Source organism: Providencia sp. PROV205 (genome assembly GCF_028479505.1).
Taxonomy (GTDB): Bacteria; Pseudomonadota; Gammaproteobacteria; order Enterobacterales; family Enterobacteriaceae; genus Providencia; species Providencia huaxiensis.
The window spans coordinates 1-57,671 of sequence record NZ_JAMPNU010000023.1 but is presented as its reverse complement, the minus strand read 5'-3'; the positions used below and the strand labels follow the sequence as shown (position 1 = coordinate 57,671).

General features: G+C 41.6%; 54 protein-coding genes and 1 tRNA gene (1 of these 55 running past the window's edge). 42 read left to right on the top strand and 13 right to left on the bottom strand.

What is annotated here, in order from left to right; genetic code table 11:
• Nucleotides 1–648 carry the 3' portion of a dicarboxylate/amino acid:cation symporter gene (locus tag PR800_RS14480; protein ID WP_242685803.1) on the top strand. The gene continues 696 nt to the left of window position 1, outside the view, so 648 of the gene's 1,344 nt are visible here — the last part of the coding sequence; the start codon falls outside the window, past its left edge; the stop codon is at nucleotides 646–648.
• Between the two features lie 69 nt (nucleotides 649–717).
• On the opposite strand, the gene ubiF is transcribed toward PR800_RS14480, so the two are convergent.
• Nucleotides 718–1,905, bottom strand: coding sequence for a 3-demethoxyubiquinol 3-hydroxylase (gene ubiF / locus PR800_RS14475; protein WP_102138310.1), 1,188 nt, complete (start codon nucleotides 1,903–1,905; stop codon nucleotides 718–720).
• 478 nt (nucleotides 1,906–2,383) lie between these two features.
• On the opposite strand from ubiF, the gene miaB reads away from it, so the two are divergent.
• From miaB to lnt, 5 genes are all read left to right on the top strand, one after another.
• Nucleotides 2,384–3,814, top strand: a complete 1,431-nt coding sequence (miaB, locus tag PR800_RS14470) for a tRNA (N6-isopentenyl adenosine(37)-C2)-methylthiotransferase MiaB (protein ID WP_094961811.1) — start codon at nucleotides 2,384–2,386, stop codon at nucleotides 3,812–3,814.
• A gap of 39 nt (nucleotides 3,815–3,853) precedes the next feature.
• Nucleotides 3,854–4,906 (top strand): PhoH family protein, encoded by a 1,053-nt coding sequence (locus tag PR800_RS14465; RefSeq protein WP_094961837.1) that lies wholly within the window; start codon nucleotides 3,854–3,856, stop codon nucleotides 4,904–4,906.
• Nucleotides 4,907–5,380 carry an rRNA maturation RNase YbeY gene (ybeY, locus tag PR800_RS14460; RefSeq protein ID WP_094961810.1) on the top strand — a complete coding sequence of 158 codons (474 nt, stop codon included), beginning with the start codon at nucleotides 4,907–4,909 and terminating at the stop codon, nucleotides 5,378–5,380.
• A 366-nt stretch (nucleotides 5,381–5,746) separates the two neighbouring features.
• Nucleotides 5,747–6,631: a CNNM family magnesium/cobalt transport protein CorC gene (corC, locus tag PR800_RS14455; RefSeq protein WP_102138309.1), complete on the top strand. Its 885-nt coding sequence runs from the start codon at nucleotides 5,747–5,749 to the stop codon at nucleotides 6,629–6,631.
• A complete protein-coding gene (lnt, locus tag PR800_RS14450; protein ID WP_239978926.1) occupies nucleotides 6,631–8,160 on the top strand; it encodes an apolipoprotein N-acyltransferase in 1,530 nt (509 codons plus the stop codon). Before corC ends, lnt begins: the two co-directional genes overlap by 1 nt.
• 47 nt (nucleotides 8,161–8,207) lie before the next feature.
• Here the strand turns inward: lnt and PR800_RS14445 are convergent, their stop codons facing one another.
• Entirely contained in the window at nucleotides 8,208–9,131 is a 924-nt protein-coding gene (locus PR800_RS14445; RefSeq protein WP_102138307.1) for a sugar kinase, read from the bottom strand.
• Complete coding sequence (locus tag PR800_RS14440; protein ID WP_272531087.1) at nucleotides 9,131–10,150, bottom strand: SPFH domain-containing protein; 1,020 nt, start codon at nucleotides 10,148–10,150, stop codon at nucleotides 9,131–9,133. Before PR800_RS14440 ends, PR800_RS14445 begins: the two co-directional genes overlap by 1 nt.
• A 150-nt stretch (nucleotides 10,151–10,300) precedes the next feature.
• Between PR800_RS14440 and PR800_RS14435 the strand changes: the two genes are divergently transcribed.
• Complete coding sequence (locus tag PR800_RS14435; protein WP_210844631.1) at nucleotides 10,301–11,014, top strand: NUDIX hydrolase; 714 nt, start codon at nucleotides 10,301–10,303, stop codon at nucleotides 11,012–11,014.
• Nucleotides 11,015–11,062: 48 nt separating this feature from the next.
• On the opposite strand, the gene PR800_RS14430 is transcribed toward PR800_RS14435, so the two are convergent.
• The 5 genes from PR800_RS14430 to PR800_RS14410 form a co-directional block, all read right to left on the bottom strand.
• Nucleotides 11,063–11,590 carry a protein K gene (locus PR800_RS14430; protein WP_210844630.1) on the bottom strand — a complete coding sequence of 176 codons (528 nt, stop codon included), beginning with the start codon at nucleotides 11,588–11,590 and terminating at the stop codon, nucleotides 11,063–11,065.
• Nucleotides 11,591–11,700: 110 nt separating this feature from the next.
• Nucleotides 11,701–12,201 carry a protein disulfide oxidoreductase gene (locus tag PR800_RS14425; RefSeq protein ID WP_094961804.1) on the bottom strand — a complete coding sequence of 167 codons (501 nt, stop codon included), beginning with the start codon at nucleotides 12,199–12,201 and terminating at the stop codon, nucleotides 11,701–11,703.
• A gap of 289 nt (nucleotides 12,202–12,490) precedes the next feature.
• On the bottom strand, nucleotides 12,491–13,222 hold the full coding sequence (locus PR800_RS14420; protein WP_102138303.1) for a DsbA family protein: 732 nt from the start codon (nucleotides 13,220–13,222) through the stop codon (nucleotides 12,491–12,493).
• A complete protein-coding gene (locus PR800_RS14415) occupies nucleotides 13,219–15,291 on the bottom strand; it encodes a protein-disulfide reductase DsbD family protein (protein WP_166266289.1) in 2,073 nt (690 codons plus the stop codon). The genes PR800_RS14420 and PR800_RS14415 overlap by 4 nt, the downstream gene beginning before the upstream one ends.
• 48 nt (nucleotides 15,292–15,339) lie before the next feature.
• Nucleotides 15,340–15,750, bottom strand: a complete 411-nt coding sequence (locus tag PR800_RS14410; protein ID WP_102138528.1) for a metal resistance protein — start codon at nucleotides 15,748–15,750, stop codon at nucleotides 15,340–15,342.
• Nucleotides 15,751–16,330: 580 nt separating this feature from the next.
• Between PR800_RS14410 and PR800_RS14405 the strand changes: the two genes are divergently transcribed.
• The 8 genes from PR800_RS14405 (at nucleotide 16,331) to nadD (ending at nucleotide 24,641) form a co-directional block, all read left to right on the top strand.
• Complete coding sequence (locus tag PR800_RS14405) at nucleotides 16,331–17,224, top strand: amino acid ABC transporter substrate-binding protein (protein ID WP_102138301.1); 894 nt, start codon at nucleotides 16,331–16,333, stop codon at nucleotides 17,222–17,224.
• A 115-nt stretch (nucleotides 17,225–17,339) separates the two neighbouring features.
• A complete protein-coding gene (locus PR800_RS14400) occupies nucleotides 17,340–18,080 on the top strand; it encodes an amino acid ABC transporter permease (RefSeq protein ID WP_102138300.1) in 741 nt (246 codons plus the stop codon).
• A gap of 4 nt (nucleotides 18,081–18,084) precedes the next feature.
• Nucleotides 18,085–18,762, top strand: coding sequence for a glutamate/aspartate ABC transporter permease GltK (gene gltK / locus PR800_RS14395; RefSeq protein ID WP_036958176.1), 678 nt, complete (start codon nucleotides 18,085–18,087; stop codon nucleotides 18,760–18,762).
• Nucleotides 18,759–19,484 carry an amino acid ABC transporter ATP-binding protein gene (locus tag PR800_RS14390; RefSeq protein WP_004257041.1) on the top strand — a complete coding sequence of 242 codons (726 nt, stop codon included), beginning with the start codon at nucleotides 18,759–18,761 and terminating at the stop codon, nucleotides 19,482–19,484. Before gltK ends, PR800_RS14390 begins: the two co-directional genes overlap by 4 nt.
• A gap of 315 nt (nucleotides 19,485–19,799) precedes the next feature.
• Complete coding sequence (gene leuS / locus PR800_RS14385; RefSeq protein ID WP_102138299.1) at nucleotides 19,800–22,382, top strand: leucine--tRNA ligase; 2,583 nt, start codon at nucleotides 19,800–19,802, stop codon at nucleotides 22,380–22,382.
• Between the two features lie 30 nt (nucleotides 22,383–22,412).
• The gene (gene lptE, locus PR800_RS14380) at nucleotides 22,413–22,952 is read left to right on the top strand and encodes an LPS assembly lipoprotein LptE (RefSeq protein WP_102138298.1); all 540 of its coding nucleotides are present in this window, start codon (nucleotides 22,413–22,415) and stop codon (nucleotides 22,950–22,952) included.
• Entirely contained in the window at nucleotides 22,952–23,983 is a 1,032-nt protein-coding gene (gene holA, locus PR800_RS14375) for a DNA polymerase III subunit delta (RefSeq protein ID WP_239978925.1), read from the top strand. Before lptE ends, holA begins: the two co-directional genes overlap by 1 nt.
• Nucleotides 23,976–24,641, top strand: coding sequence for a nicotinate-nucleotide adenylyltransferase (gene nadD / locus PR800_RS14370; RefSeq protein ID WP_102138296.1), 666 nt, complete (start codon nucleotides 23,976–23,978; stop codon nucleotides 24,639–24,641). Before holA ends, nadD begins: the two co-directional genes overlap by 8 nt.
• Here nadD and PR800_RS14365 read toward each other — a convergent pair.
• Nucleotides 24,629–25,273: a YbgA family protein gene (locus tag PR800_RS14365; protein WP_241098712.1), complete on the bottom strand. Its 645-nt coding sequence runs from the start codon at nucleotides 25,271–25,273 to the stop codon at nucleotides 24,629–24,631. The genes nadD and PR800_RS14365 overlap by 13 nt on opposite strands.
• A gap of 344 nt (nucleotides 25,274–25,617) precedes the next feature.
• On the opposite strand from PR800_RS14365, the gene rsfS reads away from it, so the two are divergent.
• The 9 genes from rsfS (at nucleotide 25,618) to lipA (ending at nucleotide 34,221) form a co-directional block, all read left to right on the top strand.
• Nucleotides 25,618–25,944, top strand: coding sequence for a ribosome silencing factor (rsfS, locus tag PR800_RS14360; RefSeq protein ID WP_080750930.1), 327 nt, complete (start codon nucleotides 25,618–25,620; stop codon nucleotides 25,942–25,944).
• 2 nt (nucleotides 25,945–25,946) lie between these two features.
• Nucleotides 25,947–26,417 carry a 23S rRNA (pseudouridine(1915)-N(3))-methyltransferase RlmH gene (gene rlmH / locus PR800_RS14355; RefSeq protein ID WP_004908925.1) on the top strand — a complete coding sequence of 157 codons (471 nt, stop codon included), beginning with the start codon at nucleotides 25,947–25,949 and terminating at the stop codon, nucleotides 26,415–26,417.
• Nucleotides 26,418–26,449: 32 nt separating this feature from the next.
• Nucleotides 26,450–28,339: a peptidoglycan DD-transpeptidase MrdA gene (gene mrdA / locus PR800_RS14350; protein WP_272531086.1), complete on the top strand. Its 1,890-nt coding sequence runs from the start codon at nucleotides 26,450–26,452 to the stop codon at nucleotides 28,337–28,339.
• Nucleotides 28,340–28,376: 37 nt separating this feature from the next.
• Complete coding sequence (gene mrdB / locus PR800_RS14345; protein ID WP_102138293.1) at nucleotides 28,377–29,489, top strand: peptidoglycan glycosyltransferase MrdB; 1,113 nt, start codon at nucleotides 28,377–28,379, stop codon at nucleotides 29,487–29,489.
• Between the two features lie 13 nt (nucleotides 29,490–29,502).
• Nucleotides 29,503–30,477: an endolytic peptidoglycan transglycosylase RlpA gene (gene rlpA, locus PR800_RS14340; protein WP_102138292.1), complete on the top strand. Its 975-nt coding sequence runs from the start codon at nucleotides 29,503–29,505 to the stop codon at nucleotides 30,475–30,477.
• A 172-nt stretch (nucleotides 30,478–30,649) separates the two neighbouring features.
• Entirely contained in the window at nucleotides 30,650–31,861 is a 1,212-nt protein-coding gene (gene dacA, locus PR800_RS14335) for a D-alanyl-D-alanine carboxypeptidase DacA (protein WP_272531085.1), read from the top strand.
• Between the two features lie 150 nt (nucleotides 31,862–32,011).
• Nucleotides 32,012–32,275, top strand: a complete 264-nt coding sequence (gene ybeD / locus PR800_RS14330; RefSeq protein WP_004257083.1) for a DUF493 family protein YbeD — start codon at nucleotides 32,012–32,014, stop codon at nucleotides 32,273–32,275.
• Between the two features lie 243 nt (nucleotides 32,276–32,518).
• On the top strand, nucleotides 32,519–33,133 hold the full coding sequence (gene lipB, locus PR800_RS14325) for a lipoyl(octanoyl) transferase LipB (RefSeq protein ID WP_375373116.1): 615 nt from the start codon (nucleotides 32,519–32,521) through the stop codon (nucleotides 33,131–33,133).
• Nucleotides 33,134–33,255: 122 nt separating this feature from the next.
• Nucleotides 33,256–34,221, top strand: coding sequence for a lipoyl synthase (gene lipA, locus PR800_RS14320; RefSeq protein WP_102138289.1), 966 nt, complete (start codon nucleotides 33,256–33,258; stop codon nucleotides 34,219–34,221).
• A 133-nt stretch (nucleotides 34,222–34,354) separates the two neighbouring features.
• Here lipA and cspE read toward each other — a convergent pair whose 3' ends face one another.
• Together cspE and PR800_RS14310 are read right to left on the bottom strand one after the other, a co-directional pair.
• Complete coding sequence (gene cspE, locus PR800_RS14315) at nucleotides 34,355–34,564, bottom strand: transcription antiterminator/RNA stability regulator CspE (protein ID WP_004257099.1); 210 nt, start codon at nucleotides 34,562–34,564, stop codon at nucleotides 34,355–34,357.
• A 216-nt stretch (nucleotides 34,565–34,780) separates the two neighbouring features.
• The gene (locus tag PR800_RS14310) at nucleotides 34,781–35,239 is read right to left on the bottom strand and encodes a methylated-DNA--[protein]-cysteine S-methyltransferase (protein WP_102138288.1); all 459 of its coding nucleotides are present in this window, start codon (nucleotides 35,237–35,239) and stop codon (nucleotides 34,781–34,783) included.
• 288 nt (nucleotides 35,240–35,527) lie between these two features.
• Here PR800_RS14310 and nrdH point away from each other — a divergent pair, with 288 nt between their 5' ends.
• The 11 genes from nrdH to emrB all read left to right on the top strand — a co-directional run bounded on the left by nrdH (nucleotide 35,528) and on the right by emrB (nucleotide 48,971).
• Nucleotides 35,528–35,755: a glutaredoxin-like protein NrdH gene (gene nrdH, locus PR800_RS14305; RefSeq protein WP_102138287.1), complete on the top strand. Its 228-nt coding sequence runs from the start codon at nucleotides 35,528–35,530 to the stop codon at nucleotides 35,753–35,755.
• Nucleotides 35,756–35,763: 8 nt separating this feature from the next.
• On the top strand, nucleotides 35,764–36,177 hold the full coding sequence (gene nrdI / locus PR800_RS14300; protein WP_166266274.1) for a class Ib ribonucleoside-diphosphate reductase assembly flavoprotein NrdI: 414 nt from the start codon (nucleotides 35,764–35,766) through the stop codon (nucleotides 36,175–36,177).
• 11 nt (nucleotides 36,178–36,188) lie between these two features.
• On the top strand, nucleotides 36,189–38,321 hold the full coding sequence (nrdE, locus tag PR800_RS14295) for a class 1b ribonucleoside-diphosphate reductase subunit alpha (protein WP_272531084.1): 2,133 nt from the start codon (nucleotides 36,189–36,191) through the stop codon (nucleotides 38,319–38,321).
• 13 nt (nucleotides 38,322–38,334) lie between these two features.
• The gene (nrdF, locus tag PR800_RS14290) at nucleotides 38,335–39,306 is read left to right on the top strand and encodes a class 1b ribonucleoside-diphosphate reductase subunit beta (protein ID WP_166266268.1); all 972 of its coding nucleotides are present in this window, start codon (nucleotides 38,335–38,337) and stop codon (nucleotides 39,304–39,306) included.
• A 741-nt stretch (nucleotides 39,307–40,047) separates the two neighbouring features.
• Nucleotides 40,048–41,247, top strand: a complete 1,200-nt coding sequence (proV, locus tag PR800_RS14285) for a glycine betaine/L-proline ABC transporter ATP-binding protein ProV (RefSeq protein ID WP_004257111.1) — start codon at nucleotides 40,048–40,050, stop codon at nucleotides 41,245–41,247.
• Nucleotides 41,240–42,415, top strand: a complete 1,176-nt coding sequence (gene proW / locus PR800_RS14280; RefSeq protein ID WP_231068688.1) for a glycine betaine/L-proline ABC transporter permease ProW — start codon at nucleotides 41,240–41,242, stop codon at nucleotides 42,413–42,415. The genes proV and proW overlap by 8 nt, the downstream gene beginning before the upstream one ends.
• A gap of 102 nt (nucleotides 42,416–42,517) precedes the next feature.
• Nucleotides 42,518–43,513 (top strand): glycine betaine/L-proline ABC transporter substrate-binding protein ProX, encoded by a 996-nt coding sequence (gene proX / locus PR800_RS14275; protein WP_102138282.1) that lies wholly within the window; start codon nucleotides 42,518–42,520, stop codon nucleotides 43,511–43,513.
• A gap of 129 nt (nucleotides 43,514–43,642) precedes the next feature.
• The gene (locus tag PR800_RS14270) at nucleotides 43,643–44,842 is read left to right on the top strand and encodes an MFS transporter (RefSeq protein WP_195698316.1); all 1,200 of its coding nucleotides are present in this window, start codon (nucleotides 43,643–43,645) and stop codon (nucleotides 44,840–44,842) included.
• Between the two features lie 665 nt (nucleotides 44,843–45,507).
• Nucleotides 45,508–46,023: a transcriptional repressor MprA gene (gene mprA / locus PR800_RS14265; protein ID WP_166266260.1), complete on the top strand. Its 516-nt coding sequence runs from the start codon at nucleotides 45,508–45,510 to the stop codon at nucleotides 46,021–46,023.
• 216 nt (nucleotides 46,024–46,239) lie between these two features.
• Nucleotides 46,240–47,421, top strand: a complete 1,182-nt coding sequence (gene emrA, locus PR800_RS14260; protein ID WP_239979333.1) for a multidrug efflux MFS transporter periplasmic adaptor subunit EmrA — start codon at nucleotides 46,240–46,242, stop codon at nucleotides 47,419–47,421.
• A 14-nt stretch (nucleotides 47,422–47,435) separates the two neighbouring features.
• Entirely contained in the window at nucleotides 47,436–48,971 is a 1,536-nt protein-coding gene (gene emrB, locus PR800_RS14255; RefSeq protein WP_166266257.1) for a multidrug efflux MFS transporter permease subunit EmrB, read from the top strand.
• Nucleotides 48,972–49,078: 107 nt separating this feature from the next.
• Here emrB and PR800_RS14250 read toward each other — a convergent pair whose 3' ends face one another.
• A complete protein-coding gene (locus PR800_RS14250) occupies nucleotides 49,079–50,173 on the bottom strand; it encodes a tRNA/rRNA methyltransferase (RefSeq protein ID WP_102138277.1) in 1,095 nt (364 codons plus the stop codon).
• 168 nt (nucleotides 50,174–50,341) lie between these two features.
• Between PR800_RS14250 and PR800_RS14245 the strand changes: the two genes are divergently transcribed.
• The 7 genes from PR800_RS14245 to PR800_RS14215 all read left to right on the top strand — a co-directional run bounded on the left by PR800_RS14245 (nucleotide 50,342) and on the right by PR800_RS14215 (nucleotide 57,363).
• Nucleotides 50,342–51,043, top strand: a complete 702-nt coding sequence (locus PR800_RS14245) for a tRNA-uridine aminocarboxypropyltransferase (RefSeq protein ID WP_210848870.1) — start codon at nucleotides 50,342–50,344, stop codon at nucleotides 51,041–51,043.
• A 228-nt stretch (nucleotides 51,044–51,271) separates the two neighbouring features.
• Entirely contained in the window at nucleotides 51,272–53,917 is a 2,646-nt protein-coding gene (locus PR800_RS14240; protein WP_166266251.1) for a bifunctional acetate--CoA ligase family protein/GNAT family N-acetyltransferase, read from the top strand.
• A 159-nt stretch (nucleotides 53,918–54,076) separates the two neighbouring features.
• Nucleotides 54,077–55,432 carry a CDP-diacylglycerol--serine O-phosphatidyltransferase gene (pssA, locus tag PR800_RS14235; RefSeq protein WP_102138274.1) on the top strand — a complete coding sequence of 452 codons (1,356 nt, stop codon included), beginning with the start codon at nucleotides 54,077–54,079 and terminating at the stop codon, nucleotides 55,430–55,432.
• A gap of 73 nt (nucleotides 55,433–55,505) precedes the next feature.
• On the top strand, nucleotides 55,506–55,838 hold the full coding sequence (locus PR800_RS14230; protein ID WP_166266248.1) for a YfiM family lipoprotein: 333 nt from the start codon (nucleotides 55,506–55,508) through the stop codon (nucleotides 55,836–55,838).
• A gap of 112 nt (nucleotides 55,839–55,950) precedes the next feature.
• Complete coding sequence (locus PR800_RS14225; protein WP_166266245.1) at nucleotides 55,951–56,274, top strand: antibiotic biosynthesis monooxygenase family protein; 324 nt, start codon at nucleotides 55,951–55,953, stop codon at nucleotides 56,272–56,274.
• A complete protein-coding gene (locus PR800_RS14220; protein WP_102138271.1) occupies nucleotides 56,267–56,656 on the top strand; it encodes an amino acid-binding protein in 390 nt (129 codons plus the stop codon). Before PR800_RS14225 ends, PR800_RS14220 begins: the two co-directional genes overlap by 8 nt.
• Complete coding sequence (locus tag PR800_RS14215) at nucleotides 56,638–57,363, top strand: ArsR/SmtB family transcription factor (protein ID WP_231068684.1); 726 nt, start codon at nucleotides 56,638–56,640, stop codon at nucleotides 57,361–57,363. The genes PR800_RS14220 and PR800_RS14215 overlap by 19 nt, the downstream gene beginning before the upstream one ends.
• 203 nt (nucleotides 57,364–57,566) lie before the next feature.
• On the opposite strand, the gene PR800_RS14210 is transcribed toward PR800_RS14215, so the two are convergent.
• Nucleotides 57,567–57,643, bottom strand: a tRNA-Asp gene (locus tag PR800_RS14210).
• Between the last annotated feature and the right edge of the window lie 28 nt (nucleotides 57,644–57,671).

The following is a 57,671-nucleotide window of genomic DNA, read 5'->3' as shown; positions in this document are numbered from 1 at the left end:
TTTGTCTTACTGGTGTTGGGGGCGGTAGCCAAATATAACGGTTTCTCAATCATTGAACTGATTAAGTACATCAAAGATGAACTCTGGTTAGTATTAGGAACTTCTTCTTCTGAGGCCGCATTACCAAGTTTAATGCGAAAAATGGAACATGCGGGGTGTGAAAAATCTGTTGTAGGCTTAGTGATCCCTACTGGTTATTCATTCAACCTTGATGGCACCAACATCTACATGACGATGGCCGCATTATTTATTGCCCAAGCCACCAATATTGAACTGACTATTTGGGAACAAATTTCATTGCTGCTAGTTGCCATGATAAGCTCGAAGGGGGCAGCTGGTGTAACGGGTGCAGGTTTTATTACCTTAGCAGCCACTTTGATGGTGGTACCAAGCGTTCCTGTTGCAGGTATGGCGCTTATTTTAGGTATCGACCGATTTATGTCTGAGTGCCGCGCTTTAACTAACTTAGTCGGCAACGCATGTGCGTGTATCGTTGTTGCACGTTGGGAAAAAGAACTCGACACAGAAAAGCTGGCTCATGCCTTTTCAGCAAAAAATGAAACTTTAGATTCAGTGATTACTGAAGATGACAACATCAATACAGATACAAGCAACATTCAGCCGATTGATTTAGCCAATAATAAATAGCACTAACTTCTCCATTTAATAATAAATAGGCCGCTAATTTGCGGCCTATTTATATATCTAAGATAAGTTCTATAACCCTAACGCATACTTCAGCGCCAGTTTTTTTGCTTCTCCGGCGCGCTGTGCCGCCATCAACCCAAGATTCCTAACTATTTTCAATCCCGGTAACTTTTCACTAAATGCCATATAAAACACATCCATTCCAGCTTGCATGATTAAATTATCAGGCAAACGACGGCGTTGATAACGTTTTAATACATCAAGGGAATGCCAAGGCTGTATGTATTCACGCGCGTAAACCACTTCTTTCAGCAGAGCATCAACATCTCGGTAGCCTAAATTCACCCCCTGCCCCGCTAATGGGTTGATGGTATGGGCTGCATCGCCAATCAGTGCTAATCCGTCCATCACATATCGACTTGCATGGTGGCGGGTCAGTGGAAATGCCCCGGAAGCTATCGCCGTAATCGGCCCTAAACGTTCAGGAAAGGCTTCAGAAACCGCTCCAGTTAACTGTTCCATTGACATACCTTGTAAACGCCTAATCTTTGCGGGACTGTCATACCAGACTAATGAAGCCCAATTATCATACAGAGGTAAAAATGCCCTAGGCCCTGAAGGGAAAAACTGCTGCCATGTTTTATCTTGCTGAGGCTGTTGTGTTTGAATGCTAATTAACATGCATGATTGGCGATACTGCCAGCCTCGGCTACCAATCCCTGCCATTTTGCGAACTTGCGAGTTCGCACCATCGGCGCCGACAACAAGCTTAGCCTGCAAAGTTCGGCCATCATCTAATGCTAACATCCACTCTTTTTGCTGCTTAGATTGATATAAATTGATAAGTCTCGCAGGACAGACAAGGTCTAGATTGCTGTATTTTTCACATTCTTGCCACAATGCAAGTTGTAACACACGGTTTTCTACCATAAAACCGAGTTCAGGCAACCCAAGGCTTTGAGCATCGAAAACCACATTGCTATCGGGCTCTTCCCATGTTTCTAACTGGCGATATGGCGCACTCCGCATTGCTTTCACATGTTGCCAAGCACCTAATTGTTCCAACAATTCAACAGAAGCGCGGCTAATCGCAGAAATACGAACATCAGGAGCACTTTGTGAGTCAAAGGCCGCAGGTTGTGCTTTTTCAAGCAAAGCGACTCGCATGCCTTCTTGAGCAAAGCCCAATGCTGCTGCCGCGCCAGTCATACCTGCACCAACGACGACAACATCATAAGATTCGATTAATTTATTCATACGTTCGCTACTATTTACTGTTTAATAAAGGTCTCTGTTTAATAAAGGTTATTATTTGATAACAGTGACCACGTTGATAAAGGTATTGTACCGAAAAATGATGATTCTCACAGGAAATATAGGCATTGAAGACTTAGAGGTCATTGGTTTCCCTCTTCTTTATAACCTTACAAATAGTGTATTTTACTGAAAACACTTTAATTTGCACAAAAAACAACCACAATTTTGCAACATCCTCTGGTCACTGATGCCGCAAATGAATACAATACGTGCTAATTTTAAAACAATAGGCAAATTGCCTGCCCTTAGATTTCGTGTAGTGATATTATTTTAAATATCTTTGCATTTATCCCATCATACAATGATGTCCTTAATCAAAATGCATGCGACTTCCCAAATATAAAGGGTAGGACTTTGGATTTACAACGCGTTTCGGAGTCCATTACACTAGCCGCTTCGAAAACACCGGATATACGACATGTCGACGAATAAAAAGCTATACATTAAAACTTGGGGTTGCCAGATGAATGAGTATGACTCATCCAAAATGGTTTCTTTATTAGAAAATACCCATGGTTATCAACTCACTGAAGTTGCAGAAGAAGCAGATTTATTACTGCTTAATACCTGTTCAATTCGTGAAAAAGCACAAGAAAAAGTCTTCCATCAACTTGGTCGTTGGAAATTCTTTAAAGACAAAAACCCTGACATTATTATTGGTGTAGGCGGCTGTGTCGCTTCACAAGAAGGGGATTTTATTCGCCAACGTGCGCCAAGCGTTGACATCGTTTTCGGCCCGCAAACGTTGCACCGTTTGCCTGAGATGATAAACCAAGTTCAAGGTACGCGCAGCCCAGTTATCGATATCAGCTTCCCTGAAATTGAAAAATTTGACCGGTTGCCAGAACCTCGTGCTGAAGGCCCAACCGCATTCGTTTCGATTATGGAAGGCTGTAACAAGTATTGTACTTTCTGCGTAGTGCCTTACACCCGTGGTGAAGAAGTTAGCCGCCCTTGTGATGATATTCTATTTGAAATCGCGCAGTTAGCTGCACAAGGTGTACGTGAAGTTAACTTGCTAGGTCAAAACGTGAATGCCTACCGCGGTGAAACCTTTGATGGTGAAATTTGCTCATTTGCAGAATTACTGCGTTTAGTCGCGGCTATCGATGGTATCGACCGTGTGCGCTTTACCACTAGCCACCCAATTGAATTTACTGACGATATCATCGAAGTCTACCGCGATACCCCTGAATTAGTCAGCTTCTTGCACCTCCCAGTGCAAAGTGGCTCAGACCGCGTCCTGACCATGATGAAACGTGCACACACCGCACTCGAATATAAAGCCATTATTCGCAAACTGCGTGAAGCACGCCCTGGTATTCTAATCAGCTCAGACTTTATCGTGGGCTTCCCCGGTGAAACAACCGATGACTTCGAAAAAACCATGAAACTGATTGCAGACGTGAATTTTGATATGAGCTACAGCTTTGTCTATTCCGCACGTCCTGGCACGCCAGCAGCAGATTTACCTGACGATGTAACTGAAGATGAGAAAAAACAGCGTCTATACTTACTGCAACAGCGTATTAATCAGCAGGCGTTAAGCTTCAGCCGACAAATGGTGGGAACCGTTCAACGTATCTTAGTTGAAGGAACATCACGTAAAAACGTCATGGAGCTGTCTGGACGTACTGAAAATAACCGTGTGGTAAACTTTGAAGGCACACCGGATATGATCGGTAAATTTGTGGATGTCGAAATTGTGGATGTCTATACCAACTCATTACGCGGTAAAGTCATTCGTACAGAAGACCAAATGGGTCTTCGCGTTCATGAATCGCCAGAGTCTGTTATTGCACGTACCCGTAAAGAAGATGAGCTAGGTGTTGGTAGCTTTCAACCCTAAGCCGCAACCATAGGATATTCAGTGACCGAGACAAAAAATTTGCAAATCGCAACACAAGAGATCTTTCTAGAACCCGCAGATAACCAGCGTTTAATGAGCCTCTGCGGGCCATTTGACGATAATATCAAGCAGCTAGAACGCCGTCTTGCTATCGAAATTAATCGCCGTGATAACCGTTTTAAGTTATCGGGTAAGCCACTGAATGTTCAAGCGGCAAGCAAAATTTTGCGTCAACTGTATGTCGATACCGCGCCCGTGCGCGGTGTGATCCCTGATATCGACCCTGAAAACATTCACTTAGCCATTATGGATAGCCGCGTTTTAGAGCAATCTGCCGATAGCATTCCTGACTACGGTAAAGCGGTGAATATTAAAACTAAACGTGGTGTGATCAAACCACGCACCCCAAATCAAGCGCAATATATCGCCAATATTTTAGACCATGATATAACGTTTGGCATTGGCCCTGCGGGTACAGGGAAAACCTACTTAGCGGTCGCAGCGGCTGTAGATGCGTTAGAGCGCCAAGAGGTTCGTCGTATTTTGCTCACCCGTCCAGCGGTTGAAGCAGGCGAGAAACTGGGTTTTTTACCGGGAGATCTCAGCCAAAAAGTCGACCCTTACCTACGTCCACTTTATGATGCGCTATTTGAAATGTTAGGCTTTGAAAAAGTTGAAAAACTGATTGAGCGTAATGTTATTGAAGTCGCGCCGCTGGCCTATATGCGTGGCCGTACGTTGAATGATGCTTTTATTATTTTAGATGAGAGCCAAAACACCACCATCGAACAGATGAAAATGTTTTTAACACGTATTGGCTTTAATTCCAAAGCGGTTGTGACGGGTGATATTACTCAGGTTGACTTACCTCGCGGTAGTAAATCAGGGTTACGTCATGCCATTGAAGTGCTTTCTGAAGTGGATGATTTAAGCTTTAATTTCTTCCACAGCGAAGACGTGGTTCGCCATCCCGTCGTTGCAAAAGTCGTCATGGCTTATGAAGCATGGGAAGAACAAGACAATAAACGTCGCCAACAATTACGTGAAGAAAAAGAACAACAGAAGCAATTTGAAAAGCAGGAAAACCTATAAATGAGTGGCATTGACATCATTCTCGATTTACAAATTGCGTGTGAAAACCCTGATGGTTTACCTTCGGAAGCCGAGTTTCAGCGTTGGTTAACCGCTGTTTTACCTAAATTCCAAGCGCAAAGTGAAGTCACTATTCGGGTAGTTGATGAGCCTGAAAGCCATCACTTGAACTTAACCTATCGTGGCAAAGACAAACCGACTAACGTGTTGTCATTCCCCTTTGAAGCTCCGCCAGAAATTGAGCTGCCTTTGCTCGGTGATTTAATTATTTGTCGCCAAGTCGTTGAACAAGAAGCTATTGAGCAACAAAAAACGGCAGAAGAACACTGGGCGCACATGGTTGTTCATGGTTGCCTTCATCTTTTAGGCTATGATCATATTGAAGATGATGAAGCTGAAGAAATGGAAGGTTTAGAAACCGAAATTCTGGCTGAATTGGGCTATGAAGACCCATACCTTGCAGAAAAAGAGTGACCTAACTATAATTTTTTGAGATGTCTTTCTTATAGAAAGCATTACTTTACAAAAAATTGACGGTTATTTTGCAGATAAACCGTCAATTTTATGCTAAAAAAGAATCCAGTAAGCTGTTTTTATTAACTAACCTAAGCTCCAAATACTTTAACTTGGGCTACTTTTGCACCAAGTGCAGCCAACAACGCTGCGGTTCGAAATACGACGAGTGAATACTCTAAATAATTCGAATTGCAGCTAGGCGGCCAGCGAGGCTTATCCCTAGGAGCATACACAAGTATGTGACTAGGGTAAGTGAGTTCAGCCAACAACGCTGCGGTTCGAAGTATGACGAGTATTTTTTTGAGGAATATTAAATTAACCGCCATGAGCGACGATAACTCTTCGAGTAGCGATAACCCTGGTCCTAAGAAAGGGTTCTTTGCACTGTTAAATCACCTATTCCATGGTGAACCTAAAAATCGTGATGATTTAGTCGAATTAATCCGCGACTCTGAACAGAACGATTTGATCGATCCTGATACCCGCGAAATGCTTGAAGGGGTAATGGATATCGCGGATCAGCGCGTACGCGACATTATGATCCCGCGTTCCCAAATTGTTACCTTAAAACGTAATCAAACGCTTGATGAGTGCCTTGATGTCATTATTGACTCTGCTCACTCACGCTTCCCTGTTATTAGTGAAGACAAAGACCATATCGAAGGGTTATTGATGGCAAAAGATTTACTGCCATTTATGCGTACCGACGCAGAGCCTTTTAGCATCGATAAGGTATTACGCCAAGCGGTTGTTGTCCCTGAAAGTAAGCGAGTAGACAGACTACTCAAAGAATTCCGCTCTCAACGCTATCATATGGCTATCGTGATCGATGAGTTTGGTGGCGTTTCTGGTCTAGTGACCATTGAAGATATTTTAGAGCTCATCGTAGGCGAAATTGAAGACGAATATGACGACCAAGACGATGTTGATATTCGTCAACTCAGCCGTCATTCATATTCTGTCCGAGCCCTTACACAGATTGAAGATTTCAATGAAGCCTTTGGGACTCATTTTAGTGACGATGAAGTCGATACCGTCGGTGGCCTCGTTATGCAAGCCTTTGGACACCTGCCTTCCCGTGGTGAAGTCATCACGATAGATAACTACCAATTTAAAGTTGCTATGGCTGACAGCCGCAGGATCCTTCTGCTTCACGTGAAAATTCCAGACGACGCTCCGGTTCCAACTTTGGAAGAAGAACAGACTTAATGAACTCAACGTTTATTTATCAAAGCCAGCGGTTGCGGTTACTGCTGGCTTTAATTTTCGGAGCCAGTGGAACACTGGCTTTTTCGCCTTTCGACATCTGGCCTGCCGCACTGCTTTCTATCCTTTTCCTCCAACTACTGACCTTGCAGCGTACAGCCAAACAATCTTTTGCTATTGGCTTCGCTTGGGGATTTGGCTTATTCGGTAGTGGTGTTAACTGGGTTTACGTAAGTATTGCCGATTTTGGTGGCATGCCGGGCCCTGTAAACGTATTTATTGTTATTTTATTAGCCGCTTACCTTGCGCTTTATACTGGCCTATTTGGTGGTTTACTGGCTAAGCTTGCTCCTAAAGCCAATATTTGGCGTTTCGTTTTTATGGCGCCAGCTCTCTGGCAAGTCACTGAATTTCTGCGTGGTTGGGTATTAACTGGCTTCCCATGGCTACAATTTGGTTATAGCCAAATTGATGGGCCGATGAAAGCTCTCGCCCCTATATTTGGGGTAGAAATGATCACATTGCTTTTATTTAGCATTAGTGGTCTGTTAGTACTCGCTATCCTACGTCGCAGCTTTATCTCGCTCGCCGTTGCAGCTGCCTTAATTTTTGCCCCATTAATCGCCAAAAATGTACAATGGTTTACCCCCCTTGAAGGCAAGAAAATGGAAGTGGCATTGGTTCAAGGCAACATTCCCCAATCAATGAAGTGGGAAGCCAGCTTCTTACAAAAAACCAAAGACACCTATATGGAGCTCTCTCGCCCTTATATCGGAAAAGCGTCTTTGATTATTTGGCCTGAATCAGCGGTGCCTTCTGTTGAGCTCGATAACCAAACGTGGCTTAAATCTCTCGACCAATTATTGGCAGAGTCAAACACCCAGTTAATTACTGGAATTGTGGATGCACGCCCGATAGACGGTGAATATACTTTTTATAATACAATCATTGTATTAGGAGATAAAAACCCGTATTTATATCCATCTAAAAACCGCTATAACAAACACCATTTAGTGCCATTTGGTGAATATGTACCTTTAGAAGATTTGCTGCGCCCTATCGCACCATTCTTTAATTTGCCGATGTCAGGTTTTAGCCGTGGCGATTATGAGCAAGCGCAATTAGCGGTTGGTAATATTCATCTAACTGCCGCTATTTGCTATGAAATTATTTTAGGTACACAAGTCAGGGATAACTTTAAACCTGATAGCGATTACTTACTTACCGTCTCCAATGATGCATGGTTTGGTCAGTCTATCGGCCCATGGCAGCATTTCCAAATGGCGCGCATGCGTTCATTAGAATTGGGACGCCCATTATTACGTTCTACCAATAACGGGATAACTGCGGTGATCAGTGCAGATGGCTCAATACAAGACATGCTACCGCAATTTAAAACAGCGGCGCTTGCCACTGAAGTCACACCAACAACTGGACTAACACCTTACGCACGTTGGAGTCATTATCCGATGTGGGGAGTGGTCGTTATATTTGGTATTCTCGGTTTTGCTATGAATAGGCGCCAAAAATAACGATATTGGCCCCACCTCAGTACCTATCAATGAGGTGGGGTAATTGACTATGCAACCAGTAACCCTTGTAGATCCGCAATTTTCACTGTCACAATACAACCTGAATTGAATTGTAAGAAATCATCTTCAATGCCATCGGAAAAAATAACACCGTTATGGGGCATTAATGATTCAACAGCTAACGGGCTACCCGGCTCAATCGTACCAAATACCCATCTCGTTCCTGTTGTTTTACTTAAAAATGGCTCCCTAACACTAAACTGTAATTTACTTTCTCCCCAGCCAAATCCTTTTGCCAACGGATGATTATTTCCCCCCATAATTGCCTGCGCACCCGCTAAAATAGATTGAAACCAACCTGTTGACCCAAGTCCTGTCGATATAATAATGCCAGAGGATGATTGAAACTCTTGCTCCCCATTCCAATTTAATAAATAACGTGCCGATGTGTGGCTTTTCGGACCAATAAATAAATCGTTCACCGCGAGTAGCGATTGCCCGTCATTGGTCGTTGCCTGGGCGAAAGTCACCATTTTTTGCTCTATTTTTCCTTTTAAGGTATTCATCACCACTTCCTGCAATTGGCCTATTTCAAAAGGAAGCAACTGACCATCCCACCGTTCAGGATCTGGATTAATAGCGATAACGGGTTGTCCGTTTAAGTACTTCAAGGTGTTCGCCACTAAACCATCTTGGCCAATCACGATAACAATATCGTGTTTAGAAAATTGGTAACTAGGTAATAATTTTCGTTCCAATAATTGAAATCTACCTAATGATTTCAATATCGATTCGGCTTGTATTAATTGGCGTTGATATAAGTCATGTTCATTTAAGTAGTCACTCACCTCAACATGGTTGTGTTCCAAGTAAAATTTAGCTTGAGGCCAAGTATTAAAGCGCTCAATCAATTCCTGCAAACGTGTTTTACGCATCACTAAGACAAAACGTACGTCATTATTCCTTTGCATTATTTACCCCCTTTCTTCATTAGCTGGCCAAATAAATCAGGCGATATATTGAGCTCACCAATCTTACCGGCATTTTGTGCTAATGATTCAAATGCCATCGCCATCAATTGTTCTGGTCCCATTTTCGCTAACGCTAATGCTTTTAAGTTTTCCACCGGTAATTGGCTATAGGCTTTCATTTTAGATTCAATAGAGTAAGCATCTGCATCCGACTGTATGCGTTGGTTTTCAACACTAAGCGCAACCAATTCATTACGTTTTGCTTCTGCATTCACTTGTGCGATTAACTTCTCTTGCTCGATTTCTGCTCGCTCTCGCAATATTTTCCGCTCATTATCAAGGCGCGCCTCTTCAATTTGTTGTTCTTTGGCTTGAACAGATAAGTCGGTTTCTAATTCCGCTTCTTTGATTGTGCGCTCTTGTTCGACAGAAAATTTGCGTCTTGCATAAATGGCATCATCAGCCTCTTTCAGTATGGATTCTCTCGCTTGTGCTTCTAATGCTTTAAGCGTTTCAGGTAACGGTGCAATGGCTGAGATAGAAACATCCAAGATTTCAATACCTAGAGACTCTATGACCGCCTGTACGGCGAGTTGCTGGCTCACCAAAACAACTAATGATTGGCTAATTAATAATGCGTCCCGCAGTGAAGTGGTTTGTATTTTGGCTTGGATCACGGTTTGAGCTGCTCGTACAACTCGATCATTTAATTTAATGGGGTCTTCTGAAGCGTAACTTTTCCCGTCCTTAGATAAGTTAAAATTTAAGACGTCCGCTGTTTTTTCGGGCTGTTTTACCTGAAAAGAAATTTGCCCTTGAATACGTAAACTTTGGAAATCAGCTGTTTGTAAATTAAAAATAAATGGGGCTTCTTGTGCATTCAATGGAAGCGCCGCAATGGACGTTTTATCGGAGTTATACCAAAAACTGAGCCCCTTACCTTGCTTACGCACTTTCCCATTCACTGATTGAATAACAAAAGTCGATGAGTCTGCTTTGAAATATTTAAAGTTAATCATAGTGGATCCCTCATTATTGTCTTTATGACCTTAATTAATTATTGTCCTATAGACATTAATTAGTCAAGCAATAATTGTCTTAATGACATTAACTGTTTTTTAGCGTATAGTTTATTCATCAATGCCAATCAGACTTTGAGTGATAACCAAATGAATGAAAAAGAATTTTTAGCTCACTACGATAGAAAAAAATTTCTATCACCGCTTATCACTGTCGACGCTGTAGTATTTACCTATCATGAAAACACGCTGAAAGTATTACTTGTCGAGCGCGCTAATTTTCCTGAAAAAGGAAAGTGGGGGCTGCCGGGTGGTTTTATTGATGAAACAAATGATAAAAATTTAGAAGAGACTGTTTTACGTAAGCTGAAAGAAAAAACGGGGGTTATTCCCCCCTATGTTGAGCAACTTTGTACAGAAGGAAACCACCAACGAGACCCTCGAGGCTGGTCTGTCACTGTTTGCTATACTGCTCTAATTGCTTACCAAGCCTGCGAAGCGCATATTGATACAGTGGATTCTGTAAAATGGGTCTCTATTGATGAAATTGATCAACTTTCTCTTGCATTTGACCACTTCAAACTCTATCAACAAGCAAGAGAACGTCTAAAGCAAAAATCACTCTACTCAATCGTTCCAGGTTTCGCACTCCCTGACATTTTTACCTTAGCTGAACTACAACATGTCCATGAAGTTTTGATTGGTAAGCCTTTGCAAAATAAATCGTTTAGGCGCCGACTCGAACAAGCGGATTTGTTGATTGATACCGGAGAAAAACGCCACGAGCGCGGCCGCCCCGCTAATTTGTATCGTTTAAAACCACAATCCGCGGATTACCGTTTTATTCGTAATTTAGAATTTTAGTAATTGATATGCCTGATAAATAAATATTATCAGGCGCTCTAATGAATGCTATTGGCAAATCGCAGGGGTCACAATATAGGTAAAAATGAGTTTGTTAGACTTATGATAATTATGCGTAATACCTTCGGGGAACATTTCATGCAATATATCCATGCCTGCATTTTTATCACAGTAGTTGCGGTTTAAAATCTCACGCATATTTTGCTGCCAGTTATCACCTTCCAATATATTGTCAGGGATCCCTTTGATAGTATATTGGTAAAATAACATGCCATTTTTAGCAGTCACTTCCGTCAATAGTGTTACATCGTCGATTAACATAGGTAAGGATTTAGCCATATCAGACAGAAAAATACCCCGTAACATCGTTGGGTCATCATCCCCTTTTGCATTAAAAGCATTGATTTTATCTTCTGTCGAATTGGCTTTTATTTCATCATAACGCTGTTCTATTTTTGAATTTTTTATCGTTTCTGACGGCTGTTTCGTTGTTGTTTTTTCTTCCACCTCAGGGGAGCATCCCGTAATTAATACCGCACCTAGAAATAATCCAACCACTTTTTTAAACATAACCATCCCATTCACCTATTTTATTATTTATATAGCCGAATGAGTTTACCATAATGATAAATTAAACTTATAGGCAGAAAAGTCCCCTTTTTTAGGTCAAAGGGGATGGTAGAAAGTTAAAAAGATGCCAACCACATACGCATTTTTAGACCATAAGAGCTAGTCCAACCCGATGTAAAGCTAACTAATTCACCGTTATCAATCACCATAAATGTAGGAGTTGCGCTGACCCCAACCGCATTGGAAAGCTGACCACTGGTATCGTTAATCACAGGAAACGTTAATTCCTTATTTTCCATTCCCTTGATTAAGCGAGATGTTTCACCTGAGCGTATCGCTACTGAAATAATTGGCATACCTGATTGGCTTAATTCTGATACCGTTGGCGAAGTCAAATTACATACCCCACACCACGTCGCCCAGAAATAAACCAGTATTGGTTTTTCTTTGCTTAATTCAGCTAGAGAAACGCTCTCACCATTCACTAGCGTGTGCTGTTCCAATAATACGGGCGCAAGGGTTTGTGGCTTGCGCCATAAATCCATCACCGTAAAGGCAATAAATAAAATAATTGCCAAAACAATAATTTCTTTAGACCACTTTTTTAGTCTATTCATACCGTTATTTACCTATTTGTTATCAAATAGTACAAATCAAAGATGTAAGAAACCAAAACATTCAATTGAAATTGATGCTCTAGTACTTATTTAAGATATTTGATTTTTATCCTCTAATTCTAGAGTTTGGATTATTTCCTCTTTAAACTTTCTTTATCCTCTAAATAATTCGTGTTGTGGCTAGGCGGCAAGTGAAACTAAGCCCTAGGAGCATACATCAGTATGTGACTAGGGTTAGTAAACGAAGCCAACAACGCCACAGCGCGAAGTATGACGAGGATAACGAGGATTATTTGAGCTTAGCGAGCTGCTCCTTCACTACCGCCTCAAACTGCTGTGCATCAATAGCGCCTGGGATCAGCTCATCACCCACCAATGTTGCTGGTGTTCCATTCACGCCCAATTTTTCTGCCAATATCATATTAGTGCGAATACCATCACGGCTCTTATCACTCGCTTTCAATTTATCGTTGCCAGTAGCTTTGAGAGCATCTTTGATATTTGCATCTGATAGCATGCCCTGTTTTTGCATAAACTTGTGATGTAAAGCTTCAAATGCTTTCGGATCTTCTTGCCACAATGTCATGGTTAACTGTGCTGAATCCATTGATGTTTGGCCTTTAAATGGTAAATATTTGATTACCACTGCCACATCATTTGGATATTTTTTCACAATATCCATCAGTTGAGGGTCGAAACGCTTACAGAATGGGCAGTTAAAATCAGTAAAGTTAACCAAAACTAACTTGGCATCTTTTTTACCGATACGTGGACTGGTTGGGTCATTAAACAGAGCGTCCTGCTCTGCTTTTAAGGTTTCTTTCATTTGAGCTTGCTGTTTTTCCCCTTGTTTTGCTTGCAGGGCAACAATCGCTTCTTCCAAAATTTCTGGGTTTTCAACCAAAGTATCACGCACTAATTTACGCACTTGTGCTTCTTGGTCCGCACTCAAAGGTGCTGCTTGTGCTACTGACCCAATCATTAGTGACGAAAATAAAACAGCTAAAATTGTTTTTTTCATTTTGTGGCTCCTTTGGCCTGATTCATAACGGATATTAGCGATTCACGGTCAAGTATTGTTGACAGTACTTCGCCTTCGGCCAAGTTAGGGCCATAAATTTGATTAAATGGAACAGCAACCTGCCCACGTTTTTGTAAAAATGCCGTAATTTCAGGTGAAGGTTTGGTCCAATCACCACGTAAAGCAACAACATCAGGTTCACTAAGCAGCTGTTGGATATCATCCCTTAGCAGTACATTGTATTTATTTGCCTTACAGGTTACGCACCATTCCGCGGTGACATCAATAAATACACGTTTGTTATCCGCCAGTGCAGCCGTAATCGCTTGTTCAGTCAAAGGTTGCCAATTTACGGTATCTTTAACAAGAGAACGGCTACCGGAATGCTGTTCTTGTGTCATCCAAACAAACCCACCAGCAAAAGCGGCAAATAATATAAATGGTAAGATAGCCGCCCTTACACCGCGTTTTATCGCGATAAAGACCACTAATAACACTAAGAAAACGACAGCAATCACGGTCGAGGTAGTGACACCAAAATGTGGTATTAATAAGCTAATTAACCATAAACTGGATACCAGCATCATTAACCCAAGAACGGCACGCAGCTTCAGCATCCACATACCAGGCTTTGGTAGTAAGCGAGAAATAACTGGGAAAGCCGCTATAAGTAGCCATGGCAAACTCATACCGGCACCTAATGCCGTGAAGATCAGCCACAACTCTTCCATTGGCGCTGCCAGTGCAAAGGCCACTGCGGTGCCCAAAAATGGTGCAGAACAAGGCGTTGCCAGTAATGTCGCAAATACCCCTTGCCAAAAATGGCCACTGTTACCATGACCACCAGCTGTCGCCAAGCGTGTATTGGCCTTACTACCGAGGTTGATTTCAAATAAGCCAAATAAATTCGCAGTAAATAACGCCGTTACCAGCACCATAAAGCCGATAAACCACGGGTTTTGGAACTGAATTCCCCAACCGACAGCTTGTTGACCGACTCGTAATAACGTCATCAAGAGCGCCAGTAACCAAAAGGAAACTAGAATACCGAGAGAGGACAATAAAAACTGACGGCGAATGGTCTTTTGCTCACCATTAGGTACCATCAATACAGAGCCAAGTTTCATTGCTAACACCGGAAGTACGCACGGCATTAGATTAAGGATCAGCCCCCCTAAAAGGGCAAATAGCATCACCTGCCATAAAGAAGCACTGCTCACTTTAGACGCTATCGTGCCAGTAAATGGGCTAACTTGATGGCTAACTTGCTGTGAAATATCACCATCTGCAACAACAAAAGAGAGGGTTTTTCCGGTTAAATCGGGAGAATCGCCCCCCCAATCATCACCGACATCTATTGTTGCTGTTAAATGGTCACCTGATGTTTCTATAACAGGAACGCCTAGTGCCGCCCCTTCAACCACATCAGTGAAAATATTCGGTTGTTCCCACGCGTTGCCTGTGCTTTTCTGCAATTCAATGATTAGCTTATCATTCGCAAAACCAACTTTGGTTTGCTCAACTAAACCACTTGATGGTGGAACTGCACCTTTGGCTTGATTAAACGCCCAAGTAAAGTCAGCAGGAACAGGCTCTGTTAAATCGAGCTCAAACGGATAATCGGTTAAAATACAAACATTACTACACGTTGATAATGTTAACGTACCTTCAAGTTTATCCAACTTTTCATGACTTGTTACTGTAATGGGGAAGGCAATATCCCCCATGTAACCTTGAGTTGAAACACCTGCGACATCAAAGCGCCCTGGTGTTGGCCATTGCCAATCCGTTGCTTCAACAGGTGATGACCACACAATTTCAGGCGCAACGCCCCCTTCACCAGGTGAACGCCAATAGGTTTTCCAGCCCTCATCAAGCTTTACATCGAGCAAAATGTCGACTTTGCCATTTTCCTGCGCCGAACTTAATAACCTAACCTGCGCATGTCGTGGAGTGTTGTCATTCATCCACCCCGTATTCGCAGGTTGCAACCACCCCGTATCCGCAGCATATAAACTGCTCGAAAATAGTGCAAAAAATATAAAAAATGAATTAATTAAAAAACGCATTGTTTCCTCCAGAATAAATTACACAAACCAGTCCCTATTCGTTGTGTGTTAATTCCGAAGATTACAAAACTGTAAGTGTCTTCTGACTCTTGGAGGGGCATGCTTCTCTTCATTATTTGCTCTAGATATAAATAGATTAGTACAAAATAAAGTTAGCGCAGCCAAAGTAAGGAACATAAAGAAGAATGGTTCAAGCACAACAGGTAACAAAGTCATTAATGACTTGGCGCTCAGTTCACAACTAGAAAGATGCGAACTACTGCTATCAGCTTGTTTTACTTGTGATTGTTCGATATAGGAAAGGTTAGCCCCAGTATTGATTTGCACTTGAGCTAAGACATCTGGCACAAAAAAATTGGCGAGCAGGCGCTCTCCGACGGCACGTTGATTCATACAAATCAATACCATCAGACAGGCGAATATCACTAATCCTTTACCTAATTTTAAATGCCTGTTCATGCGCATCTTGGTATAACTTCCTGAAATAACACTAATTATGCGACTTTGATAACCATAACGATAAAAACCAGTCTTTGATTAATACCGTTACACCGTCTATAAGTTAAATAGAGGTTACATCTTACACAGCAAAATATTCCGTACAAGTGTCATCAGCTAACTTTACAAATATTATTCTCTTCCCAATGAACAAAAATGCAGTTCCATCAAAACTCGGCACGTAAATTGCTTTATCCAATATATGGCATGATACGAAGATAGTTTGCACCTTAATAGTGCGTGACTATCAGTTTAGGACAATATTAAGTGGCTAATCACCATGTTAGTGCGGTAATTCAAAAATTACCCAAATAATATGCGAGACAGCTCCCGAAATTGAAACAATTCGTTTTCATTAATTAACAAATTTAATTACTTTTTAACAACAATAAAACATATAGCGAATAATCGCGGGATTATCTAAATCTGCGAAACATTTGCAAACACAACACTACAAAACCACAGTAATTTAGGCGTTATCTCACGATACCTCCTTAAAATTACAACGGGTTTACACCGATGTTCTAAAGGAGTTGTAACTATGCGTATAAGTAAACTTGTATTATCGATGATGATTTTAGGTGCAACCTGTGCAGTCCAAGCAGAAGAGTTAAACGGCACTCTGAAAAAAATCAAAGACAACGGTGTAATAGTTGTTGGTCATCGTGAATCTTCCGTCCCTTTCTCTTACTATGATAATAGCCAGAAAGTGGTGGGTTACTCACAGGATTATTCAAATGCTATTGTTGATGCAGTGAAGAAAAAATTAAACATGCCTGATCTGCAAGTCAAACTCATTCCAATTACATCACAAAACCGTATTCCACTACTGCAAAATGGCACATTTGATTTTGAGTGTGGCTCAACAACCAATAACGTAGAAAGACAAAAACAAGCCGCTTTCTCTAACACGATCTTTGTGGTCGGGACACGTTTGCTCACCAAAGGTGACTCTGGTGTAAAAGACTTTGCTGACTTAGCAGGTAAAAATGTCGTTGTGACCTCAGGTACAACTTCTGAAATTCTGTTGAATCAGTTAAATGATGAAAAAAACATGAAAATGCGCATTATCAGCGCGAAAGACCATGGTGACTCGTTCCGTACCTTAGAGTCTGGCCGTGCTGTCGCCTTTATGATGGATGACGCATTGTTAGCAGGTGAGCGAGCAAAAGCGAAAAAACCAGAGATCTGGGAAATCGTCGGCAAACCACAAACTGAAGAAGCTTACGGCTGTATGTTACGTAAAGACGACCCTCAATTTAAAGTGCTTATCGATGAAACCATTGCGAATGCACAAACCTCGGGTGTCGCTGAGAAATCCTTTGACCGCTGGTTCAATCAACCTATTCCACCAAAAAATCTGAACCTGAAATTTACGTTATCCGATGAAATGAAAGCCTTATTTAAAGAACCGAATGACAAAGCATTAAACTAATAAAAAGACAAACAGGGTATTACTGAAGTAAGAATTGCAAGGCGGCCGTTCCCCGCCTTGCATCCTCTTTTACGACAGTATTCGGGAATTTCATTGCCCACAGGAAGTCAACATCATGTCTATTAACTGGAATTGGGGGATTTTCCTTCAGGAAGCCCCGTTTGGGAATACCACCTATTTAGGGTGGTTAATATCTGGCCTCGAAGTCACCGTAACACTTTCTATTTGTGCCTGGATCATCGCATTCTTAGTCGGCTCATTTTTCGGTATTTTACGTACCGTACCTAACCGTTTTTTAGCCTTTTTAGGAACTGCTTACGTAGAGTTATTCCGCAACGTACCACTTATTGTGCAATTTTTTACTTGGTATTTGGTTATTCCAGAACTTCTCCCTCGCTCAATCGGGGATTGGTTTAAAATGGACTTAGATCCTAACTATCAATTCTTTATTTCCTCAATGCTTTGCCTTGGGTTATTCACCGCAGCACGAATGACCGAGCAAGTACGTGCAGCCATTCAGTCACTACCTAGAGGACAAAAAAGCGCTGCTCTCGCAATGGGGCTCACTTTGCCACAAACCTATCGCTACGTTTTATTACCCAACGCCTATCGGGTAATTTTGCCACCAATGACGTCTGAAATGCTGAACTTGGTCAAAAACTCAGCCATTGCATCAACCATTGGTTTAGTCGATATGGCGGCACAAGCAGGAAAGCTATTGGACTATTCTGCTCACGCATGGGAATCCTTTACCGCAATTACGTTAGCTTATGTCGGAATTAACGTCATTATTATGATTTTGATGACGTTATTAGAGCGCAAAGTTCGCTTACCTGGCACCATTGGAGGGCGGTAAAATGATGTATGAATTTGATTGGAGCTCAATTGCTCCGAGTATGCCCTTCTTAATCGATGGCTTTATTGTCACCGCGAAAATTACACTGACCGCGATAGTGGTGGGGATTTTGTGGGGTACTGTCCTTGCTGTGATGCGGTTATCCACATTCAAACCCATTAGCTGGTTTGCTGCCTTGTATGTGAATACATTTCGCTCCATTCCACTAGTCATGGTTTTGCTGTGGTTCTACTTAATTGTGCCTAGCTTATTACAAAATGTTCTAGGCTTATCACCAAAAAATGATATTCGTTTAATTTCGGCAATGATAGCCTTCTCTCTTTTTGAAGCGGCCTATTACTCTGAAATCATTCGTGCTGGTATTCAAAGTATTTCTCGAGGGCAAGCCTCTGCTGCGTTAGCATTGGGAATGACAAATATGCAAACCATGCGGCTCGTCGTATTACCGCAAGCCTTCAAAGCCATGGTGCCGTTGTTGTTAACTCAAGGGATTGTACTGTTTCAGGACTCATCCCTCGTGTATGTGCTCAGTTTGACAGACTTTTTCCGTACCGCCACCAATATAGGTGAGCGTGATGGGACACAAGTAGAGATGGTACTGTTTGCGGGTCTGGTGTACTTTATTGTTAGTTTTGGCGCTTCTATGTTAGTGAATTATCTTAAGAAAAGGACTGTTTCATGATAACCCTGAAAAATGTATCCAAATGGTATGGCCAATTTCAGGTGCTTACAGACTGCACAACTGAAGTTAAAAAAGGTGAGGTTGTGGTTGTGTGCGGGCCATCTGGTTCTGGTAAATCCACATTAATAAAAACAGTGAATGGTTTAGAACCTATTCAGCAGGGTGAGATTTTTGTGAATGATATTCAAGTAAATAACAAAAAAACTGACCTAGCCAAATTACGCTCTAAAGTAGGAATGGTGTTCCAGCACTTCGAGCTATTTCCTCATTTATCAATCATTGAAAATCTGACATTAGCGCAAGTTAAAGTATTAAACCGCGATAAAAAAGAAGCGGAAGCAAAAGGTTTGAAATTATTGGAGCGTGTAGGTTTATCTAGCCATGCCAATAAATTTCCGGCTCAACTTTCAGGTGGACAACAGCAACGTGTCGCTATCGCTCGCGCACTGTGTATGGACCCAATAGCAATGCTATTTGATGAACCGACCTCAGCGCTAGATCCAGAAATGATCAACGAAGTTCTTGACGTTATGGTTGAATTAGCCAATGAAGGCATGACCATGATGGTGGTGACCCATGAAATGGGATTCGCCAAGAAAGTGGCTAATCGCGTGATTTTTATGGATGAAGGGAAGATTGTTGAAGACAGTAAAAAAGAAGACTTTTTTGCTAACCCACAATCTGATCGTGCAAAAGATTTCCTCGCAAAAATTCTTCATTAATATTAGAGAGGGAGCTTATTAGCTCCCTCCTCTTATCACTATATTATTAACAAATAAATCAACAACAACGCCCCAGATCCGAAATAGTTCAACAAACCACTACCATTTCACTGGTTTTTTAGTTAAGTTGTTTGGTTATCAGCGTAAAATATCCTGATCCGTTCCCCGAAAAGCAATATCCAGCTTCCCCCGTAGGTTCAGCTAATCAACTATTGTTGTTTTCGGTGTAGATCCGCTATGCTATGCGGATCTCAATTTAAGAAAGACATTCACGCTACAGATGTAGCATTTATTCACCATAGGATTATCGGTGCCATGCAAGAACAATATCGTCCAGAAGATATAGAGCCTAAAGTACAGCGTCACTGGGATGAAAAAGCAACTTTCAAAGTGACTGAAGACAACAGCAAAGAAAAATACTACTGCCTGTCCATGCTACCTTACCCTTCTGGTCGACTACACATGGGCCACGTACGTAACTACACCATGGGTGACGTTATCTCTCGTTACCAACGTTTGTTGGGGAAAAACGTTCTCCAACCAATTGGTTGGGATGCGTTTGGTCTGCCTGCTGAAGGTGCTGCAGTTAAAAATAATACGGCTCCTGCGCCATGGACTTACGCCAATATCGACTACATGAAAAACCAGTTGAAAATGCTCGGTTTCGGTTATGATTGGGATCGTGAAGTCACCACTTGTACTCCTGAATATTACCGTTGGGAACAATGGTTCTTCACTAAATTGTATGAAAAAGGTTTAGTGTACAAAAAAACCTCTGCGGTTAACTGGTGCCCACATGATTTAACCGTTTTGGCGAATGAACAAGTGGTTGATGGCTGCTGCTGGCGTTGTGACACCCCTGTTGAGCGCAAAGAAATCCCACAGTGGTTTATTAAAATTACCGACTACGCGGAAGAACTGCTCAACGACCTCGACAAATTAGATGACTGGCCAGAGCAAGTCAAAACCATGCAGCGCAACTGGATCGGCCGTTCCGAAGGAACTGAGATCACATTCAATGTTGCAGACCGTGATGAAACCTTAACAGTTTATACCACTCGCCCTGATACTTTTATGGGGGCAACTTATGTGGCTGTTGCAGCAGGCCACCCTCTGGCGAAAGAGGCTGCGACAAATAACCCAGAATTAGCCCAATTTATTGATGAGTGCCGTAACACCAAAACTGCAGAAGCAGATATGGCAACCATGGATAAAAAAGGTATGGCTACCGGCTTATTCGTTATTCATCCATTAACCCAAGAAAAGCTGCCAATTTGGGTCGCTAACTTTGTCTTAATGGAATACGGTACTGGTGCGGTTATGGCCGTTCCTGCCCATGACCAACGTGACTGGGAATTCGCTCACAAATATAACTTACCCATCAAGGCCGTTATTGCTGATGCTGATGGCAATGAGCCTGATTTATCCCAAGAAGCGATGACTGAGAAGAATTCCCTGATTAACTCAGGTGAGTTCAATGGATTAGACCACCAAGCTGGTTTTAATGCGATTTCAGATAAACTCGTTTCTCTGGGCGCAGGCCAACGCAAAGTAAACTACCGCTTACGTGACTGGGGCGTTTCACGTCAACGTTACTGGGGCGCACCAATCCCAATGGCAACATTGGAAGATGGTACTGTCGTGCCTGTTCCTGAAGACCAATTACCTGTCATTCTACCGGAAGATGTCGTGATGAACGGCATTACCAGCCCAATTAAAGCTGATCCTGAGTGGGCAAAAATGACCATTAATGGTCAACCTGCGTTACGTGAAACGGATACCTTCGATACCTTTATGGAATCTTCTTGGTACTATGCACGTTATACCTGCCCACAATATGACGAAGGCATGTTAAACCCAGAGGCAGCAAACTACTGGTTACCGGTTGACCAATATATTGGTGGTATCGAACACGCCATCATGCACTTAATGTATTTCCGCTTCTTCCATAAGTTGATGCGTGATGCAGGGTTAGTTAACTCTGATGAACCAGCAAAACGTCTACTGTGCCAAGGCATGGTGCTTGCTGATGCATTCTATTACACCGGCAGCGATGGCCAACGTGTTTGGGTATCCCCAGCAGATGCCATTGTTGAACGTGACGACAAAAACCGTATTACTAAAGCCGTAGACAGTGAAGGCCATGAACTGGTGTATACCGGTATGAGCAAAATGTCTAAGTCGAAAAACAACGGTATTGATCCACAATTGATGGTCGAAAAATACGGTGCCGATACTGTTCGTCTGTTTATGATGTTTGCGGCTCCACCTGAGTTAACCCTTGAGTGGCAAGAGTCTAGCGTTGAAGGCGCTAACCGCTTCGTTCGTCGTGTTTGGCGTTTAGTGCATGAACATTCTCAAAAAGGCGCCACTTCGCCTTTAGATATCAGCGCACTGACACCAGAACAGAAAGACTTACGTCGTGATCTGCACAAAACAATTGCTAAAGTCTCTGATGATTTCAGTCGTCGTTATGCATTTAATACCGCGATTGCAGCCGTCATGGAATTCTTAAACAAATTAGTTCGTGCACCACAAGAAACTGAGCAAGACCGTGCATTAGTCCAAGAGTCTCTCGAGGCTATCACGCTGATGTTATCACCAATCATTCCACACGCTTGCTTTGAGATGTGGAAAGCACTCGGTCACCAAACGGACATCGACTTTGCACAGTGGCCTGTTGCTGATGAAAAAGCCATGATTGACGATACCAAACTGGTTGTCGTTCAAGTTAATGGTAAGGTGCGTGGCCGTATCACCGTTCCGGCTGATGCAACCCAAGAGTTTGTCCTAGACATGGCAAAAAATGAGCCAAGCGTAGCGAAATACCTTGAAGGTGTTAGCATCCGCAAAGTAATCTATGTCCCAGGCAAATTGCTAAACCTTGTTGTAGGTTAATATTAGGTTGTTGGCTGATAAGGAGGCCAGGTGCGTTATCTGATAACTTTATTTTTGAGCCTGGCGGTGCTAGTCACCGCAGGTTGCGGTTTTCGTCTTCAAGGAACAACTCAAATTCCTGAGGAACTGAGAACTTTGCAGCTAAGTTCAAGTGACCCATATGGCTACCTCACAAGAGCGCTCAGGGAGCAACTACGGCTCAGTAACGTGAAGGTTCTCGAAACTGGAAGTCCGAACATTCCTATTTTGAAAGTCATTGGTTCGACTGAAAACACAGAAACTGTATCCGTTTATCAAGATGGTAAAGCCGCGGAGAAACAGTTAACACTGGTGATGAATGCGCAGGTTTTAATGCCTGATGGTGCAATATATCCATTACAAAGCCGTGTTGAACGCACTTTCTTCGACAACCCTTTAGAAGCACTTGCAAAAGATGCAGAGAAAGAAATTGTTAGACAAGAAATGCAAGAACAAGCTGCACGTAATATCGTGCGTAAATTATTGCTTGTTCATTCAGCAGAGCTTGAAAAAGCAAAAAACCAAGCGGCTGATACGAATACTCAACCATAATGACGCGTATTTACCCTGAACAGCTGGCCTCTTCGTTACAAGAGTCTCTAAGAGGCCGCTATTTAATTTGGGGCAATGAGCCCCTTCTTCTTCAAGAAAGCCAAGATGCCATCCGAAAAGCCGCACAAGAGCGAGGCTTTGAAGAGCATTTTTCGTTTTCTCTTGAGCAAAATACCGATTGGGATGAGATTTTTAGCCTCTGCCAAGCTCTCAGCCTATTTGCAAGCCGTCAAACTCTGACTCTGTTATTGCCCGAAAATGGCCCTAACGCTGCCATGGCTGAAAAGCTGAACCAACTGGCACAACTACTGCATTCAGATCTCCTTCTTGTGTTACGCGGTCATAAGCTTACTAAAGCACAAGAAAACAGTGCTTGGTTTAAAGCAATTAGCCAAGATGCTATTTATATCAGCTGCCTAACTCCTGAATATCAGCGGTTGCCACAATGGGTTTCTAAACGCGCCTACAGTATGCGGCTTTCGTTAGAAACCGAAGCTAACCAGCTACTTTGTTACTGCTATGAAGGGAATTTACTTGGTTTGGCACAAGCACTTGAGCGGCTGTCTCTTCTTTATCCAGATGGTAAACTCACCTACCCTCGGGTCGAAAGTGCCGTTAATGATTCTGCGCATTTTACCCCCTACCATTGGGTTGATGCCCTATTGTCTGGTAAGTCCCGCCGTTCATGGCATATTTTAGAGCAACTGCAACAAGAAGATGTCGAGCCTGTTATTTTATTGCGTTCAATCCAACGTGATCTCATGTTGCTTATTACATTGAAACGCCAATCTGCAACAACCCCATTAAAGACATTATTTGATCAACACAAAGTGTGGCAAAACCGCCGAGGTGTGCTCACGGAAGCTTTACAACGTTTAACATTGCATCAATTACAATCTGCATTAATGTTATTAACGCAAGCAGAAATCAATATTAAACAAGATTTTAGCCATTCTCCATGGCCTGACCTGCAGTCACTGTCTATGCTATTATGTGGTAAAGCATTTGCAGAGAATTTTATTCATGAGTAATTCCTTTTCAAAACAACATAACTTGCTAGCATTATTCGGTGGGACGTTCGACCCCATTCACTTTGGTCATTTACGTCCGGTGCAAGCCCTTGCCCAACAAGTTGGTCTCGAAAAAGTTATCTTGTTACCTAACCACGTTCCCCCCCATCGCCCACAGCCAGAAGCGACTCCATCACAACGTTTAGAAATGGTGAAACTCGCGATTCAAAATGCACCTTTATTTGCTATCGATACGCGTGAACTAGAAAAAAACAGCCCTTCTTACACGATAGAAACACTGGTTGAATTACGCCAAGAAATTGGGCCAGAAAAACCCCTGGCGTTTATTATTGGTCAAGATTCCTTATTGTCGATTAATAAATGGCACGGCTGGGATCACATACTTGATAACTGCCATTTATTGGTTTGTTCCCGACCGGGGTATGCCACACAGTTTACCGACCCTAAAATGCAAAATTGGCTGTTAGAACATCAAACAACAGACCCTATTGCCTTAAACCAAGTAGCAAATGGGTATATTTTTATTGGGGATACCCCACTGGTAAATATCTCTGCAACCGAAATCCGCGAAAAATTAAGCTCCGGTGACTCGTGTCAGGATTTAATTCCAGATGCGGTTCTGCAATATATTCATCAACAACACCTTTACCAGCAATAAGGGATCTCTCTTATTGAATTACAATTAGGGTATGGTTCAAAAATAACTTGCTCTATTAAATAGTTGTCTGGGTATTGAACAAGCAACTGTCGCATCATCGCTAATGGCCGGTTTAACGGTAAATTCCCCGCTAAATAGTCATTAATCAGCCACAATAAGCGTTTTTTCTCATCCTTCGTAGCTTTGTGTTTAAAATAGCCTTGCATATGACTCAGCGCATTAACTTCAATGTTTCTTGCCGGCACCGTTGCCAATATTTCCATTAAACAGGCTTTATATTGATTAAAAAAACACTCAAGATCGGTGCTGCTTTTAATACTCGCCACTAAACGCCCAGTATACTGATAGCCAACTGGAGAATACGCCATAATGAGATATTTATGGCAGCTATGAAATTGAATAATATTGTGATGTGTTAACGCGTGATGTAAGTCATTTAATCGTTGTATCGTATACAATTTCGTCAAAAAGCAGTCCCAGAACACGACATTTTGTAGCTTGTCATCTGTTAATATCGGAATGCTCGCAGGGAATAGTCCCTGTAATTCAGAGAATTGCTGTTTAGAGCTGATAATACCATTAACCTTGTCTTGCATGTCCTCATGGGAGAAATTCGTTACAAATTCAATCATAGAACTCACTTGCTGATGAATATTAGCAGGCAGGTGATTAATCCCTTCAAATATAAAAACTTTTGGTTTAATTATTTGCACAATACGTATCTCATCCTAAAATATTTATCAGGGGAACAGTTTTTAGCGTTATTTTGTAAAGTTAGCACAAACTTCTTGCTCAAATGTACGGATATCCCTATAAATTTCACTCCACAATGAATAAAAAAGAATTTAGCCGATTTTTCTTAAAATCTAGGGTAAAATAGCAAGGCTGTTAATGTGTTTGATTCATTATCAGCGATTATTTTATCTACAAACTACAAACAGTGTTTAACGTGATATTCTGTTTATTTGAATAAAAGGTGAACCTTTTGCAAGGAACTGAACTCCAACAATTTATTATCGATCAGCTTGATGATGCTAAAGCAGAAGATATCATTACTATCGATGTTCAAGGGAAATCAAGTATTACCGATCAGATGATCATCTGTACAGGGACATCAAGCCGCCATTTGATGTCTGTTGCTGACAGGTTAATCGACGCTTGCCGCAAAAATGGTTTAATGCCATTAGGTGTTGAAGGGCAAGGTATTTCTGATTGGATTGTCGTCGACCTTGGCGATGCCATTGTTCATATTATGCAAGATGAAAGTCGTCGTATGTATGAATTAGAAAAGCTCTGGAGCTGAGTTTGAAATTACAGCTCATAGCCGTTGGAACAAAAATGCCGGACTGGGTCCAGACCGGCTTTATGGATTACCTCCACCGTTTTCCTAAAGATATGCCCTTTGAATTAACGGAAATTCCAGCCGGAAAACGTGGGAAAAATGCAGATATAAAACGCATTCTAGAAAAAGAAGGCGAATTAATGCTCGCAGCTGTAGGTAAAGGAAATCGCATCGTCACTTTGGATATTCCAGGCGATCGTTGGGACACCCCGAAACTTGCCGTACAACTCGATAAATGGAAACAAGATGGCCGTAATGTCAGTTTATTAATCGGTGGCCCCGAAGGCCTTGCACCTGCGTGTAAAGCAGCGGCAGAGCAAAGCTGGTCACTTTCACCACTTACGCTCCCCCATCCACTGGTTCGTGTCCTTGTTGCCGAAAGTCTGTATCGCGCATGGAGTATTACGACTAATCACCCTTACCACAGGGAATAGTCAGGTTTAAATATGTTCAAAATGGCAATGGGATGAAAACACAACGCACCCCTTTTCGCGACCATACCGCTGAGTCAGTTTTGTTTATCCGCCGAGCGCTCATTGCCTTCGGTGTGATTGTCATTTTAACGTCTATTCTTGTGACGAATTTGTATCACTTGCAAATTGTTCGTCATGAAGATTACCAAACGCGGTCAAATGATAACAGAATCAAATTAGTACCTATTGCACCAAGCCGTGGGATTATTTATGACCGCCGAGGAACTCAACTCGCACTTAATAGCACGTTTTATCAGTTAGAAATCGTGCCTGAAAAAGTCAGCAACCTACAAGAAACCTTAGATAACCTTCGCAATGTGGTCGATTTAACTGACGAAGACATCGCTAATTTTGAAAAAGAGCGTAAACGTTCACGCCGCTTTACCTCAATTGCACTAAAAACGCAGCTCAATGAAGTCCAAGTCGCTCGTTTTGCCGTTAATCAATACCGTTTTTCCGGTTTAGAAGTCAAAAGCTATCAACGACGCTCTTACCCATACGGCTCTGCATTAACCCATGTGATTGGCTATGTGGCGAAAATCAATGACAAAGATGTCGAACGTCTTGATAAAGAAGGCTTATTACCCAACTATGCCGCTAGTCATGATATCGGGAAATTAGGTATTGAACGCTATTATGAAGACATTTTACACGGTAAAACAGGCTATGAAGAAGTTGAAGTGAATAGTCGTGGTCGCGTTATTCGCCAGCTTCATGAGCAACCACCGCAAGCGGGTCGAGATATCTACCTCACCATTGACCTCGAATTGCAAATTTATATCGAAAAGCTGCTAACCACCAGCCGTGCAGCCGTCGTCGTCACTGATCCGCGTAATGGGGAAATTTTGGCTCTGGTATCGAATCCAAGTTATGACTCTAACTTGTTTGTTAACGGTATCTCCAATAAAGATTATCAAGCACTATTAAATAACCCTGACAGGCCATTGATTAACCGAACAACTCAAGGGCTATATCCCCCTGCATCGACAGTAAAACCGTTTATTTCTGTCGCTGCGTTAAGTGAAAAAGTGATCACCCCCAATACCACCATTTTTGACCCTGGTTGGTGGCAATTACCCGGTTCAGAAAAACGTTATCGTGACTGGAAGCGCTGGGGACATGGCAAACTCAACGTATCAAAATCTATTATTGAATCGGCTGATACATTCTTCTATCAAGTCGCCTATGACATGGGGATTGACCGTATTTCTGAGTGGATGAGCCGGTTTGGCTTTGGCGATTATACGGGTATTGACCTTGCTGAAGAACGCTCAGGGATCATGCCGACCCGTGAATGGAAACAAAAACGCTATAAAAAACCTTGGTATCAAGGTGATACCATTCCTGTTGGTATTGGACAAGGCTATTGGACCGCAACGCCAATTCAAATGTCAAAAGCATTGATGACACTAATTAATGATGGCCAAGTTAAAACACCTCATTTGCTCTACGGTACAAAATTGGGTAATGCCATGGTGCCTTATGAAGACAAAGAGACCAAACAAGTTGGCGATGTGAATTCAGGTTTTTGGGAGCTCGCTAAGCATGGAATGTACGGTGTTGCCAACGCACCAAATGGTACAGGGCGCCGCAGTTTCATTGGTACACCATATAAAGCGGCTGCCAAGTCGGGTACCGCGCAAGTCTTCAGTTATGAAACCTATAATGCCAGTAAACTCGCTGAACACTTACGCGACCATAAATTGATGATTGCTTACGCTCCGTATGATAAACCCACTATCGCTGTTGCGATTATTTTAGAAAATGGGGGCGTGGGCCCTGCAGTCGGTGACATTGTGCGGCAAATATTTGACCACGTTCTTCTTGGTGATAACCGTACCGAAGTCGCGGTGTCAGCAACCAATGCAGGAGAAGATCGCTGATGCACAATCCAACGAATAACAATGGGCTATAAAGAATATGACAGACGATAAGAAAAAAAATTCGTTATCCATGCGTCTGCATATAGATGTGCCTATGCTACTGATTATCATCGCGTTGCTTGCATACAGCGCATTTATAATGTGGAGCGCTAGCGGCCAAGATCCTGAAATGATGGAACGCAAATTGGGGCAGATTGCGTCAGGTTTCGTTGTCATGATAGTGATGGCGCAGATCCCCCCTAGAATGTATGAAAACTGGGCTCCTCACCTGTTTATTTTTTGCGTTATCTTACTGGTTTTTGTTGATGTGTTTGGGCAAATAAGTAAAGGGGCTCAGCGCTGGTTAGACTTGGGTTTCATTCGGTTTCAGCCTTCTGAAATTGCAAAAATTGCCGTTCCTTTAATGGTCGCTCGCTTCATGAATAGAGACCTGTGCCCTCCTTCATTCAAAAACACCTTAATCGCGCTCGTCTTGATTTTTGTACCGACATTATTAGTGGCAGCGCAGCCAGACCTTGGTACCTCAATTTTAGTTGCCGCTTCCGGCTTGTTTGTTTTGTTCCTTGCCGGGATGAGCTGGCGGCTCATTGCTGTCGCAGCCATTGCTCTCGCAGCCTTTATTCCATTGCTGTGGTTCTTTTTAATGCATGGCTACCAAAGAGCCCGCGTTATGATGTTATTAGACCCAGAAACAGACCCATTAGGGGCTGGTTACCATATTATCCAATCAAAAATTGCGATTGGTTCTGGTGGGTTAATGGGGAAAGGTTGGCTCCATGGCACACAATCACAGCTTGAGTTTTTGCCAGAAAGACATACCGACTTTATTTTTGCCGTGTTAGCAGAGGAACTTGGCTTAGTCGGGGTGCTTATTTTACTTGGCTTATACCTTTTACTGATTATTCGCGGGCTTTATATTGCTGCTAGCGCACAGAATACATTTGGTCGGGTTATGGTTGGTGGTTTGATCTTAATTCTTTTTGTCTATGTATTTGTGAACATCGGTATGGTCAGTGGTATATTACCTGTCGTTGGTGTCCCTCTCCCTTTAGTGAGCTACGGGGGCTCCGCTTTGATTGTTTTAATGGCTGGATTCGGTATTATCATGTCGATACATACACACCGAAAATTCCTTTCTAAAAGTTTATAAAATGAGGCTTAGTATGCGTTTACAATGGATAATGCTTGGCGTCACAGCCGCGCTACTCAGTGGCTGTGTGACAGATGAAGTTAAACAACCTGCCCAAGTGCCAGCCAATGTACCCACTCAAGATGTATTAGGTGCAGAGCCTCATTATGAGCCGTATCATCCAACTGCAAATAATGATTACTCACGTAATGGCCAACAATACCAAATCGTACGTGACCCATCACAATTTAGCCAAGTAGGCTATGCATCCATTTATGGTGCGGAGTCTGCAGGCAATATGACAGCGATTGGTGAACGTATTAACCCAGTGGAATTAACTGCCGCTCACCCTACTTTGCCAATTCCAAGTTATGTTCGTATCACTAACATGATGAATGGCCGCATGATGGTCGTCCGTGTTAATGACCGTGGGCCTTATGTCCCGGGCAAAAGTATTGCGGTATCAAGAGCAACCGCTGACCGCCTGAATTTAATGCCTACAACAAAAATTAAAATTGATGCCATTCAAGTTGCTCAAGATGGTAGCTTGTCAGGAACAGGGACCGTGGGTTCTAATTTTGTGAAACAAAGTTATGCATTACCGGGACGCCCACAATTAGGTTCTGGCCCAATGGGTACCCCTGTAATGGAGAACTTGCCTACGCCAGAAAATACATTGCCCGTTCAGCAGCCAAAAGAACCGATGCAGCCTACTATGCCAGATATGAACCTGCAAACACCAACACCGCCACCAGCAGCAACTACAGCTGAAGAATCGGTGCCAGAACGCGGTTTTCTCGTTCAAGCTGGTGCAATTAGTAGCCAAACCAATGCTCAAAACATGCTGAATGAATTGAAAACGCAGTTTAATGTCCCTGGGCGCCTACAACCCTACAATGGTATTTACCGAGTACAGTTAGGGCCATTTAGTACAAGACAGCAAGCTGTTGAGGTTCAAGGCCGTTTACAGTCTGAAAAAAATCAATCGTCAATGGTCGTTGCGCCATAAAGCGATGCCAACTTAGGTTGCTCACGTCTATTTGGAGCAACCTAAATTCAGGCAATATTGAACTGACAAAAAAATCATTGGTACAGCGCAAAAGTCACTTTTTTCTTCCCCCTTTCTTTTGCTAAACTGCGCCTCCTTGTGTTAACCGAATTTCGGATGTAATGGTAAAACCATGAATAATGTCGCTCCATCACGCATCGTGCGTCATACAGTGCTGGGCTCCGCACTCCTTCTTATGACTGCTAATATTGCAAATGCTAATGAAACCTTCCCGAATACATCAATTCCTGCTGCACCCGCGATTGATGCAGAAGCTTATATATTAATTGATTATAATTCAGGCAAAGTTCTTGCTGAAAGTAATGCTGACCAGCGCCGCGACCCTGCGAGTTTGACCAAAATGATGACCAGCTATGTTATTGGTCAAGCAATTAAGTCAGGTAAAATTGGTGAAAATGATATTGTCACGGTCGGAAATGATGCATGGGCGACGGGTAATCCAGTATTTAAAGGCTCATCATTGATGTTCTTAAAACCTGGCGATCGCGTTAGCGTATCCCAGTTAACTCGGGGTATTAATTTGCAATCAGGTAACGATGCTTGTGTTGCAATGGCCGACTATATCGCAGGTGACCAAACCAACTTTGTTCAATTAATGAATGGCTACGTGAACAAATTAGGGCTAAAAAACACACATTTTGAAACCGTTCATGGTTTAGATGCGGATGGTCAGTACAGCTCAGCCCGTGATATGGCCCTTATTGGCCAAGCGCTAGTGCGTGATGTCCCTGAAGAATACGCTATCTATAAAGAAAAAGAATTTACCTTTAACAATATCCGCCAAACAAACCGTAATGGCCTATTGTGGGATAAAAGCCTTGCGGTTGACGGTATCAAAACAGGCCATACTAATGCCGCGGGCTACAACCTTGTCGCATCAGCAACCGAAGGCGACATGCGCCTGATCTCGGTTGTTATGGGCGGTAAAAGCAGCAAAGGCCGTGATGCAGAGAGCAAAAAATTACTCACTTATGGCTTCCGCTTTTATGAAACCGTTAAGCCATTACAAGCCAATGTTGACTTTGCCAGTGTGCCAGTCTGGTTTGGTGATGAAAATGAAGTAAAATTAGGTGTCACAGAAGATTTGTACCTCACAATCCCACGTGGTCGCTTAAAAGATTTAAAAGCGAGCTATGAGTTATCAACCACTGAGCTCGAAGCCCCGTTAACCAAAGGCCAACAAGTCGGGACAATTAGTTTTCAGCTTGATGGCAAAATCATCGAACAACACCCTCTAGCGGTGTTAAAAGATGTTGAAGAAGGTGGTTTCTTCAGCCGGTTAATTGACTACATCAAATTACTCTTTCATCGCTGGTTTGGTTAAGACTTGAAACTAAAACAAGTCGTCCCCATATAGTAAGTATTGAAATAGATAAGTATCGAAATGTTTGTTGGATGAATACTTCTCATTGGCTGGTTTAATACCAGCCAATCTTTTTCAGCCAGCAGCCCAATTTAAAAATTAGGAGTGCCCATGAAAACGAAATTAGGTGAACTGCTTGAGTTCCCATGTCCATTAACCTACAAAGTAATGGGCTTGGCACAGCCTGAACTGGTTGATCAAGTGATTGAAGTGGTACAGCGCCATGCGCCAGGTGACTATAGCCCAGACGTAAAACCAAGTAGCAAAGGCAATTATCACTCAGTTTCTATTACTATTAATGCAACTCATATTGAACAAGTTGAAACCTTGTATACTGAGTTAGGTGCATTAGAGTTAGTGAAAGTAGTGCTTTAATCAAAACTGTATTAAAGACCCACATCAAAGGCCGAATAGTCTGTTGCTATTCGGCCTTTTTCGTTTTGTTCCTCTACTTTAGCGTGGATTACATTTACACCTAAATAACATTTGATTCCAATTTGAATCACATTTTATGCAAGTACCAGATACGATGTTAGCTTGAAGTATGGCAAACATAGGCGTTATACTGCCCGCAACGATAAAGACAACGTGGACACCTAAATTTTGTCAGATAGATGTATAACCATACGCCAACTCGGCCTTGCTCCTTATCAAACTGTTTCTGATGCGATGCATCAATTCACTGAAGAGCGTACCCAAAATACGTGTGATGAAATATGGCTGGTTGAACATCCTCGCGTATTTACCCAAGGCCAAGCCGGAAAAGCAGAACACGTTCTTGCCCCTGGTGATATTCCTGTCGTTCAAAGTGATAGAGGTGGCCAAGTCACCTACCATGGCCCTGGGCAGCAAGTGATGTACGTGATGCTCGACTTAAAACGTAATAAAATTGGTGTCAGAGAACTCGTCAGCGCACTAGAAAATACCGTCGTTAATACCCTTGCCCATTTTAATATTGCAGCGTATCCTCGCCCTGATGCTCCTGGTGTCTATGTTAATGGCGATAAAATTTGCTCCCTCGGATTACGCATACGGCAAGGCTGTTCTTTTCATGGTCTCGCATTAAATATTGATATGGATCTTGAACCCTTTAACCGCATTAACCCTTGTGGTTACAGCGAATTAAAAATGACCCAAGTGAGTGACCTTGCTCCCAAAGTGTCAGTTTCTGATGTTCAGCCTGTGCTAATTCGCCAATTCTGTGACACACTGGGATTTCATATCGCTCAATAATAATGCTATAATTTTTAACAATTTTAAAAAATATTTTAATGAATGGATAACAGCCTCCATTTAGTTTTATTTAGAATTATCACTTATCCATCAGCATAAAAGATAACTGGAACCGTCATATTATGAGTAAACCAATTCAGATAGAACGCGGAATTAAATATCGTGACGCCGACAAAATGGCGCTGATCCCTGTCAAAAACGTTGTGACTGAACGAGAAGAAATTCTACGTAAACCTGACTGGATGAAAATTAGGCTTCCTGCTGACTCCACTCGTATTCAAGGCATTAAAGCCGCCATGCGTAAAAATGGCTTACACTCTGTATGTGAAGAGGCTTCGTGCCCTAACCTTTCTGAGTGTTTTAACCACGGTACTGCGACCTTTATGATTTTGGGCGCTATTTGTACCCGCCGCTGTCCTTTCTGCGATGTTGCTCATGGTCGACCTAATGCACCGGATGCAAACGAACCTGAAAAATTAGCACAAACTATTAAAGATATGGCGCTACGCTATGTCGTCATCACGTCAGTTGACCGTGATGACCTACGTGATGGCGGAGCACAACATTTTGCTGATTGTATTCGTGCTATTCGTGAAAAAAGCCCATCAATTAAAATTGAAACACTGGTTCCTGATTTCCGCGGCCGTATGGATCGCGCATTAGAGATTTTAACCGCAACACCACCAGATGTGTTCAACCATAACCTTGAAAACGTGCCGCGTGTTTACCGCCAAGTTCGCCCAGGTGCTAATTATGAATGGTCTTTAAAATTACTCGAAAAATTTAAAGAAGCGCACCCCGATATCCCAACTAAATCTGGGTTAATGGTCGGTCTTGGTGAAACCAATGAAGAGATTATCGAAGTTATGCGCGATTTACGTCGCCATGGTGTCACGATGCTCACACTTGGCCAATACTTGCAGCCAAGCCGTCATCACTTACCCGTCAAACGCTATGTTAGCCCTGCTGAGTTTGATGAAATGAAAGATGAAGCCATGGCAATGGGCTTTACTCACGCAGCCTGTGGCCCATTCGTTCGCTCTTCTTACCATGCCGATTTACAAGCTAAAGGCGAAGAAGTTAAATAGTCTCAACTGTTTAATTTATAGATGAAAAGGTCTGGTTTATATCAGGCCTTTTTTATTTTTTATAGATAAAAAAACTCGCCCTAGATAGCTAGGGCGAGTTTTCAGCTGTTCGTTTTAATCTTAATTATAAAAATTACAGAGGAATAACGTTAGCAGCAGATGGGCCTTTAGCACCTTCAGTAATTTCAAATTCCACTTTTTGGCCTTCAGCTAAGGTTTTGAAACCATCGCCCATAATCGCAGAAAAGTGAACAAATACATCTTTGCTACCATCTTCTGGAGTGATAAAACCAAAACCTTTAGATTCGTTGAACCACTTAACGTTACCTTTAACTTTAGACATCAAATATTACCTTTAAAATAAAATAGACACACCATCTGTATCAAGCTCAGTACATCAGATTTCTCAGTTACTTGTCTACAACCTAGATCACGAAAATGGACTAAAAAGATAAAAAAATATTATTTATCGATAGAATGGGCTCTGATTTCGACAATAATTCTTAACAATAGTAATTATTACAACTAATAGTATTACTTATAGCTAATTATTTAGCTTTTACTTCTCATGCAAAAGTAACCAATCTTTAATATCTAATCCCCCTGTATATCCCACTAGTTTTCCATCGTGTCCAAGAACGCGATGACAAGGAACAATTAATGAGATTGGATTACGTGAGTTTGCCATACCGACTGCGCGGCAATAATTGACGGATCCTAGCTTTAATGCCAAATCTTTATAACTCCATCGCTCCCCATAAGGGATCCCACAAAGGTGTTTCCATACTTTTTTCTGAAATTCTGTTCCTTGTGGGTTTAATTCAACCGTAAACGCGGTTCTTTTGTGATTAAAATATTCCTTTAATTCTTTTACGCAAAGCTTGGAATGTTCATTCTTCGTTTCTTTTTCTGTTTTTTCATCAACAAAATAGAGGCTAGTTACTCCGTCATCATCAGCCGTAATATGGATCCACGGTTTAGGAAATTTATCCGGGGTTGCTAAATATTGATGGTACATAGTATCTCCTCAAAAGGACTCAATTACCTGATTGTATATACAGTTATAGAGTAAATTATTTCCACTTTGCAATGATCTTTTTTCTTAGAGTGTCTCTTTGAATCATCTAATACGATATTTTTTTATTTTCAATGTTAATAACCACCTAGCCAACAATTAGAATAATTATCATTCAACATTTCATATTCACTACATATTGTGTGGTTGATAAAACAAAAATCTATATATAGTATTTGGGTATCACGTACCTTATTTCTAATGCTATTAAACATTCAAAAGGTAAATAACATGACTGAGATTACCATTTATAGTAAACCTAACTGCGTTCAGTGTAATGCTACTTATCAAGCCTTAGATCGCAAAGCGATTTCTTACCAAATTATTGACCTCACTGAAGATAGCCAAGCTCTTGAACTTGTAAAAAAATTAGGCTACCAACAAGTTCCTGTCGTTATTGCGGGCGACAAACATTGGGCGGGTTTTCGGCCAGACATGATTAGCCTATTAGCCGCTTAGGTGATGTCATGGAAACGGAATCACTCATCTATTTTTCAAGTCGCTCAGAAAATTGCCATCGCTTTATTGAAAAACTAGATATCCCTGCAACACGGTTACCTATTGGCAATCACAAAAGTAGCCTAATTGCGACAAAACCTTATGTTTTACTACTGCCGACTTACGGTGGCGGTGGAACAAAAGGTGCGGTTCCAAAAGAAGTGATCCAATTTCTTAATATTGAAGTCAATCGCGCACTTATCCGTGGTGTTATTGCTGCGGGTAATACCAATTTTGGCGATGCCTATGCGATAGCTGGGAATATCATCGCGCAAAAATGCCATGTCCCCTACCTATATCGTTTTGAACTTCTTGGTACTGATAAAGATGTTCAGTCCGTTCAACGAGGCCTAAAAACGTTTTGGCAACGTACAAACAACTAGAGTTATTTCAAATGGATAAAATGCAAAATACATCAGATGTCGATTATCATGCACTCAATGCGATGTTGAATTTATATGATAACGAAGGCCGTATTCAATTTGATAAAGACAAAGAAGCGGCTCACCACTATTTTCGACAGCATGTGAACCAGAACACCGTATTTTTCCATGATTTAAAAGAAAAATTAGACTTTTTAGTACAAGAAAATTATTACGAAAATAGTGTATTAGAACAATATAACTTTGAATTTATAAAAGCATTATTTAAACAGGCATACGCTCACAAATTCCGTTTTCAAACATTCCTAGGTGCCTTTAAATATTACACTAGCTATACACTGAAAACTTTTGATGGCAAACGCTATCTCGAACGCTATGAAGATCGCGTCTGTATGGTTGCCTTAACACTTGCACAAGGGAATGAGTCCCTCGCTAGATTATATGTTGATGAAATCATTACAGGGCGTTTTCAACCCGCCACTCCCACTTTTCTTAACTGCGGTAAAAAACAACGCGGTGAGCTAATTTCTTGTTTTCTTTTAAGAATCGAAGACAACATGGAATCCATTGGCCGCTCAGTAAATTCAGCTTTGCAGTTATCCAAACGAGGGGGCGGTGTCGCCTTTCTGATGACTAACTTACGGGAGCAAGGCGCCCCAATAAAATTGATTGAAAACCAATCCTCTGGGGTTGTTCCTGTCATGAAGATGTTGGAAGACGCATTCTCTTATGCCAACCAACTCGGTGCTAGGCAAGGCGCTGGCGCAGTCTATTTGAACGCTCATCACCCTGATATTATGCGTTTTCTTGACACTAAGCGTGAAAATGCAGATGAAAAAATACGGATTAAAACACTTTCTCTAGGGGTCGTGATCCCTGATATCACTTTCCAACTAGCGAAAGATAACCAGGACATGTATTTGTTCTCTCCTTATGATATTGAGCGCATCTATGGTGTCCCTATGTCTGAGATTAGTGTTACAGACAAATACCATGAAATGGTCAATAACAAAGCGATAAAAAAATACAAAATTAATGCTCGGGAATTTTTCCAAACTTTAGCTGAGATCCAGTTTGAATCTGGATATCCGTATATTTTATTTGAAGATACGGCCAACCGAGCTAATCCTATCGCAGGGCGTATTAATATGAGCAATCTGTGCTCAGAAATACTGCAAGTTAATCGCCCTAGTCTTTATGAAGACGATTTAAGCTATCAACAAATTGGTAAAGATATTAGCTGTAATTTAGGCTCCATGAATATCGCTAAAACGATGGACTCACCGAATTTCGCTCAATCAATAGCTGCTGCCGTTAGAGCACTGAGCGCGGTTTCAGATATGAGTGATATTCGTTCTGTCCCTTCCATTGCTGAAGGTAACCGGCAATCACATGCGATTGGATTAGGGCAAATGAATTTACATGGCTACCTAGCAAGGGAGCATATCTATTACGGCTCAGAAGAAGCGCTCGATTTCACCAATATCTATTTTTATACGGTCACCTATTACGCATTAAAAACGTCAAACCAATTAGCCATTGAAAGAAAAACTGCATTTGTTGGTTTTGAACATTCAACTTATGCCTCTGGTGATTATTTTGATAAATATATCAACAATATTTGGCTACAAAAAACACAAACCGTTCAGGAATTATTCCGACGTTCGGGTATCGAAATTCCAACTCGTGAAGATTGGCAAGCCTTAAAGCAGTCTGTCATTACCTATGGGATTTATAACCAGAACTTGCAAGCGATCCCGCCTACAGGGTCTATCTCTTACATCAATAATTCAACATCAAGCATCCACCCCATTGTTTCACGAATTGAAATTCGTAAAGAAGGTAAAATTGGCCGTGTTTACTATCCAGCTCCTTTTATGACGAATGAAAACTTAGAATATTACCAAGATGCTTACCAAATCGGTCCTGAAAAAATTATTGATACTTATGCCATGGCAACTCAGCACGTTGACCAAGGTTTATCTTTGACTCTCTTTTTTAAAGATGATGCCACCACACGAGATATTAACCGAGCGCAAATATATGCCTGGCGAAAAGGAATCAAGACATTGTATTACATCCGATTACGCCAAACTGCCCTCGAAGGAACAGAGGTCGAAGGCTGCGTATCTTGCACTTTGTAATAGGAAAATATTTATGACCACCAGCACATCTAACACACCAGTAAAAGCCATTAACTGGAACCGCATTCAGGATGATAAAGACTTAGAAGTATGGAACCGATTAACCAGTAACTTTTGGCTTCCAGAAAAAGTGCCATTATCTAATGATATTCCTTCTTGGAATACCCTAACTGCTGCAGAAAAACAGCTAACGATACGCGTATTTACCGGCCTCACGCTACTAGATACCATTCAAAATACGGTTGGTGCGCCTTGTTTAATGCCAGATGCTCAAACACCTCATGAAGAAGCGGTTTTATCAAATATTAGCTTTATGGAAGCCGTACATGCACGCTCTTATAGCTCAATATTTTCAACACTTTGCTCTACGACTGATGTCGATGATGCATACCGCTGGAGTGAAGAAAACATTGCATTACAAAATAAAGCGAAGATCATCCTATCTTACTATTGTGATTCACACCCTTTAAAGAAAAAGGTCGCTAGCGTCTTTTTAGAATCATTTCTATTTTATTCAGGTTTCTATTTACCAATGTATTGGTCAAGTAGAGGGAAGCTAACTAATACCGCCGACCTTATACGTTTAATTATTCGTGATGAAGCTATACATGGCTATTATATTGGTTATAAATTCCAAAAATCATTAACACAATACGATGAGAATGCTCAAAAAGAAATTAAGGATTTTACATTTTCATTATTATTCGATTTATATGAAAATGAAGTGAAATATACCCAAGAACTTTATGACACAGTTGGTTGGTCAGAAGATGTCAAAAAGTTCCTTCATTACAATGCAAATAAAGCATTAATGAACTTAGGTTATGAAGCCTTATTTCCAGATACTGTCACCGATGTGAGTGCCGCGATATTATCGGCATTATCTCCTGATGCAAATGAAAATCATGATTTCTTTTCAGGCTCAGGTTCATCTTATATTATTGGTAAAGCAGTCAGTACCGAAGATGATGACTGGGACTTTTAATCAAATTGTTAATTTAGCTTACCAATAAAAGCAGCCCACAATAAAAATCATACCATGATGAATTATAACGAAATTATTTGTCATGGTATTTTTTGGCTCAATAAATGAACAATTAAGTTCGTTTTTTATATGTATATCTGTTCAATTATTCATTTTTAATGAATTAATCTGGCCTTATTTCTCAATTCAATCAAGTTTCACTTTATTTTAGATAAATTTAATTAATACATTCACTGTTAATTTCTTTTTTTTCACCCATCAATCCAGCATCTATTTCACCTAAAAATAGAACAGAGCATGTAATCCCCACATTGATAAATTAAAAGTAAATTATTTTTAAATAAATTCAATCTCACCAGCGAGTTAACACTAACATGAATATTATAGAGGTTATTAGTATATAGCTTAGATATCGATTTTATTTACACTAATAAAATCATTATTCCTCTCTAATTTTTTGATTAATTATACTTAACCTAGGGTTGTCAGCTGATTTTATTATGCTAGGGTTTATTGCTTGCAAATTTTACTAATAACTCAAACGGAGGAATTTGAATTTAATCCATAATTAACTAGCCCATTAAACTAAATATAGGAATCTCTGCCCTAATAATTTTCAAAGGATAATCATAGTTAGGAAGCATAGTTAGGAAACATAGTGTTAACTACCACTATAGAATTCATCACATTCAATATAGGTAATTTATCTTCCTTGTTGATTGAAAATTGGGTAAATAATATATGGCAATAAAATTACAAGTTAAAAATTTATATAAAATATTTGGGGATAATCCTGATCAAGCATTTAAGCTATTAGAATCAGGTATGAATAAAGATGATATCTTTGAAAAAACAGGCCTTACCGTAGGTGTTCAAGATGTTAATCTGACGATTGAAGAAGGCGAAATCTTTGTTGTCATGGGACTTTCTGGCTCAGGGAAATCGACCTTGGTGCGCCTCCTCAATCGCCTGATAGAACCAACTAGCGGGCAAGTCATGATAGACGGTGAAGATATTTCCAATATCTCTGACAAAGCACTGCGCGAAGTTAGGCGAACAAAAATTAGTATGGTGTTTCAATCCTTTGCGTTGATGCCACATATGAACGTCATCGATAACACCGCTTTTGGCATGGAACTTTCTGGTATCCCAAAAGAAGAGCGCCATAAGAAAGCCATGAATGCGCTTGAGCAAGTTAACCTTGAAAAATGGGCAAATTCATATCCAGATGAGCTATCTGGCGGGATGCGCCAACGTATCGGGTTAGCCAGAGCACTCGCCAATGACCCAGATATTCTGTTAATGGATGAAGCATTCTCAGCCCTCGACCCACTAATTCGTACAGAAATGCAAGATGAACTGCTCTCCTTGCAAGGGGACAAACAACGCACGATTGTCTTTATTTCCCATGATCTTGATGAAGCCATGAGAATTGGTGACCGCATTGCCATTATGCAAGGAGGCGTTGTTGTTCAAGTCGGCACACCTGATGAGATACTCAATAACCCTGCGAATGACTACGTTAAGACCTTTTTCCGTGGTGTAGATATCAGCCAAGTTTTCAGTGCTAAGGACATCGCACGCAGACGACCAAATGCCCTATTGCACATCGCACCGGGTTTTGGTCCTCGCTCCGCGCTAAAAGTCCTTAACGATGAAGATCGCTATCACGGTTATTTAATTTCTCGAGGACATACTTTTGCCGGTGTGGTTTCTGTTGAATCCTTAGAAAAAGCGCTTCATGAAAAAGCAGGTATTGAAGCCGCAATTTTAACTGATATCGAACCAATTCAAGGTGATACATCCTTAAATGAAGTTATTTCTACAGTAGCACAGGCCCCTTGCGCCGTTCCGGTTATTAACGAAAAAAACCGGTATTTGGGCGTGATTTCAAAAGGAATGCTGTTACAAGCGCTGGATAAGGAGACACCAAATGAGTAAGCAAAATCAAGAAACAACAACTAACCAGCAAGATCCATGGGCTGATACTGAAGTCACTAATACACCAACACAAGGTACTGAAAATACACCAGCTGATGATCCATGGGCAGCGGCAAGCTCTAGCGAGACAAATACGTCTGCGGATGATCCATGGGGCAATGCATCAGACACAACAACACCTGCTGATACCAGTTCGAGTGATTGGCTTGATGCCGCCCCAACAGATAGCATCATACCCGACCAGTTTAATATTATGGATCCCTTCCAGCACACGCTGATCCCCCTTGATTCATGGGTTGCACATGCAATTGACTGGGTTGTCCTCAACTTTCGTCCTGTATTCCAAGGGATACGTGCTCCTATTGATTTCATTTTGAGTGGGTTTGAACAATTTCTTACCTCACTCCCGTCCCCCGTTGCCATTATCATTTTCGCGTTACTCGCTTGGCAATTAGCGGGACGTGCAATGGGTGTGGCCACATTTATTTCGATGATAGCCATCGGAGCAATTGGGGCTTGGTCGGAAGCCATGGTGACACTCTCTCTGGTCCTCACGTCTTTACTATTTTGTATTGTGATAGGACTACCGCTAGGTATTTGGCTAGCGCGTAGTGATAGAGCGGCTAAAGTTATTCGCCCATTACTTGATGCGATGCAAACCACACCCGCATTCGTCTATTTAGTCCCGATTGTTATGTTATTTGGTATCGGTAATGTGCCTGGTGTCGTCGTCACCATAATATTTGCTCTACCGCCAATCATTCGTTTGACCATTTTAGGGATCAAACAAGTCCCAGCTGACTTAATTGAAGCCGCTGAATCATTCGGTGCAAGTCCCCGCCAAATGCTATTTAAAGTGCAATTGCCATTGGCGATGCCAACTATTATGGCCGGGGTAAACCAAACCTTGATGTTAGCGCTGTCGATGGTTGTTATCGCATCAATGATCGCCGTCGGGGGCTTAGGCCAAATGGTCTTACGGGGTATTGGTCGCCTTGATATGGGCCTCGCGTCTGTCGGAGGGGTCGGTATTGTTATTCTAGCTATCATTTTAGACCGTTTCACCCAATCTTTGGGGCAAGATACGCGCGGCAAAACATCATGTCGTTGGTATCAAAAAGGCCCTATTGGGTTAGTTATGCGCCCATTTTGTAAAAAAAACCATTAATCAAAATATCCTCCATTCACCTGAGTGCCATTCACGTGGCACCTAACTTGGCTCTTAACTTTAAAGCCAAGCTCGCTGCGAAAAAACAGAGGGAACAATATAATGAAACATAAAATCATTCTTGCATCTGCACTAACAGCCATATTTACCGTCCCATTAGCAAGTGCGGACGACCTTCCGGGCAAAGGGATAAAAATTAACCCTGTACAAAGTACGATCAGTGAGGAAACGTTCCAAACACTGATTGTGGCGAAAGCCCTTGAAGAGCTCGGCTATGATGTTCAGCCTATCAAAGAGGTCGACTATAACGTGGCTTACGCATCTATTGCGAACGGTGATGCGACTTACTTAGCCACCAGCTGGGTTCCTTTACATAATGCGCAATATGACGCCGCTGGCGGTGATAATGTGTTCTATCGTCAAGGCAACTATGTTGTCAATGCGGCTCAAGGCTACCTTATCGACAAAAAAACGGCTGAGAAATACAACATTACCAATGTTGAACAACTCAAAGACCCTAAAATTGCTAAACTCTTCGATTCAAATGGTAATGGTAAAGCGGATTTAACGGGATGTAACCCAGGTTGGGGCTGTGAAGCTGCTATTAATAACCATTTAAAAGCTTATGACCTAGAAAAAACCGTCGACCATAACCAAGGTAACTACGCCGCGATGATGGCGGATACCATTACCCGATATAAAGAAGGTAAGCCTATTTTATATTATACGTGGACGCCTTACTGGATAAGTGATGTCCTCAAGCCGGGTCGTGACGTGGTCTGGTTAGAAGTGCCATTCTCATCAATGCCAAATGGTGAAAAAACAGATACAGCATTACCTAACGGAAAAAATTATGGTTTCCCACCAAATACCATGCATATTGTCGCCAATAAAAAATGGGCAGCGGATAACCCTGCTGCGGCAAAATTATTTGAAGTAATGAAGCTGCCTATTGCCGATATTAATGCGCAGAATTTAAGAATGCATAATGGTGAAGCATCACAATCAGACATTCAGCGCCACACAAATGCTTGGATCAAAGCTCACCAATCCACTTTTGACGGTTGGGTAAAGGAAGCGCAAGCAGCCGCTAAGTAAGAACAAACAACCCGATTATAACCTTAGCCACCCTAACCGGTGGCTTTTTTGCATCAATGACAAAAAGAAATAAACCAAGGTAATAAATTTTGTTTATAGTAGTCGCCTAGCTAATAATAGGTAATCCTCATGAAACAGACCCAAACTGCAGAGCTAACAACAGGCCTCACTATTTTAATGGCCATTGCCACAGGTCTCGTCGTTGCCAGTAATTACTATGCTCAACCGCTTTTAGACACCATTGCGGGGCAGTTTAATTTAACCACGAATATGGCTGGGTTTATTGTCACCGCGGCCCAACTGGGCTATGCGGCAGGTTTACTTTTTTTAGTCCCGCTGGGAGATTTGTTTGAACGCAAGCGTTTAATTTTAACCATGACCTTTCTTTCGGCATTAGGGTTATTAATTACAGCGCTTTCAAATAATATTTGGCAAATCCTTTTAGGTACTGCCCTGACAGGGCTATTTTCGGTTGTTGCACAAGTCCTGATCCCACTCGCTGCGTCTATTGCTAAACCTCATAAACGCGGTAAAGCGGTGGGGATGATCATGAGTGGGCTATTACTGGGAATTCTACTTGCAAGAACAGTTTCAGGCGCTGTTGCTATGGTCGGTGGCTGGCGCGCTATCTATTGGGTGGCTTTTGCATTATTAATGCTGTTAATGATTGTTCTAGCAATTAAACTCCCTCGTTACCATCAAAAAACCAACTTAAACTATTTTCAGCTTATTTGCTCTATTGGCCGACTATTTTTTGGGACCCCAGTGCTTGCGGTACGCGCTTCTCTAGGCGCATTATCATTTGCCAACTTTGGTTTATTATGGACCGCAATGGCTTTTTTGTTAGCCAGCCCGCCATTCAATTACTCCGAAGGGACTATTGGCTTATTTGGCTTAGTCGGTGCCGCAGGCGCACTGATGGCCTCCCAAGCAGGGCATCTTGTCGATAAAGGTAAAGGAAAAATCATCACAACAATCGGATTGGTTTTATTACTATTGTCCTGGATCCCCATCGGTTTAGCTAAATATTCTCTCGTCGCGTTTATCATCGGGGTTTTGGTGCTAGACCTTGCGGTGCAAGCCGTTCATGTCACGAGCCAGAGTACGTTATATCGTATATTACCTGAAGCGCGTAATCGCCTAACGGCCGGCTATATGACGAGTTATTTCATAGGTGGAGCACTCGGTTCCCTGCTTTCAGGTTATGCCTATGAACATGCAGGTTGGGAAGGCGTAGCAGTTGCAGGAGCAATTTTGACGACCCTAAGTTTAATCATTTGGGCTATTGGCATTCGTTTTGATCCCATCATCACCATAACTGATGACTAGTTATTACTCATACTGGCATCAATGCATTTTGAGAGAACGATTTTTGAGGTCTCATAAGAGGTCTCATAAATAGATAAAAAATCATAATACATTGAAGTTATGTGCCTCAATCTTATCTACCAATATGTTGAAGTAGTAGACCGTTTATCATAGAACCAATAGTTATCAACTGTAATAATAAACAAAGTAAATATTAGTGAATGACACAGTTAAACAAATACAATGACTCTTTAAGAAGGTAGTATAACTGTTAAAATCTCAAATTACTGTTACGTCAAATAATGTTTTAATTATACAAAAATAGGTGGTTATACTTATAATATAAGTGTATCTATCTAAGTTGTAATTATTGGGTAACAAAAAAAATGGTATTGAGTTAATGTCATGTGATTATATATTGTTTCATATGATTGAAATTAGCCTTTAATTAAGTGTTGAATTGGTTATTTCGCAACCAAAAGTGACACTATCAGTATAAAATAGTTAGTACGCTATACTAAAATAGGTAAATTACATTCATAAAATTTATGAATCATGTATCATTATCAAAATAAAATCGGCGATATTAATTAAGTACAATTGCTAATTCTATCTTTTAATATACCATTTAGATGGTTGATGACAGTTGTAATCTTACCAACTGAAACTAATAAGGTATCCCAATAATGGAAAGTTCATTTACACCTACTGAAGAGTTACTCAATACTCGTGTAGAACAGCAAGATTCACGTGAAAGCCCTATTCCGTATCAAGAAATTCTCCTAACACGCCTATGCATGCATGTTCATGGGAAATTACTTGAAGCGCGAAATAATATGTTAAGGTCCCAAGGTATTAATGAAACACTATTTATGGCGCTCATGATCCTTGATACAAAAGACTCCCGCAGTATTCAGCCATCTGAACTCAGTGCTGCCCTTGGTTCCTCACGAACCAATGCGACACGCATTGCAGATGAACTGGAAAAAAATGGTTGGATTGAACGCAAAGAGAGTCACAATGATAGACGTTGCCTTCATCTACACCTCACAGAAAAAGGGACTGAATTTTTAAATGGTCTATTACCACCTCAGCACAGCGCATTAATTGATATTTGGTCTGTTTTAGATATTGATGAAAAACAACAACTTAATACGCTAATGCGTAAATTACTGACAAAACTGGATACTATAAAAGATTGACCATAACTTTTGTAAGGTTAATGTATTTGAGCCATTCTTAAGCTCAACGGTGAAAAAAAACTTTTCAGCCAATAATATATCATTATCCTTTCACCCTTATGCTTTACGATATCCCATCAAACAGCAAAATCATTTGTAGTCTCAGTTTCCAGTGGTTAACACCTAACTACTGGAAACAACCGTGATCCTTATCCATAGAAATGGAGAAATACGAGTATGAGTTCCCCTGAGGAAATGCAACAAACGCAAACTCCCCAACGAAATAAAAAAAGACAACGCAAAAGTGCGCTTATCTTTTTGACACTATTATTTATTATTATAGGCGTTGGCTGGGCGATCTACTGGTATCTCGTTCTTCGCCACTATGAGTCAACAGACAACGCTTATGTCGCAGGAAATCAAGTACAAATACAATCCCAAGTTTCCGGGAGCGTCATGACGGTCAATGTGGATAATACCGATTTTGTGACAAGTGGCACCGTTTTGGTTGAACTCGACCCACGTGATGCAGAGCTAACTCTAGATAAAGCAAAAACAGAATTAGCAAACAGCGTCCGTCAGACCCGCCAGCACATGGTTAATAGCCGCCAGCTCCAAGCCAATATTCAGGTAAAACGTTCTGAATTAAACCGCTTACAGAATGATTTAAAACGTCGAGAAGTGTTAGGCAGCAGCCATGTTATTGGTAAAGAAGAACTGCAGCACGCTAGAGAAGCCGTTGTCAGTGCTAAAGCGGCATTAGACGTGGCAATAGAACAATATAATGCGAATCAAGCCATCGTTCTAAATACCTCAATTGAAAAACAGCCAGCTGTAGAGCAAGCAGCGACCCAAGTTAGAAATGCTTGGCTGACTTTACAACGAACGAAAATTGTCAGCCCTGTTGATGGCTATGTTTCTCGTCGCAGTGTACAAGTAGGCTCACAAATCACCCCTTCAACACCGTTAATGGCTATTGTCCCTTCCGAGGGGATGTGGATTGATGCGAACTTTAAAGAAACACAACTTGCAGATATGCGTATCGGCCAGCCAGCGAAGGTCACGACTGACTTTTACGGTAAAGATATCGTATTCAGCGGCACTGTTGTGGGACTTGATATGGGAACAGGTAGCGCATTCTCTTTATTACCTGCACAAAATGCCAGTGGTAACTGGATCAAAGTAGTCCAGCGCCTTCCTGTGCGCATTTCCTTAGATAAAACTCAGCTTGAAGAGCATCCACTACGTATCGGTTTATCCACCGAAGTAACAGTTGATACGTTAGATAAAAACGGCAAAGTGCTTTCTAAAGGAATGCGTGATACACCAGCTTACCATACCGCTGCATTAGCTGTGGATATGTCTCCTGCAGACAAAATAGTTACTGAGATAATTAATAATAACCTAGGAAATCAATAGGTGGAGGTGCAATCGTGACGACAGCACCTTTAACGGGATCAAAACTCGCCTGGATGACGATTGCCCTTTCGTTGGCAACATTTATGCAAGTTCTTGATTCCACAATTGCTAACGTAGCTATTCCGACCATTGCTGGAAACTTAGGGGCATCCAACTCACAAGGGACATGGGTAATAACCTCTTTCGGTGTTGCCAATGCCATCTCCATCCCTGTCACTGGTTGGCTAGCGCGTAGGATTGGTGAAGTCAGGCTATTTTTATGGTCTACAGGCTTATTCGCTTTAACTTCATGGCTGTGCGGTATTTCTGGCAGCTTAGAAATGCTGATCTTATTCCGTGTTTTACAAGGTTTAGTTGCAGGGCCGCTCATTCCTTTGTCTCAAAGCTTGCTGCTTAATAATTATCCTCCCGCCAAACGCAACATGGCCCTCGCCCTTTGGTCAATGACTATCGTTATTGCTCCTATTTGCGGACCGATTCTTGGTGGTTATATTAGTGATAACTACCATTGGGGCTGGATATTCTTTATCAATGTGCCATTTAGTATTGCGATTATTTTTGCCATCATGCGTACCTTAAAAGGCCGTGAAACTAAAATATCCATTCAGCGTATTGATACTATTGGTTTGGTACTATTGGTTGTCGGTATTGGTGCTTTACAAATCATGCTTGACCAAGGCAAAGAGTTGGATTGGTTTAACTCGACTGAAATTATCGTCCTAACCGTTATTGCCGTTGTCGCAATTGCCTTTTTAATTGTTTGGGAGCTCACAGACGACCATCCTGTCATCGACTTGTCCCTGTTTAAAGAACGCAACTTTACGATTGGCTGTTTGTCCTTAAGTCTCGCTTACATGCTCTATTTTGGGACGATTGTACTACTGCCGCAATTGCTGCAAGAGGTTTATGGTTATACCGCGACCTGGGCTGGGCTAGCCTCTGCTCCTGTAGGGTTATTACCGCTACTGATTACGCCAATTATAGGGCGCTTTGGTAACCGAATTGATATGCGTTATTTAGTTACATTCAGCTTTATTATCTATGCCGTTTGTTACTATTGGCGTGCTTATACTTTCGAACCTGGAATGAGTTTTGCCGAAGCCGCATGGCCACAATTTGTGCAGGGCTTAGCTATCGCTTGTTTCTTTATGCCTTTGACAACCATTACATTATCTGGCCTACCACCAGAAAAAATGGCCTCTGCATCTAGTTTGTCCAACTTTACTCGAACCTTAGCTGGAGCAATTGGGACATCGATTACCACAACTATGTGGACGCAAAGAGAGTCAATGCACCATGAAAACCTTGCTGAGTTTGTTAACCCATACAACCCAAATGCCCAACAGATGTACAGTGAGTTGGCGAAAATTGGTATGAATGAGCAGCAAAGTGCAGCCTACCTTGCTAAAACCATTACTGACCAAGGGCTGATTATGTCAGCCAATGAGATATTTTGGCTCTCAGCTGGAATTTTTATCCTACTGATGGTGATTGTCTGGTTCGCTAAGCCACCATTTGGGGCGGGGTCAAAAGACGGTGGCGCTCATTAATGAGCCCATCCCACTAAGTCGTCTTGATGACAGATATCAAAAAGCCATACATAGCTGGAAATACATCCTTTTATGTATGGCTTTAGATATCTTATAACGAAAAAGTATTATTTAACTTGGTTTTGTTGCCACCACTGCGCCAACATAATTCCCGTTGCAACAGACACGTTCAAGCTTTCCACTTTACCTGTTCCACCGATATACAGGCTCATATCACCTTGGTCCCACGTGCTATCACTTAAACCATCACTTTCTTGGCCTAAAACTAATACCATTTTGGCAGGTAACTTCGCTTTTGCGAGATCTTGGCTGCCTTTATGGCTGGAAGTCGTCACAATGGTATAACCCGCTTTGCGGAATTTATCCAAAGTATCCGTTAACCCATCGGCATCAATCGCTTTAATGTGCTCAGCACCACCTTCTGCGGTACGAATTGCCGCACCAGACTCCAGCATGCCAGCATCCTGCAAAATCACACCTTTGATACCAAAGTGCGCACAACTACGCATAATACCGCCCAGATTATGTGGATTTCCCACATCTTCCAGAGCTAAGACGCAGTCATTACCTGTCGCTTGCTGCAAGTAAGCATCTGCACTCATACCACCGCGTTTTTTGATGATAAAACAGACGCCACCATGATGTTCAGTTCCCGATGCTTTCGATAACTCTTCGTCATCGACAACATGGTAAGCCTTGCGATTTGCAGCCATCCATTTTAGCGCATCACGAAAACGCGGCGTGACAGATTGCAAGAACCACGCGCGAACAATCGCATCAGGGCGGTTTTTAAACATGGCTTGGCATGCATTCTCACCATAGATACGGGTTTCTTCTTGGCGCTGCTTACGCAACTGTTCCGGGTCAATTTGACTCTTACCAACAATTCCGCCATGGTCATTCGCTAACTCTTCGCTATCTGGCTTAGAAACAGTGCGCCAAGGTGAACGCTCACGAGGTGCATCATTACGGTTATCGGAGCGACGACCTTCACGACCGCCTTCAGGGCGACTTGAGCGACCACCACGATCTTGGCGAGCACCATCTCGTCTATCGCCACCACGTTTGTCATTACCACGCCTATCGTCACGGCCACCGCCTCGGCGTTTATCATTACCTGTATTGTTGTCCTGCTCTTCACTGCGGACATACATCACTTTTACTTTGCCGTTTTTACCACTAAAATCATTCGAGTCGTTCATCACTATCCCCTACTAAGCTATGGCGCGAAGATTACATGATGTTGCATGGCTACGCTACCGATTCACTCTATTATCTCATCTAAAAGTTATTGAATATACTTCTATCGTATAGAAATCGTTTTGCGTACAATATGCGCCTTCATTTTAGGCCTAAAAATATAACTCAACATGACTCCGAATGCCGTTTATCACCTGCGTCAACAGCGCCTCGCATTATCGACTAAACCGTTTAAAGCGCGGGGCTGCCGAGTAAAACGTTGCCAATATTGCTTGTTACCTATTCCACAGTGCCTGTGCCAAGACACCGTATCGTCACAAGCAAAAAGCCAATTCTGCTTAATTATGTTTGATGGCGAAGTATTCAAGCCAAGTAATACAGGAAAATTGATTGCGGATGTTTTACCCGACACTTTGGCCTTTCAATGGTCAAGAACAGAGCCTGATACGCAACTACTGGCGGCATTGCAAGACACTACAAGGCAACCTTACCTTATTTTTCCAGAAAGCTACGCTCAAAATGAACGTGTCGTGGTCAATGAACCTACTTTGTCGGATAAACCCGCTTTATTTATTTTACTCGATGGGACCTGGCCAGAAGCACGTAAAATGTTTCGTAAAAGTCCTTATCTTAATGATATTCCAATGCTTTCAATTAATACCAAAGCAAGAACGGATTATTTACTACGTACGCCATCAAGGGAAGAACAACATTGTACCGCTGAGGTAGCTGCTACCGTTTTAGAACTAGCGGGAGATTTAAACGCGTCAAAACAACTATTTAGCCATTTCAATCTTTTCCGTCAAAAATATCTTGAAGGAAAACCACATCACCCTATTGCACAGAAGCTACTTACCGAATCCCACCTCTAACTATTTATTGGTACTGTTTTCCGCTTTCTTTTCGAGCCCAGTACCATTAAATGACAACTTTTAGATCGTCATGCTAATAAAACGTGAACGTGCTTGTATAAATTAATTAAACTCACTAGATAAACTAGCGCAATCGCAAAGATAAGGCATAGTATTCATAAGTATTACTCAGCCAATTTTTATCTATTGGACGCCTATCTCGTTCAGCAAAGCAAAGGGTTATCAACCATGGGTTTAGTCAGTCAGTTAGAATCTTTATTCAGACCAAAGTCTATCGTTGTCATTGGTGCATCTGAAAATCCGGGCCGTGCAGGTTCGGTTATGATGAAAAACCTGCTTACCAGTGGCTTTAAAGGCCCTATTCTGCCTGTTAACCCAAACCGAGACTCTGTCCTTGGCGTGCTTGCCTATCCGTCTATAGATAAATTACCGCTCAAACCTGACCTTGCCGTTATCTGCACTCATTACTCACGTAATATCACCTGTTTACAGCAATTAGGGGAAGCAGGCTGTAAGGTGGTGATTATTTTATCGTCCCCTTCAATTCAGTTTAATGAATTAAAAAAAGTCGCACAGCAATATCAAATTCGCTTATTAGGCCCGAATAGCCTAGGTTTTTTAGCCCCTTGGCAGGGCCTGAATGCGAGTTTTTCACCAATTCCAATCTTAAAAGGAAAGCTCGCTTTTATCTCTCAATCTGCTGCGGTATCAAATACCGTTCTGGATTGGGCAAGGCACCGAGACATCGGTTTTTCTTATTTTATTGCCTTGGGTGATAGCATCGATATTGATATTGACGATTTACTCGATTATTTAGCGCGTGACAGCAAAACCAGTGCCATTTTGTTGTACCTCGAAAGCATTAGTGATGCGCGACGCTTCTTATCGTCATCTCGCAGCGCCTCACGCAATAAACCTATATTGGTGATAAAAAGCGGTCGAACCCGTAAAGCACAAGAGCTTCTGGGCGATAAACCGAGCCTAGATGCCGCTTATGACGCTGCTATCCAGCGTGCAGGGCTACTTCGCGTGCAGGATACTCACGAAATGTTTTCTGCGGTTGAAACATTAAGCTATATGACGCCATTACGTGGTGAGCGTCTTTCAATCATGAGCAATGGCTCTGCCCCTGCCGCGATGGCGCTAGACGAACTTCTCTTGCGTAGTGGCAAACTTGCAACGTTAAGTGTTGAAACAGAAAATGAATTAAGTTCACTGCTACCACTTGATTTATCGACGAAAAACCCGATTGACCTAGGGGATGACTCCACCGTTGAGCGCTATATCAATGTATTGAACAAAATGCTCGACAGCCACGACCATGACGCTTTATTGCTTATCCACACACCCAGTGCGATAACTGAAAGCAAAACCATGGCAGAAAAAATCATTAAAACCATAAAGCAACATCCACGCGGAAAATGGCTAACTATCTTAACCAACTGGTGTGGAGAATATTCATCTCAAGAATCTCGTCGCCTATTTAGTGAAGCGGGGATCCCAACCTACCGTACTCCAGAAGGGGCAATAACCGCTTACATGCATATGGTGGAATATCGCCGTAACCAAAAACAATTAAAAGAAACGCCAGCCCTTCCAGTAGGTATCACCGCTAATACACAACAGGCTCATGAATATATTCAGCAAGCATTGGAAAATAATAAGTTGCACCTAGATACGCATGAAGTTCAACCTATTTTAAAAGCCTACGGGTTAAATAGTTTACCCACATGGATAGCGCACTCTAGCAATGAAGCCATTGAAATTGCAGAAAAAATTGGTTACCCCGTTGCTTTAAAACTGCGTTCTCCTGATATTGTACACAAGTCAGAAGTACAAGGGGTCATGCTCTATTTGCGCAATGCTAAAGAAGTAGAAGATGCCGCCAAAGCGATTATGGAGCGTGTTTCAACAAATTTCCCTAATGCACGAATTGAAGGGCTATTAGTCCAAAGTATGGCTAATCGAGCAGGTGCCCAAGAACTCAGAATTGCTGTTGAGCTAGACCCTGTTTTTGGTCCTCTCATCATGCTAGGAGAAGGTGGTATTGAGTGGCAACAAGAGAGCCAAGCTGCCGTCGCTCTTCCACCACTGAATATGGCTTTAGCTCGCTACCTCGTTATTAATGCTATCAAAAGTTATAAAATCAAATCTCGAAGCGCTTTAGAACCCTTAAATATTATAGGGCTATCAGCTTTATTAGTGCGAGTTTCAAATTTAATTATAGATTGCCCAAATATTACAAGGTTAGACATCCACCCATTGCTCGCTTCAGGAGATGAATTTACTTTACTTGATGTCTCAATGACATTAAGCCCAACAGATGATGCGACCACATCAAGGCTAGCGATCCGCCCTTACCCTAGTGAACTAGAAGAAACAATCCATTTAAAAGAAGATCTTACGTGCTTGCTACGTCCGATCCTTCCTGAAGATGAACCATTGCTAAAATCCTTTATAGAACAAGTGACAAAAGAGGATCTTTATTATCGCTATTTTAGCGAGATCAGCGAATTCACCCACGATGACCTCGCCAATATGACACAAATTGATTATGACCGAGAAATGGCTTTCGTTGCGGTAAAAAACCCAAATACTACGCCTGAAATTATTGGCGTCACGCGAGCAATGGCTGATCCTGATAACCAAGAAGCCGAATTTGCAGTACTGGTTCGCTCTGATATGAAGGGGCAAACGCTCGGTTATCAACTCATGCAAAAGCTACTTAACTATACTCGGAGCCACGGCATTAAAAAACTAACAGCAATAACCATGCCTGAAAACCGTAATATGATAAGCCTAGCGAAAAAACTGGGCTTTGAGATTGACGTTCAATTTGAAGACGGAGTCGTTAATCTGACACTTCACTTATAGAAATATCTAAGGACACGGCTTAACTTGTATAGTAATTAAACAAGTCGTCAATTTATACTAAATGGTTTAGCTAAATATGCTATCATCCATAGATCATTCGCTTAAAAATGTGCGCAAAGCGAGTTGCTATTAGACTAATAAGAGAAAATTTACACTGTGATGTTGTCAAAATTAAAACAAGCAAAACATCAACAATATTTGTTAAGTTTACCAAAACTCTCTCAAGAAGTTGCTGATGTAAAAACGCTATATAAGACAGAAGATTTTCGTGATGAACTGCTTAAGCAAATCTCTCAAGCTCAAAATACTATCTACATAACGGCTTTGTATTTAGAGAAAGACGATGCAGGCAAAGACGTACTTCATGCTCTATATGCTGCAAAACAAGCTAATACATCATTGGATATCAAAATTCTCGTAGACTGGCACCGTGCTCAACGAGGGCGTATAGGAGTTGCTGCAAATGCAACTAATGCCGATTGGTATTATGATGTTGCTCAGCATTACCCTGATATCGAAATTCCTATCTATGGTATTCCTGTCAATACACGGGAAGCCCTTGGTGTACTACACCTCAAAGGCTTTTTATTTGATGATACCTTGCTATATAGCGGAGCGAGTATTAATGACGTGTATTTACAACGTCATGATAGATACCGTTATGACAGATACCACCTGATTAAAAATGGGCAACTCACTGCATCAATGAAAAAATTTATTGATGCATCATTATTGCCTGCCGAAGCGGTTCATTTGCTCAATACTGAAACTCGTCCTAAAACAGCAGAGTTTAAGCATTTAATCAAACAATTTCGCTTAAGCTTAAGGGGCGCTTCTTACCAATTTACAGGAAATGCATCAAATGACGCATTATCGGTTACCCCTTTTGTCGGGCTTGGTAAGAAAAATGATTTAAACCGAGTCATCACCCACTTAATGGGGTCGACCAGTAATAAATTAACTATCTGTACACCTTATTTTAATCTGCCCGCAGTTTTAGTCCGAATCATCAACAGGTTACTGCGTGATGGTAAAGAGGTCGAAATTATCATTGGTGACAAAACCGCCAATGATTTTTATATCCCCCCCGAAGAACCATTTAAAATTATAGGTGCATTGCCCTATCTTTACGAAATCAATCTGCGTCGCTTTGTCAGCCGCTTACAACGCTTTATTGACAGCCAACAATTAACAGTTAGGCTCTGGAAAGATGGCGATAATACCTATCACTTAAAAGGTATGTGGGTTGATAATCAGTGGCAGTTGATCACCGGTAATAACTTAAACCCTCGCGCATGGGGCTTAGATCTTGAAAATGCAGTATTAATTCACGATCCAAAACAACAATTGCAAGAGCAACGTAGCCACGAACTAGCGTGTATCCGAACGCATACAAAAGTTGTTAGCCATTATCGTGAACTAGACAGCATTCAAACCTATCCAGTTAAAGTGAAGAAATTAATCCGAAGACTACGTCGAATACGAGTCGACCGCTTAATTAGCCGCATTCTTTAGATTTTAAACAATAAGCGTCACACCAGTGGCGCTTTTATTTTGCTACTTTAATTTTCTAGGTATCCCAGCAAATATGTCCAAGTCACTAATCATTAGCTTATTTATGCTCGTTTTGACAGGATGTCAGGGTTTCCATTGGGCTAATGATAATTGGCAAGGCAAAGATAAAGCTCAGCATTTTGCATTTTCAGCGGCTATGGCTGCAGCTGGCAATGCTTATGCAGATAAACAAAACATACAACACCGTGATGCGGCCATATTCGGTATTCTGTTTTCAGTATCTCTTGGCACAGCAAAAGAGCTTTATGATAGCAGGCCTGCGGGCACCGGTTGGAGTTGGCATGATTTTGTCTATGATGTAGCAGGGTCAATAGCGGGTTACAGTTTATATCAGTCCTTAAAATGACCCGCCTTCTTTTCCCTATCTTTTAAATTCCTATTTTCAATATTTCGCTCACCATCGAAGTATCTATAAATTAAATCCTTATAGTTGAGCTTTATACACTAAGGAGTATTTTATGATTGCCGTCATTTTTGAAGCCACCCCAATACCTGCGCAAAAAGACCGTTATTTCGAATTGGCAGCCAAACTTAAATCTGAACTTATGAATATTGAAGGGTTCATTGCTGTCGAGCGTTTTCAATCTGTCACAACGGAAGGAAAAATCCTCTCACTTTCATGGTGGGAAACAGAGGAAGCTATAAAAAAATGGAAAAACCATTTCATGCATATCAATGCACAAGTTGAAGGGCAACAAGCCATTTTTTCCCATTATCGAATTCGAATTGCTCATACACTAAAGGATTACTCATTCAATAAAGAGGATAGCTCTGATGTATGACATTCATGTTATTCTTGAAAATCAAGTAGGTGCTCTAGCTCTGTTAGCAACAACATTAGGGAAACATGGTGTTGGTCTTGAAGGCGGTGGCGTTTTTTCTATCGGAGGAAAAAGCCACGCTCACTTTCTTGTTACCCAGCCAGAAAAAGCGCGTAGTGCCTTAGCAACTGTGGGTTTACAGATTGAAAGTACTATACAACCGGTTATCCGCAAATTGAAACAAGAGCGTCCAGGTGAACTCGGCGAAATTGTTTCTCAACTCGCACTTCACCAAATTAATATCTTAGTTCAATATAGCGACCATAATAATAGGCTAATATTAATAACAGACAATGATATGTTAGCCGCTGAAGTGACGAAACAATGGGAAAGCCAACCATGATACCCAGCAAAAATAGCATTCTCATTGAAGAAAAAGAACCATTAGAACAATCCATCGCAAAAGTTGCTTCTGCAATTGCTGATCCTTCAAGGGTCAGCATTTTGTGTGCATTAATGGATGGCAGAGCATGGACAGCAACAGAATTAAGCGCAGTTGCAGACATAGCGCCATCAACAACAAGTGCACATCTAGCTAAGCTTTTAAATAGCCACTTAATTAGTTGTCTATCTCAAGGAAGGCACCGCTATTATCGACTTGCAGGCTCAGACATTGCCGAATTATTAGAAACATTAATGGGGGTATCTATGAAATTGGAGTATACCCTCCCAATAACAACGCCTATACATCTACGAAAAGCACGCACCTGCTATGACCACTTGGCAGGAGAAATTGCTGTTAAAATATATGAATTTATGGATAAAAATGGCTGGTTTATGGCTAAAGAGAATAAATTATCCATAATTGGTGCCGAGCAATTCAAAAAATTGGGGATAGATATTGTTCCTCATACAAAACGGAAAATAGCATGTGCTTGTTTAGATTGGAGTGAAAGACGTATGCACTTAGGAGGGCTCGCAGGATCATTACTGCTACAATTCTTTGAAGAAAACAAATGGATAGATAAAACAAAAGGCTATAGAGACGTTACTTTTACTTCCAATGGCAAGAAAGCCTTAAAGCGTATATTTGATATTAATATAGCTTAAATTCTCCCCCCAAATAGTGAACAGTTACTTTCTATCCTAAAACGATTTAATAATATACTTGTAGAACCAATTAAAGCAGACGTAAGACTGTGTTTTCCTCAAATAACGCTTCAAACCACCTATTATGGCTCATTATCCATAAAACCCAATAATATTAATGATATAAAAAAGCCCCGTGATTTTCATCACGGGGCTTTGATAAGTGGCGGAACGGACGGGACTCGAACCCGCGACCCCCTGCGTGACAGGCAGGTATTCTAACCAACTGAACTACCGCTCCACTTATTCTTTTTGCCTCTCGGCTGCTT

What these genes read in the sequence shown, in the direction of transcription:
- corC (WP_102138309.1), top strand. Translation starts at nt 5,747, where the DNA reads ATGAGCGACGATAACTCTTCGAGTAGCGATAACCCTGGTCCTAAGAAA.
- PR800_RS14435 (WP_210844631.1), top strand. Translation starts at nt 10,301, where the DNA reads ATGAATGAAAAAGAATTTTTAGCTCACTACGATAGAAAAAAATTTCTA.
- proX (WP_102138282.1), top strand. Translation starts at nt 42,518, where the DNA reads ATGAAACATAAAATCATTCTTGCATCTGCACTAACAGCCATATTTACC.
- proV (WP_004257111.1), top strand. Translation starts at nt 40,048, where the DNA reads ATGGCAATAAAATTACAAGTTAAAAATTTATATAAAATATTTGGGGAT.
- nrdI (WP_166266274.1), top strand. Translation starts at nt 35,764, where the DNA reads ATGGAAACGGAATCACTCATCTATTTTTCAAGTCGCTCAGAAAATTGC.
- PR800_RS14310 (WP_102138288.1), bottom strand. Translation starts at nt 35,239, where the DNA reads ATGTACCATCAATATTTAGCAACCCCGGATAAATTTCCTAAACCGTGG.
- PR800_RS14430 (WP_210844630.1), bottom strand. Translation starts at nt 11,590, where the DNA reads ATGGTTATGTTTAAAAAAGTGGTTGGATTATTTCTAGGTGCGGTATTA.
- PR800_RS14225 (WP_166266245.1), top strand. Translation starts at nt 55,951, where the DNA reads ATGATTGCCGTCATTTTTGAAGCCACCCCAATACCTGCGCAAAAAGAC.
- emrA (WP_239979333.1), top strand. Translation starts at nt 46,240, where the DNA reads ATGAGTTCCCCTGAGGAAATGCAACAAACGCAAACTCCCCAACGAAAT.
- leuS (WP_102138299.1), top strand. Translation starts at nt 19,800, where the DNA reads ATGCAAGAACAATATCGTCCAGAAGATATAGAGCCTAAAGTACAGCGT.
- PR800_RS14445 (WP_102138307.1), bottom strand. Translation starts at nt 9,131, where the DNA reads ATGCAAAGGAATAATGACGTACGTTTTGTCTTAGTGATGCGTAAAACA.
- pssA (WP_102138274.1), top strand. Translation starts at nt 54,077, where the DNA reads ATGTTGTCAAAATTAAAACAAGCAAAACATCAACAATATTTGTTAAGT.
- PR800_RS14245 (WP_210848870.1), top strand. Translation starts at nt 50,342, where the DNA reads ATGACTCCGAATGCCGTTTATCACCTGCGTCAACAGCGCCTCGCATTA.
- PR800_RS14390 (WP_004257041.1), top strand. Translation starts at nt 18,759, where the DNA reads ATGATAACCCTGAAAAATGTATCCAAATGGTATGGCCAATTTCAGGTG.
- ybeY (WP_094961810.1), top strand. Translation starts at nt 4,907, where the DNA reads ATGAGTGGCATTGACATCATTCTCGATTTACAAATTGCGTGTGAAAAC.
- PR800_RS14415 (WP_166266289.1), bottom strand. Translation starts at nt 15,291, where the DNA reads ATGCGTTTTTTAATTAATTCATTTTTTATATTTTTTGCACTATTTTCG.
- dacA (WP_272531085.1), top strand. Translation starts at nt 30,650, where the DNA reads ATGAATAATGTCGCTCCATCACGCATCGTGCGTCATACAGTGCTGGGC.
- PR800_RS14420 (WP_102138303.1), bottom strand. Translation starts at nt 13,222, where the DNA reads ATGAAAAAAACAATTTTAGCTGTTTTATTTTCGTCACTAATGATTGGG.
- nrdF (WP_166266268.1), top strand. Translation starts at nt 38,335, where the DNA reads ATGACCACCAGCACATCTAACACACCAGTAAAAGCCATTAACTGGAAC.
- PR800_RS14220 (WP_102138271.1), top strand. Translation starts at nt 56,267, where the DNA reads ATGTATGACATTCATGTTATTCTTGAAAATCAAGTAGGTGCTCTAGCT.
- PR800_RS14240 (WP_166266251.1), top strand. Translation starts at nt 51,272, where the DNA reads ATGGGTTTAGTCAGTCAGTTAGAATCTTTATTCAGACCAAAGTCTATC.
- PR800_RS14230 (WP_166266248.1), top strand. Translation starts at nt 55,506, where the DNA reads ATGTCCAAGTCACTAATCATTAGCTTATTTATGCTCGTTTTGACAGGA.
- lipA (WP_102138289.1), top strand. Translation starts at nt 33,256, where the DNA reads ATGAGTAAACCAATTCAGATAGAACGCGGAATTAAATATCGTGACGCC.
- rlpA (WP_102138292.1), top strand. Translation starts at nt 29,503, where the DNA reads ATGCGTTTACAATGGATAATGCTTGGCGTCACAGCCGCGCTACTCAGT.
- holA (WP_239978925.1), top strand. Translation starts at nt 22,952, where the DNA reads ATGACGCGTATTTACCCTGAACAGCTGGCCTCTTCGTTACAAGAGTCT.
- lnt (WP_239978926.1), top strand. Translation starts at nt 6,631, where the DNA reads ATGAACTCAACGTTTATTTATCAAAGCCAGCGGTTGCGGTTACTGCTG.
- mrdA (WP_272531086.1), top strand. Translation starts at nt 26,450, where the DNA reads ATGAAAACACAACGCACCCCTTTTCGCGACCATACCGCTGAGTCAGTT.
- PR800_RS14250 (WP_102138277.1), bottom strand. Translation starts at nt 50,173, where the DNA reads ATGAACGACTCGAATGATTTTAGTGGTAAAAACGGCAAAGTAAAAGTG.
- nrdE (WP_272531084.1), top strand. Translation starts at nt 36,189, where the DNA reads ATGGATAAAATGCAAAATACATCAGATGTCGATTATCATGCACTCAAT.
- PR800_RS14270 (WP_195698316.1), top strand. Translation starts at nt 43,643, where the DNA reads ATGAAACAGACCCAAACTGCAGAGCTAACAACAGGCCTCACTATTTTA.
- cspE (WP_004257099.1), bottom strand. Translation starts at nt 34,564, where the DNA reads ATGTCTAAAGTTAAAGGTAACGTTAAGTGGTTCAACGAATCTAAAGGT.
- PR800_RS14400 (WP_102138300.1), top strand. Translation starts at nt 17,340, where the DNA reads ATGTCTATTAACTGGAATTGGGGGATTTTCCTTCAGGAAGCCCCGTTT.
- mprA (WP_166266260.1), top strand. Translation starts at nt 45,508, where the DNA reads ATGGAAAGTTCATTTACACCTACTGAAGAGTTACTCAATACTCGTGTA.
- PR800_RS14405 (WP_102138301.1), top strand. Translation starts at nt 16,331, where the DNA reads ATGCGTATAAGTAAACTTGTATTATCGATGATGATTTTAGGTGCAACC.
- nrdH (WP_102138287.1), top strand. Translation starts at nt 35,528, where the DNA reads ATGACTGAGATTACCATTTATAGTAAACCTAACTGCGTTCAGTGTAAT.
- ybeD (WP_004257083.1), top strand. Translation starts at nt 32,012, where the DNA reads ATGAAAACGAAATTAGGTGAACTGCTTGAGTTCCCATGTCCATTAACC.
- mrdB (WP_102138293.1), top strand. Translation starts at nt 28,377, where the DNA reads ATGACAGACGATAAGAAAAAAAATTCGTTATCCATGCGTCTGCATATA.
- gltK (WP_036958176.1), top strand. Translation starts at nt 18,085, where the DNA reads ATGTATGAATTTGATTGGAGCTCAATTGCTCCGAGTATGCCCTTCTTA.
- PR800_RS14215 (WP_231068684.1), top strand. Translation starts at nt 56,638, where the DNA reads ATGGGAAAGCCAACCATGATACCCAGCAAAAATAGCATTCTCATTGAA.
- PR800_RS14410 (WP_102138528.1), bottom strand. Translation starts at nt 15,750, where the DNA reads ATGAACAGGCATTTAAAATTAGGTAAAGGATTAGTGATATTCGCCTGT.
- ubiF (WP_102138310.1), bottom strand. Translation starts at nt 1,905, where the DNA reads ATGAATAAATTAATCGAATCTTATGATGTTGTCGTCGTTGGTGCAGGT.
- PR800_RS14425 (WP_094961804.1), bottom strand. Translation starts at nt 12,201, where the DNA reads ATGAATAGACTAAAAAAGTGGTCTAAAGAAATTATTGTTTTGGCAATT.
- PR800_RS14440 (WP_272531087.1), bottom strand. Translation starts at nt 10,150, where the DNA reads ATGATTAACTTTAAATATTTCAAAGCAGACTCATCGACTTTTGTTATT.
- miaB (WP_094961811.1), top strand. Translation starts at nt 2,384, where the DNA reads ATGTCGACGAATAAAAAGCTATACATTAAAACTTGGGGTTGCCAGATG.
- nadD (WP_102138296.1), top strand. Translation starts at nt 23,976, where the DNA reads ATGAGTAATTCCTTTTCAAAACAACATAACTTGCTAGCATTATTCGGT.
- proW (WP_231068688.1), top strand. Translation starts at nt 41,240, where the DNA reads ATGAGTAAGCAAAATCAAGAAACAACAACTAACCAGCAAGATCCATGG.
- PR800_RS14365 (WP_241098712.1), bottom strand. Translation starts at nt 25,273, where the DNA reads ATGATTGAATTTGTAACGAATTTCTCCCATGAGGACATGCAAGACAAG.